Genomic DNA, 57,671 nt, shown 5'->3' with positions numbered 1-57,671 from the left:
ACGACCTACCGGCGGCTTCCCGACCTCCACCGCTACCTGCGGGCGATCGAACGCCGCCTGGAGAAGCTGGCGGACGACGTCCACCGGGACAGGGCTCTGATGCATCAGGTCCACGACCTGGAAGACGACTACCGGGATCTGGTGGCGGGCCTGCCCCCGGCACGGCGGAACGCGGCGGCGGTGGGGGAGATCCGCTGGATGCTGGAGGAACTGCGGGTGAGCTTCTTCGCCCAGACACTCGGCACCCCGACCCCGGTGTCGGAAAAACGCATCAGAAAGGCGATGGCCCAGCTATGACGATCCGCTCCGTGGTGCTCGACGTCGGCGAGACCTTGATCGACGAGTCGCGCATCTGGTGGCGCTGGGCCATCCGCCTCGGCGTCACCCCGATGACCCTGATGGGCGCGCTGGGAGCCATGGCCGCCACCAACGGCTCCTACCGTGCGGCCTTCGAGCTCGTCCGCCCCGACTTCGACTTCGCCGCCGAACTCGCAGCCTGGGAGAAGGACGACCCCGACGGCCTCAGGGAGAACTTCGATGCCGACGACCTCTACCCTGACGTTCGTTCGTCGCTGGCGGCGATGCGCGACGCGGGCTACCAGGTCGTCATCGCGGGCAACCAGCCCATCCAGGCCTACGCCCAGCTCGCCGCGATGGACCTGCCCAACGACGGCATCTACACCAGCGCCGGCTGGGGCGTCTCCAAGCCCGACCCCGAGTTCTTCACCAAGGTCCTTGCGGTCACCGGCCACGCCCCGGAGGAGATCCTCTACGTCGGCGACCGCGTCGACAACGACGTCCTTCCGGCGCTGGCGGCGGGGATGAAGACGGCCCTGCTGCGCCGCGGGCCGTGGGGCTTCCTGCACGCCCGCCGCGACGACGCCGCCAAGGCCGACATGATCATCGACAGCCTGAGCGAACTGGTGGAGCGGCTCAGGCGATGATTTCAGGCCTTCTCGTGCGGGAATATCACATGAGAAGGCTATTCTTTCGTCGGGGAGGTGCCTGTCGTGCTGCTCAGCTTCCGGCTGGCCAATGTGCTGTCGCTACGTGACGAACAGCAGCTCTCGCTGATCGCCACCGATCTGAACGGTGGATCTGCGCGCCCGCTTGCGATTCGAGATTCGGGAAAGTCGCTAGCTGCGTTGCCCGTGGTCGCCATTTACGGCGCGAATGCCTCCGGGAAGACCAACGTCCTTAGTGGGCTCGAACTCATGCGGCAAGCGGTGCTGGAGAGCGTGTCCTGGTTCAACGAGACCGAATTGGATCGGCGGGTCGCGTTTGCACTCGATGACTCCATCGCTGCTACGCCGTCCTACTTCGAGGTGGATCTGGAGATCGGCGGCATCCGCTACACCTACGGATTCGAGATCGATGACGATCGGGTGAGGGGAGAGTGGCTGCATGCGTATCCGCGCGGTCGGCGGCAGGTATGGTTCGACCGCGCCGAAGATGAGTTCCAGTTTCCCGGTTCTCTTAAAGGGGACAGGCAGGATCTCGTACGCAAGACCCGCCCCGATGCGCTGTTCCTTGCAGTCGCTGCGGAATGGAACAGCGAGCAGTTGATGCCGGTGTTCGACTGGTTCCGGGTCGATCTCAGAGTGCTGAGTCCGGCACGACAATCGAGGAATCTTAAACGTCGATCATTGGTGCACCCAGGCAGGTTGGTCCGAGACAGGTCCTACCGCGATCGAGTCACCCGGCTGCTGACCATCGCTGACCAGGGGATCACTGGCTTCGACTCGCACGCACTTGAGGAGGGTGAGATCCGGTTCCTCCATGCCGGTAAGCCACTGCGGTTTGATCAGGAATCACTCGGAACGCGGACCTGGTTCGTCCTGCTTGGCCATCTCATCAGGGCCCTCGACCATGGCGCGGTTCTCGTCGTTGACGAGCTTGACGCCAGCCTTCATCCGGTGATGGTCGCCGAGATCATCCGGATGTTTGAAGACCCTGAGGCGAACCGGGCGGGCGCTCAGCTGATCTTCACGACCCACGACGCGACCCTTCTGCGTCCGCTCCCCGGCGGTGACCGCATCCTCGACCGCGATGCCGTCTGGATGACTGAGAAGGACGCTTCGGGCGCCACGAAGCTATACCCCGTCTCCGGGCTCGAGCCGCCCCCGCGCAAGGACGAGAACCTCGAACGCGGCTACCTCACAGGCCGTTATGGCGGCACGCCCCGGGTCACACCCGGTGAGCTTGCGCGGGGACTCACCGAGGCCGCCGTTGAGTCCTGACAGAACGGATCGCAAGCATCGGCGTGGCTCCAGCCTCACTGCTGGCAGGCGGTTACGAGTGGCAGACCGGGTGTTCTTCGCCGTGTGCGAGGGACGGGTCACCGAATACGACTATCTGACGCTTTTGCAGAACCTCCACGGGGCCGCGTGTTCGTTCCGGATCGACATGCCCTCACCCGGGTCCCGGCGTGACGACATGACGCCGGAACAGGTGGCCGACTTCGCGGTCCGGGTCGCCGAATCGGATGACGACCAGTACACCGAGATCTGGGCCATCTACGATCGCGACCAGCACGTCGGCATCCCTCGGGCGCTCGAACGCCTGGCGCGGAAAGCCCCCAAGGTCCGGGTGGCCTTCTCCCATCCCTCGTTCGAGTTCTGGCTGTATCTCCACTTCGCCGCATACGACGTGTCGCAGAACGGGTCGAGCCAGGAGTTGGTCAGACGGCTGAACCAGCAGGAGGCCTGGGCCAGATACGGCCGCGACAAGCGCATTACCCAGGCGCGAGCGGCCGACCTGGCTCCGCACATTGTCACCGCCGCCAACCGCGCCCGGGGACTGGAGAAGAGGTGCGCCGCCGATGACTGCACCCATGTCCGTCCTGGAGCGGTGTGCGGACTCCTCGAGCGCGACCCCGGCAGCGGTATGGGTGCGCTGATCGAGAGCCTCGGGATCCGCTGAGCTATTTACGGGTCAGCTGTCCGGTGTAGGTGACGAGGCCGAGGTCGTCGTTCCAGACGTACTCGATCTGTTCGCCCTTCAGGGTCAGCGTCACGTTCCCCGGTATGCACGCCCCGCCCAGGTCGTCGAGCCGGAACTCGGCCGTCTGGGCGGAGGCGGTGGTCAGTGTGAGGGTGCCCTCGCACGGGTCCTCCGACCACTTGCCGGTGGACTTGCCCGCGTCGAGGTCGATGGCGATGTCGTGTTCGCTCATCGCCGTGGTGGACGGCACGATGCGCCCCTCCCACGTCCCCGCGAACGCCTTGGGTATCCCCGCGCCCGAAGCGGCCGAGGTCTCGGTGGCGGGCGTCTCCGGCGCGGTGGTCTTCTCGACGGGTGCGGAGCTCTCCGGAGTAAGCGTCGACGGAGTGAGCGTCGACTTGGTCGAGGTCGTGTTCGTCTCCTGGTCGGGTGCGAGCAGCGGGGGCACGAAGATGACCGCGACCGTGAACAGCGCCGCGCCGAGTGCCGCGAAGGCGAACGCGAGCGCCTTGCGGTTGGTCGTCGGGCCGGGGACACCAACGGCCGGAGGGCGGCCGCCCGGGGAGTCGTTGGTCGTGTGGCCCGCCCATGCGGGCGGCTGGGTGAACTGCCTCCGGTCGGGATCGCCGGCCCACAGGCCCGGCGCCGGGTCGTTCGAAACGGGCGGGGAGGCGCCGTGGGCCACCGCCTCGCCCGCGCGCAGCGGGTCAGGCCCCGCGCCCACCAAGGTCAGCAGCACGTCCCGCGCCGAAGGCCGCACGAGCGGGTCCTTCGCCACGCACCGCGACACCAGCCCACGAAGCGCGGTCGGCACGCCCGACACGTCAGGGTCCACCGTCATGATCCGGTGCAGCACCGAGGCCACCGAATCCGCCCCGAACGCCGCCCGTCCCGTGGCGGCGTAGATGATCGTCACGCCCCACGCGAACACGTCGGACGCCCCCGAAGCGGGCTGCCCTGCGATCTGCTCGGGCGCCATGTAGGCGGGCGTCCCGATGAGACCGCCCGTGATCGTGTCGCTCTGGCTGGGCCGGGCGATCCCGAAGTCGACCACCCGGGGCCCGTCAGGACCCAGCAGGACGTTCCCGGGCTTGAAGTCCCGGTGCACCACCCCGGCCGCGTGGATGGCCGCCAACGCGGTGGCCGTCCCCACGGCCAGCCGCTCCAGTTCCCCACCGGCCAACGGCCCGGACGAAGAGACCCGCTCCTGGAGACTGGGGCCGTCGACGAACTCGGACACCACGTAGGGCCGCCGCCCGGCCACGTCGGCGGCCAGCACCCGGGCCGTGCAGAAGGGGGCCACGTCCCGCAGAGCGGCCAGTTCACGGGACAGCGCGTGGCGGACGCCGTCGTCGGCCCCCCGCAGCAGCTTCACCGCCACGAGGGAGCCCGACGGTGAAACACCCAGATACACGACGCCCTGGCCGCCCTCCCCGAGCCGTCCGGTCAGCCGGTACTCGCCCAGGGAGCGCGGGTCGTCGGGGTCAAGCGGCGTCGTCATGCCCCAAACCGTAGACCGTCAGCGGATCTCGTAAATGGCGGTCGTACCGGAAATCTCGTGACCCACCACGAGCAGCGGCTTGTGCGTCGGGCTGTCGGAGGCCGGGACGAACAGGACGCCCTCGGGGCCGGAGTCGCCGCCGGTCCCGCCTTCCACCGAGCCGGTGAAGTCGCGGCTGTTCACGTAGTCGACGATCTTCGCGTGCCGGGGGTCGGAGACGTCGAAGGCGACGATGCCGCCGACGCGCTCCAGGCCGGCGAAGGCGTAGGTGCGGCCCTTGATCGAGCCGATGGCCACGCCCTCGGGCTCGGGGCCCTTGTTGTCGCTGCGGGTGTCGAAGGTCTTGTTCTCCTGGTCGGAGTTGAACTCGGCCGGGAGCTCCTTGGCGACGAGCTTCTCGATCTGGTCGCCCGAGTCCCACACGAGGCGGCCTTCGGTGTCGCGGATCGAGACCGACCGGCCACCGATGGCGTGCAGCTCGGTGGTGACGCCCTCGGCGTTCTTCGGCGAGGTCGAGGTGACCGTCAGCCGTCCGAGCTCAGCGTCGGTGACCTTCTCGGAGGGGAGCGTGGTCTTCAGGTCCTTGACCCGGGCCTCCTCCGCGAAGCACTCCCAGTCGCGGGCGTCGCCCTCGTTGGCGGCGACGATGTAGGTGCGGCCGCGGGTCTCGTAGGAGGCCAGCGCGTCGGGCTGGTACATGCCCTTGACGGGGCGCGGCACGATGTTGATCTTGCCGTCCTTGTCGGACGCGTCCAGGCCGTTGCCGGGGCGGCTGTGGTCCTTCAGGCCCAGCGGGACGACGTCCTCCACGCGGCCCGAACGCAGGTCGACGATCGCGAACGCGTTGTTCTCCTGGAGCGAGACCCAGGCGGTGCGGCCGTGCCTGTCGGTGGTGATGTACTCGGGCTCGAAGTCCTGGGCGGCGTTGGCCTTCGGGCCGTAGACGCGCACGCCCTTCGCCCGGAGCCGGTCCTCCTTGCCGATGTACTTCCTGAAGTCGGCCGTCTTCACGTGGAAGCGGCGGGTGTCGATGATGCTGACCGAGCCCTCGGGGTCGACATCGCCGTCGCAGTATCCGGCCGGTTCGCCCTCGTTGGCGACCAGGACCTTCGAGCCGTCGGGGGTGAAGGTCACCATGTCGGGCAGCGCGCCGACGGTCACCGAACGGATCTTCCTGAGTTTCGACGCGTCGAAGAAACCGACAGTGCCGGGCTTGGTCTTGTCGCCGGCCTGCTGCGCGACGGCGATGAGGCCGTTCTTGACCGCGACGCTGTTGGCGCCGGGTGTCTGCAGGGTGCCGACCTTCTTCGGGGCCCTCGGGTCGCGGATGTCGAGCACGTCGACGGTGCCGGCCTGGGCGTTGACGACGAAGACCCGGCGGGTTCGCGCGTCGTACGCGGTGATCTCCGACGCGCCGGCGTCGAAGGCGCCGGTGGTGTAGCGGCCGAGGAACTGCAGCGAGATGCCCTTGTCGTGGGTGTTCGCCTCGGCGGGAGTGGCGGCGAGCAGACCGGCGACGAGCATGCCGGTGAGGAGGGTCCTGTTGCGCATGCGCGACAGCGTGGCGAAACCCGGTGACGCCGCGCTGAATGCGTGGTGGCCCACGCGTGAACCGGACGTCTCAGAGGATCTCGGACAACCGCAGCGAATAGGCCAGTTTCCGGCGGCCCGCGTCGCTCAGGTGGATGTGGTCACCCGAATCGTAGGAGGCGTGCAACTGGTCGGGATAGGTGAGGTCGCGCACCGCCGCGTCGAAATCGGCCACGGCGTCGAACGCCTCGCTGGTGCGGATCCACTTGTTCACCTGCTGCCGCACCGCCTCGCGGTCCTCCGTCCACGCGGGATAGCCGTAGAAGGGCGTCAGCGTGGCGCCGACCACCCGCACCTTGTGCCGGTGGGCGTACCGGATGAGCTTCTTGTACGCGTAGATGAGAGGTGCCGCCGAAGTATAGGCGCCCTTGGTGATGTCGTTGATGCCCGAGTACAGGACCACCGTTCTCACCCCCGGCTGGCTGAGGGTGTCGCGGCCGAACCGTTGGTACACGCTCGCGCCCGTCACCGGCTGGAGCAGCCGGTTGCCCGCGATGCCCATGTTCAGCACCGAGGCCTTGCCCCTGAGCCGCTGGTTGAGGAAGTCGGTCCAGCGGCGGTTGGAGTCGGTCGGCTGGCCCGCGCCGTCGGTGAGCGAGTCGCCGATGGCGACCACGGCGGGCACGGTCGTGGGTGCGGTGACGGCGACGCGGTCCAGGAAGTACCACTGGGTGCTGGTGTAGCTGAACTTCCAGCCGTCGTCGTTGGCGGCGTGGTCACCGGGGTCCGACAGGAAGGTCGTCGCGTACGCCCTCTCGTGGCCCGTCACCCGGGAGTGGTTGCCCGGGACGAACACGCTCACCACGAGGTCGCTTCCGCGCACGTACTTCGAGGGCAGCGGATCGCTCCACACCGCCTTGCCGGCCGGGATGCGCACGTAGTTCCGGCCGTTGAAGAGCACCGGGCGGTTGGTGCCGGTCTCGATCTCCGCGCCGTAGGCCTGGAGCCCGGCGTGGATCGAACGCAGCACGATCGCGCCGGACCCGTACACGTTTGACAGGCGGATGCGCAGACCCTGGCCGCCCACCGACAGGCGCACGATCATGCGCACGGTCTGCCCGCCGATCGCCGTCGGCAGTCTGTCCACCGCGGCCGACCACGTTCCCACCAGGTGGGCCTTGGGCGCCGCAGCGGCAGGCTGTGCGGTGAGTAACCCCGCGACCAGCATCGATACCAGAACGATCATCCGGACGACCGGCCGCGACATCCCTCTCCTTTGAACGTCTGTTCACTGAGACGCCATACATTACGGCCATTTCGCCGATGAGACTGAGAGTTGCGGATGAAACGTGACAGGCGTGCTTGAATCCTGACTAGATCACCTTCTGGAGGGGTCCCCAGGATGTCGGAAGCTCCCCGCGACGACGACGATCGCCTGCCGTCGCCGCGCCGCTCGTCCCTCGCCGCACCCGCGGCCGTGGGCATCGTGGCCGCTGTGGCCAGCGCGATGGCGGCTGTCACCAACATCTGGGACCTCCCGGTCGCCGCCGGACTCGGCATCACCGGCGTGGCCGCGCTGATGGCGGGGGTGCTCGCCTGGGTCACCGCCGACCCCACGGGCCGCCGTGAACGCAAGGCCAAACAGGGCGGCACACCCGTCCCGGCCGAACTGCCGCCGGTCATCGCCCACTTCACCGGCCGCGCCGACATCCTGGCCGACCTGCGCGCGCTGTTCGCCCAGCCGGACGACGACTCCCCGATCGTGGCCTCCCTCTACGGCCAGGGCGGCGTGGGCAAGTCGGCGCTGGCCGCCCGGTTCGCGCACGAGATGGCCGGCCGCTACCCCGACGGCCAGCTCTACTTCGACCTGCGTGGCGCCGACGGCGCGGTGCGGCCGGAGGAGGTGCTGATGGCGTTCCTGCGGGCCGTGGGCGCCCGCCTCACCACCGACGTCGGCAGCCTGAGCGAACTGCAGAAACTCTGGTGGACGTGGACCAGCGGCCGGCGCCTGCTGATCTTCCTCGACAACGCCGAGAACGGCGACCAGGTCAAGGACCTGATCCCGACCGAGCCCCGCTGCGCCGTCATCGTCACCTCGCGCAAATCGCTGATGCTGCGCAACACCTACGACGAACAGGTGACCGCCTTCACCGAGGCCCAGGGCGTCGAACTGCTGGCCCGCCTGGCGGGCTCGGATCGGGTGGCCGCCGACCTCGACGCCGCGCTCGGCATCGTCCGGGCCTGCGACCGGCTGCCCCTGGCCATCAGCATCTGCGGCGGCCGTCTGGCCACCCGGACCCACTGGTCCCTCCTCGATCTGTACGACCGCCTCGAAAGCCGCCGGCTCGACCAGCTCGAAGTCGGCAAGGAGAGCGACAAGAGCGTCCGGGCCTCGGTGCAGCTGTCCTACGACGAGTGCACCGGCACCCAGCGCCGCCTGTTACGCCTGCTGGCGCGCTTCCCCGCCCCCGACGTCCCCGACTGGGTGGCCGGCGACCTGCTCGACGTCTCCGAGGCCGACGGCGCCGACCAGATCGAAGCGCTCGTGGCCAGCCACCTCGCCGAAGTGACCGGTCGCGACCTGACCGGCCAGACCCGCTACCGCCTCCACGACCTGGTCCGCCTGTTCGCCCAGGAACAGCGCGCCGACCACGCCCCCACCCGCCACAACGCCATGGAACGCGTCCTGTACGGCTACCGCCGCCGCGCCGAGGCCGCCGCCGCCACCCGCTGGCCGCAGGACTGGAGCCCCCGTCCGGGCCGCCGCGAACCCGCCGCGCACGTCCCCACCGAGATCACCTGGCCCCGCATCGAGCCCGCCGGCGCCGCGATCCGGGTGCCGAAGGGCCCCGAGATCACCTCGGGCGCCTGGTTCTCCGCCGAACGCCTGTCGCTGCTGTCGGCCGTGCACACCGCCCAGCAGCTGGAACTGTGGGACCTGGCCTGGGGCATCGGCCGGGCCTTCTGCTCCCTGTGCCACTCGCTGCGGGCCTACTGGTCCGACTGGCAGGCCGTCGCCGACGTCATCTGCCATGCCGCCGAACAGATGAACGACCCCCGGGCCCTCGGCATCGCCCTGCTGGAACGCTCGGCCGTCGCCGGCGGAGTGGGACGCGGCGAGGAAGCCCTGAGAGACGCCCAGCGCGCCCTCGACCTGCTCACCGAGCAGAACGAGGCCTGGTGGGCGGCCCGCGCCATGCGCGCGGTCGGGATGACCCTGTTCACCAGCGGCCACCTCGACCGGGGCCAGGACTACCTGATCGGCGCCATCACCGCCTTCAAGGCCGGCGGAGACGGCTGGTGGACCGCCCGCACCCAGCGGAACCTGGCCGAGCTCCGGCTGGCCCAGCGCGGCTACTCCGAGGCCCGTGAACTGCTGGAGGAGGCGCTGGACACCTTCCAGCGCGTCGGCAACCGCTACTCCGAGGCGCAGACCCAGCGGGCCCTCGGCGAGGTGCTGGGCGCCGAGGCGCGCATGTTCCTGACCAGGGGCGACGCCCAGGCGGCCGAACGCAACTTCGTCCTGGCCGGGAACGCGCTCGGCTTCGCCGTCCGCTCGTTCCGCGACCGCAGCGAGGAGTGGGAGCAGGCCCGCAGCCTGCGCGCCGCCGGGGAGATCGGCGACCCCGCGAACATGCTCACCGAGTACGCCAACGTCCGCGAGGCCAAGGAGATGCTGGCCAAACTGGGCGACTCCTGGGGCGTCGCCCGCGCCGAGGTGAGCGAGGGCCGGGTCCTGGAACGCCTGGGCCGGGTCGACGAGGCGGTGAAGATGCTCCGCGGGGCCGTACAGGACTTCGAGGCTCTGGGGGACCGATGGTGGGCGGCGCGGGGGCTGCGCACGGTGGCCGAGGTGCTGATCCGCGCGGGCCGCCTGAGCGAGGCCTACGAGCCCGCTCGCAAGGCCCTGGACATCTACCAGAGCCTCGGCAACGAGGCCGGCGCCCGCCGCGCCCAAGAGGCGCTGAACCAGGCCCGGCCTCCGCTCTGATCGGGGGTACGGAGGATTCATACAGGGGCTACTGCGCCGACGTATTACGACAGATAGGCTCATAAGTGATGAATGAGAATGGGCGATGGATAGTTCTCGAAGGCGCTGTCAACGTCCGGGACCTCGGGGGCCTGCCGACCGTTGACGGCGGCCTGACCCGGCCCGGCCGCATCCTGCGCGCCGACAACCTGCAGAGCCTCACCCCGGCCGATGTGAACCTGCTGGTGACGGAGCTGAAGCTGCGCGACGTCATCGACCTGCGGTCCAACACCGAGGTCCGGTTGGAGGGCCCCGGCCCGATCGTCGACGAGCCCGATGTGGAGATCCACCACCACACACTGTTCGCCGAGGGCGGCCTGTTCACCGACGCCGCCAGCGACGACCCGGAAGAATCCGAAGAGCTCGACGAGCGGGCGCTGCCGTGGAACGACGCCGAGCGCCTCGACCCCGAACTGCGGGTCACCGGCCACTACTACGGCTACCTGCGCGACCGCCCCGACTCCGTGGTGGCCGCGCTGCGCGCGTTGGCCAAGAGCGACGGTGCCGCACTGGTCCACTGCGCGGCCGGCAAGGACCGCACCGGCGTCCTGTGCGCACTGGCCGAGGAGGTCGCCGGGGTGACCCGGGAGGCCATCGTGGCCGACTACGTGGCGACCGGGGAGCGCATCGCGGCGATCCTGGAACGGCTCCGCTCCAGCGACACCTACCGCGTCGACCTGGACTCCAAGCCCGCCGACAGCCATGTGCCGCGCGCGGAGTACATCGAGCACTTCCTGGAGATCCTCGACACCCGCTACGGCGGCCCGATGGGCTGGCTGGCAAGGCACGGCTGGACCGAGGACGACACCGCCGCGCTGCGCGCCCGCCTGCTCGACTGAGGGACTTCCGTCCGGTGCGGCGCCTCCCGCCGCACCGAACGATCCCGCCGTCGTGGCCGGCCACCCGACCACCTCCGGCCGGATCAGCTCAGCGTGATCACACGGCGCTCGTCGGCCGACACCCGGGCCGCCCGCAGCACCGTCAGGGTCTCGGCCGCCGACTCCGGTGTCACCGGGGCCGGGCCCTCGCCCCGTAGCGCCGCCACGACGCCTTCGTAGAAGGCCAGGTAGTTGCCCGGCTCGGTCGGCACGCGCTCCTCGCGGAGGAACCCGAAGTCGCCCTCGCCGAAGCCGGGCTCGGCCGGGCTGCGGCCCGCGCGGAGGCGGTCCTCCTGCGGATCCATGCCCCATTTCGTGTACGCGTTCTCGGAGCCCAGCACGCGGAATCGCGGGCCCAGTTCCGCCGCGACCGCGCTCACCCACAGGTGTGACCGCGCGCCGCCCACGTGGGTGAGGGCGATGAAGCTGTCGTCGTCGGCCCGCACGCCCGCCCGCCGGGTGTCGGCCTCGGCGTAGACCGACGTCACCGGGCCCAGCAGCTGGAGTGCCTGGTCGACCAGGTGGCTGCCCAGGTCGTAGAGGAGACCGGCGAGGTCCTCGGGGCCTCCCTGCTCGCGCCAGCCGCCCTTCGGCACCGGGCGCCAGCGTTCGAACCGCGACTCGAAGCGGCGGATCTCGCCCAGCCGGGGCCGGAGCTTCGCGATCGTGAGGAAGTCGCCGTCCCAGCGCCGGTTCTGGAAGACCGTCAGCAGCAGGCCCCGCTCCCGGGCCAGCGCGGCCAGTTCCAGGGCCTCTTCCGCGGTCGCGGCCAGGGGTTTGTCGACCACGACAGGCAGGCCGGCCCGCAGCGCCTCGCTCGCGATCGGCACATGGGTGCGGTTCGGCGAGGCGACCACGACGAGGTCGACCAGGGAGTGGAGGTCGGCGGCGTGCCGGACCACCACGACACCGGGCCCGATGCGGGCCGCCTTCGCCGGGTCGCCGGTCACCACGGCGGTCAGCCGCAGGCCCGGGGTGGCCGTGATCAGCGGGGCGTGGAAGAACTCGCCGGCCGGACCGTATCCGACCAGCCCGACCCGCACGTCATCAGCCATCTCGGTCGTCGCGCTCCGCCAGGAAGGCCTCGAACTGGGCGGCCAGTTCGTCGCCGGTGGGCATCGGGGTCGACTCGGCCAGCAGGTTGTCCTTGCCGGCGGTGAAGGCGTCGTACTGCTGCTCCAGGCCCGAGATGGCGCCCGACAGCTCGGCGCTGGCCTGGATCTGCTCCTCGATCTCGGTCGTGGTCTTGTCGGCGGCGTCACGCAGGGCGTCCATCGGGAAGACCAGGCCGGTGTTCCTCGTGATCGCCTCCAGGGCGGTCACCGCGGCCTGCGGGTATTCGGCCTGGGCGAGGTAGTGGGGGACGTGGATCGAGTAGCCCAGGGCGTCGTGGCCCTTGGCGCCCAGCCGCAGCTCGAGCAGGGCCGCCACGCTGCCGGGGACCTGGACCTTGCCGAACGGGCTCACCTGGCCGTTGATCAGCTCAGGACGGCTGCCGTGGGCGGTCAGGCCGATCGGGCGGGTGTGCGGGACGCCCATCGGGATGCCGTGGATCGTCACCATCTTGCCGATGTTCAGGCGGGTCGCCAGCATGCCGATCGCCTCGGTGAACAGCTCCCACTCGCGGTCGGGCTCGGGGCCGGTGAGCAGCAGGAACGGGGTTCCCGTCAGGTCATGGGCCAGGTGCAGCGTCAGCTCCGGCATGTCGGCCTCGACCCAGCGGTCGGTGTCGAAGACCATGACCGGCCGGCGCGACCGGTAGTCGATCAGCCGATCGACGTCGAAGGTGGCCACGACCCGGTGGTCCAGCTCCGTCATCAGGTGCCCGAGCGCCAGGCGCCCGGCTCCGCCCGCGTCCACGAAGCCTTCGAAGTGGTAGAGCAGCACCGGATCGGTCAGCTCGGGGGCGTCACCATCGAGCCGGTATAGATCCGTCGGGTCGTACACGACTGGCAGCCTTTCTCACGGTCTGTCTCATCTACAGAACCTACGGCGAGGTGAATCGATTCCACGCCGTTTCGGGGACCCTACCGGGCGACAATAGGGCGCATGGAGCCGGATCAAGAACTCGTCGACTTCGCCACCCGGCTCTTCGGCTACGCCCGGGGCGGCCAGACCGAAGAACTGGTCGCCTACATCGACGCGGGCGTCCCGGCCGACCTGCGCAACGAGAACGGCGACACCCTGCTCATGCTGGCCGCCTACCACGGTCACGCCGCCACGGTGAAGGCCCTGCTCGACCGGGGCGCCGACCCCGGCAGGCCCAACGACAAGGGCCAGCTTCCGCTGGCCGGGGCCGTGTTCAAGAAGAACCACGACGTGGTCAGGGCCCTGGTCGAGGCGGGCGCCGACCCCCATGAGGGCCGGCCGTCGGCCGCCGACACCGCGCGGATGTTCGGCGACACGACCTCCCTGGAGATCTTCGCCCAGGAAGGACCACGCGGGGACTAGATGTCGTCGGAGACCTCGAGCTCGCCGAGGGCGACGGCGATGGTGTCCTCCAGCGAGAGCGCCTGTCCGGCCTTGAACACCCGTTCGAACTCCTCCACGCCCATGGTCACCTTGCATTCCTTGATGGTGCGCTTGAAATCCTCGCTCAGGAAGGGCGAACCGAGCTGGGCCAGTCCCGAGGCGCGCCAGTTGTGCTCCGAGGCGCCCAGCAGGTAGGCCGCGTGGGCGACCTCACCGGTCGAGGCGGCGTGGCGGGCCATCGTCTCCAGGGTCAGCAGCACGCCGGGCACGTCGTGGAAGTGGCGCTTGATCCGCAGCGCCTCACGGGCGCTGGTCTTGACCATGTCGGGCCGGCCCGTCTCCATCTCGATCAGCGCCTGGATCCAGACCGCGTAGGACCTGATCCACAGCTCACCGCGCTCGTTGCAGATCTTCAGGCAGTCCTGGACGAGTGTCTCGGCCTCCATGAAGTCACCCTGGTAGGTGAGCACGAGGGCCAGCTCTGCCACTGCGGGGAGCAGACCGGGGTTGAGCTCCCGGCCGCTCTTGTGGAACTCGATCGCCACGCCGAGCAGCGCGGTGGCCCGCTTGAAGTCGCCCTTCAGCATGGCGCTGGTGCCGAGCATCTTGGTCGCGAAGATCACCGCGCCCGAGTCGCCGACCTCCAGCGCCTCCGACGAGCACTTCTCGGCCGCCTCGGTGGCGCCGTCGTGGTCGCCCTGCATGTTGCAGACGTAGGCGAGCGTCCACAGCGCCCGGCAGCGTTCCTTGCTGGCCTGCCGCGACTGGCCCAGGGCGCGTTCCAGGTAGTGGCGGCCCTCGCGCATGAAGCCGCAGGCCACCCACATGAACCAGAGCGACGACAGCAGTTCGAGGCCGATCCGGTGCTCGCCGGGCGCCGACAGGCAGTAGTCGACGGCCGTGCGGACGTTGTCGTGCTCCTGGCGCATCCGGACGAACCAGTGCACCTGGCGCGGGCCCGACCAGGCGTGCTCGCCGCGTTCGGCGAGCTGGAGGTAGTAGTCGCGGTGGCGGCGGCGCAGGTTGTCGGTCTCGCCGAGCTTTTCGAGCCACTCTTCGCCGTAGTCGCGCAGGGTGTCGATCAGGCGGTAGCGCTGGCCCGAGACGGTGTTGTAGCTGAGCAGCACCGACTTGTCGACCAGGCCGGTGATGACGTCCATGATCCGGTCGGGCGGCAGCGTGTCGCCGGCGCAGACGTAGCGCGCGGCGTCGAGTTCGAAGTCGCCGGAGAACACCGACAGGCGGGCCCAGAGCAGCCGTTCGGCCGGTTCGCACAGCTCGTGGCTCCAGCCGATCGCGGCCCGGAGCGTCTGGTGGCGCGGTAACGCGGTGCGGGAGGCGCCCGCCAGCAGGGAGAACCGGTCGGTCAGCAGGCCGAGGATCTGCTCCACCGACAGGGCCCGCAGGCGCACCGCCGCCAGCTCGATCGCCAGCGGGATGCCGTCGAGCCGCACGCACAGCTCGGCGACGGCGGTGACGTTGTTCTCCTCGACCGTGAAGTCGGGCACCACGGCGGTGGCCCGCTGCCGGAACAGCTCGACGGCGTCGTTGTTGTAGGGCGACTCGCCCGGATCCTCGCCCGGCACCTGCAGCGGCGGGATCGGCACCACCGACTCGCCGGCCGCGTCGAGCGAGCGGCGGCTGGTGGCCAGCACCCGCAGGTTGGGGTTGCGGCTCTGCAGGTCCTCGATCAGCTCGGCGCAGGCCTGGACCATGTGCTCACAGGTGTCGAGGATGAGCAGCACGTTGCGCTCGCCCATCCAGTCGGCCAGGGAGTCGTTGCTGGTGCGGCTCGACTGGTCGGCGAGGCCCAGGGCGGTGCGGACCGTGTGATGGAGCATCGACGAGTCCTGGAGGCGGGCCAGATCGACGTACCAGATGCCGTCGTCGAACTGGGGCCGCAGCTGATGGGCGACGCGCAGGGCCGTGCGGGTCTTGCCGACCCCGCCGATCCCGGTCACCGTGACCAGGCGCGACTGCTGGATGCGCTGTCTGATCGTGGTCAGGAGCCGCGACCGCCCGACGAAGCTCGTGAGCTCCGCTGGAAGATTGCCCTCTCTGCGCCTACCTGCTGGGGTCGCCATGCCGCCTCACGGGGGGTGTCGCGTTCCGGCTCATACCTGCTCGGGCATCGTACCTTTAGCGGGATTTGCCTGTGTGGAAGGTGGTGGAGATACCTCATCCCTCCTCCGCCCTCGCTAGGCTGAGAACCATGTCCGAGCCGCAGCCCGATGAACTGCGCCCCGTCGACCTGTCCGACGACGGCCTTCCGGTGCTTCCCGACCAGACCCTCGACGACACCGACCACGGGTGGGGCGAGTGGCGGGGGTCCGACGACGACGCCCGGTTCCTCGAGGAACGCCCGCCCCACTGGTAGACCGGCGGAGGCTACCTCGTCGCCAGCTGGTCCCACCACCAGGTGATGGCCGGAACCGGTAGCGGGTCGAGGCGGTCGTCGGTGGCGTGGTCCTTCCAGCCGCCCGGCATCGTGACCGGAGCCGCTGCGACCAGGTCGGTCGGGTTGCGCGGATCCAGGTAACGGCCGGTGCTCATCGCCCAGGCCAGGTAGCCCCTGATCCATTCGCCGAGGCCGTGGACGTAGCGGTCGAGTTCGGGGGTGGCGTCGGCGCGGACCTCGTCGCCGACCTTCAGGAACAGGGTCATCACGCGGTCGCGCATGCGGACCGCCTCGGCCGAGGCCTCCTCGACCGATCGGCCGGCTGAGGTCAGCACGCTGACGAGGTTCTGGATCTGCGGGTAGCCGTAGCGCTGCTGGCGGTACGACTCCTTGTTGAAGGAGATCAGGTCGTTGTCCCACGCGATGATCGCGTTGGCCATCTCGGTGAGCGCCCGTACCCTCGAGTCGGCCATGTCGTCGGCGCTGACCTCGTATCCGGAACTGATGTCCACGAACATCACGCTGGCGCCGCAGGCGCTGGCGTTCAGCCACATGGTCACGTAGTCGTCGACGGCGGGTATCCGGTCCTCCAGCCGGTTGGCCGTCTCCCAGATCAGCCCGAACAGATACTTGCGCTGCTCCTCGACCCAGCGGGCGAGCTGGACCGGGGTGGCCGTCCGCTCCAGGCGTAAGCGGATGTCGCGCAGGCCCTCGGCCCACGGGTCGTCGGTGAGGATCCTCGCGGTGGGGGCCTCCACGATGCGGGTCAGTTTGCTGACGAACTGCACGAAGGCGTCGAGTGACATCTCGTGGACGCGTTCGTCGCAGTACATGTCGTCGAAGGTGAACAGCCAGAAGACGTAGTCGGCGGCGAGGCGGAGCCCTTCTCCGCGCCCGTGCGGCAGCGCCAGCGCGGCGCAGTGCCCGATGCGCTGCGCGGCGAGATATTCGCGCTGTTCCGGAGAGCGGAAGAGGCCGAAGTCATCCATCCATTTGACGGTGGCACGGTCCACATCGTCGGCTTCGGGGGAGATGGCGTAGGGGAAGGGGCAGTAGAACGAGGGGACGTCCAACCGGGGCGACGAAACGACGCTGGTCACGAGCAGGTCCTTCCGGTTCGTCTGGCCGGGCGCGACATAGGTGAGACGGCATTGGCACGGTCCCAGAGCGCAGGATTTCGGCCCGGTGAGATGTGTGGGCGTGATTGCGCTCAATTAAAGCGTCCAAGCTTAAATGAGCCTTTTGTCCCATCGATTCCTACACGAAATCGGAGGCCTGTCAATCGTCAGGAGACGACGTCCTTGCGGCGGAATCGGCGGAAGGCGAGAGCCAGCAGCACCGCCGCGTACGTCACCGCGACCGCCGACCCCTTGATCATGCCGCTGTAGTCGGGGACGGGGGCCAGGGCGTCGAGCCAGGCGGTGTTCCAGAAGGTCGGCAGGAACTCCCGCAGGCCGCCCAGGGCCTCCACGGCCTGCAGGATGGTGCTGACGATCACCAGGCCCACCGCGCCGCCCACGGCGCCCAGCGGCGAGTCGGTGCTCACCGAGAGCAGGAACGCCAGTGATGCGACGACCAGGTTGGTGACCATCGCGTACAGGATGACGATTCCGAACTTGGGCAGCACGTCGACGGCCGCGATGACCTCGCCGGTGCCGGGCACCCGCACGTCGTTCCAGCCGAAGGTGATCGTGCCGGCCAGCACCGCCATCACCGGCACCACCGTGACGGCGGCCGCCGAATAGGTGAGCGCGACGATGAGCTTCTGGCGCAGCAGCCGGTCGCGCGGGATCGGCGCGGCCAGCAGGTAGCGCAGCGACGACCAGTTGGCCTCGCTGGCCACCGTGTCGCCGCAGAACAGCGCCACCGCGACCATCAGCAGGAAGCTCGCGGAGACCGACAGAGCGAACGCGGCGAAGTTGAGGCCGCCCTCGGTGGCCAGGTCGGAGATCCGCAGGCCGCTGCCGCCGTTGTTGTTGTTCGGGCCGAACTGGAAGGCGATCACCAGGATCCACGGCAGCGCCGCCAGCAGCGCGAACATGACCATCGTGCGGCGGCGCCGGAACTGACGGACGAACTCGACCCGCAGCGGGAGCGTGCGCCCCGGGGAGTAGCCGGTCGCGGTCACGCTTTTTCTCCGATCAGGTCGAGGAACACGTCCTCCAGGCGGGTGGAGCCGTTGAGATCGCCGCGCTTGAGCAGGTCGGCGACCGTGCCGGCCGACACCAGGCGGCCCCGGTGCATGACGACGGCGTGGCTGCAGGTCTGCTCGACCTCGCCGAGCAGGTGACTGGACACGATGACGGTCCGGCCCTCCGTCGCGTACGACCGCAGCACCCGCCGCATCTCGGCGATCTGGGGCGGGTCGAGACCGTTGGTGGGCTCGTCGAGCACGAGCAGGTCGGGCAGGCCCAGCATGGCCTGGGCGATGGCCAGGCGCTGCCGCATGCCCTGCGAGTAGGTGCGGGTGGCCCGCTCGACGGCGGCGCCGAGACCGGCGATCTCCAGCGCCTCCTCCATGTGGGCGTCGGCGGCGGGCCGGCCGGTGGCCTGCCAGTAGAGCTCCAGGTTGGCGCGTCCCGACAGGTGCGGCAGGAAACCGGGACCCTCGACGAACGAGCCCAGCCGCGACAGCACCGGGGCTCCCGGGACGACCTTGGCGCCGAAGATCCGGATCTCGCCCGCGTCGGGGTGGATGAGGCCCATCATCATCCGCATCGTGGTCGTCTTGCCCGCGCCGTTGGGCCCGAGCAACCCGAGGACCTGGCCCTTCTCGACCCGGAACGACAGGTCGTCGACGGCCTTGTGGCCGTTCTTGTAGCGCTTGGTCAGCCCGGTGATGGCCAGCGGCACCTCGGCCAGCGCCGCGTCGGGCGCGATGTCGGCCCGGCGCGGACGGCCCGTCAGCAGGATGACGGCCGCCGCGATGATCGAGGCGAGCGGGAACGCCCACGTCCACCAGGCGGGGCCCGACGGCGGGGCGACCAGACCGGCGTCGACCGGCATCGTCAGCGTGGTCGAGCCAAGACCGACCGTGTGGACGCTCGGCTGCGCCGGCAGCGCGTAGGCCATGTCGGTCGTGGTGACCGACAGCCGCAGCACGTGGCCGGGCTCGATGCGCCGGTCGATCGCCGGGAGGGCGACCTTGACCGGTGTGCCCGCCGCGGAGGCGGTGACGCGCAGGGGCGCGGCCAGGCCGCCCGGGAGCACCGCGAGCTGTCCGGACGCGGCGTCGTAGAGCTTGGCGAACAGGGTGACCTCGCCGGCGCCGTACACCTTGATCTCGGCGGTGGGCGAGCCGGTCACGGTGAGCGCGGTGTCGAGCGGACGGGTCTCGAAGGTCGCGACCTGGCCGGGCAGGTCGAGCGAGGCGCCCGCCGAACTGCCGCCGCCACCGCCGCCGAGGAGACCGCCCAGACCGGGCACCGAGGAGATCGCGGCCGGGCTGCCGCCGGGCGGCGTGGCCACCTCCTGGTCGGGGCCGAGCAGATCGAGCTGAGTCGTCACGGTGCCGCCGAGCCCGGCGTAGGACGTCCCTTCGGCGTGCAGCAGGACGTTCTGGCGGGTGCCGGGGTCGCGGCCGCCGTCGCGGGAGACGGTGAAGGCCTGGCCGGTGGCCGCGCCGGTCTTCTTCAGGTAGGTGTCGAACCAGCTCAGGGTCTGGTCGAAGACGAAGTCGGTCTCGCCGTCGCCGCCGTCGTGGCCCCCGGCGATCCAGGCGACCTCGACCGGCGCGCCGGTGGCGGCGATGGCCTTGGCGTTGAGGTCGGCGTGGCCGAGCGGGAACAGCGAGTCGCGCTGGCCCTGGATGATCAGCGACGGGATCTTGATCTTGCCCTGGACCGAGACCGGCGAAGACTTCCTGAGCAGGTCGATCGCCTCAGGAGTGGCCTTCCCGGTGGCGGCGATCTGCTGGTAGACCGTGCAGATCGCGGGCAGGAACCGGCCGCACTGCGCCTGCTCGGGGGTGATCTCGGTGGGGGCGGGCTGCGCCGAGGAGCCGCCCAGGAGCCGCGCGAGGCCGTCGGCCTGGCTCGCCGGGTTGAGGCCGGAGCCTCCGGCGCTGAAGAAGATCCCGGCCCACATCTTCTTGAACACACCCGTGGCCGGACCGGCGCCGGACGCCTCGGGGAAGAGGGCGTCGGCCAGGTCGTACCAGGTGATCGACGGCGCGATGGCGTCGACGCGGGGGTCGTGGGCGGCGGTCATCAGGGCGATCGCGCCGCCGTAGGACCCGCCCGCCATGCCGACGCGCGGGTCGCCCGCCGCGTCGAGCAGCACGTCGGGCTTGGCCGCCAGCCAGTCGATGAGCTGCTTGACGTCCTTGACCTCGTAGTCGGGCGAGTTCAGCGCGATCTCACCGGTGGAGCGGCCGAACCCCCGGGCCGACCAGGTGAGCACCGCGTAACCCTGCTCGGCCAGCTGCCCGGCCTGGTCGCGCACGCTGTTCTTGCTGCCGCCGAACCCGTGACCGAGCAGTACCGCCGGCGCCCTGCCGCCGCCCTCGGGCGGGAAGTAGGAGGCGTCGATCAGCACCTTCTGGTCGTCGGCCGGGCCGTCGACGACGGGGATGACGACGTCCTCACCCTGCGGAGGACCGTCGGAGGGCCAGGCCAGCCAGGCGATTGCGGCCACGGCCACGAGCACGGCGGCGAGCACGGCGAGGCCGCGCCGGCCCCCGGGAAACGTCATATCGCGATCGTAGTGGCGCCGGCTGAGAGCCCGCTGAGGACCCGATACTCGCCGGGCACGGCCGCCCAGCCCTTTTCGGTCCAGATCTCCACGGCGCGGCGCGGGATCTCCACGGTGACCGAAACCGTCTCCCCTGGATCGGCGGCACAGGTGCCGAAGGCTGCCAGCCAGCGGGCCGGGCGGTCGCCGGGTTCCTCGGGGGAGAGGTAGACCTGCACGACCTCCCTCCCCGGTCGCGAGCCGGTGTTGGTCAGGGTGACGGTCACCGACAGGCCGTCGACGGCGATCTCGTCGTAGGACCAGGTCGTGTAGCCGAGGCCGTGGCCGAACGGGAAGGCCGGGGCGATCTCCCCACGGTCCCAGGCGCGGTAACCGATGAACCGGCCCTCGTCGTAGGTCAGCACTCCGTCGGCAGGTGTGACATTGATCACCGGGCAGTCGTCCAGCTCGGCGGGCCACGTCGTGGGCAGGCGGCCGCCGGGCTCCTCGGCCCCGGTCAGCACGTCGGCCAGCGCGTGGCCGCCCTCCTGGCCGGGGAACCAGGTCAGCAGGATCGCGGCGACCTCGTCGCGCCAGGGCATCTCGACCGGCGACCCGGCGTTGACCACGACGACCGTTCGCGGGTTCACCGCCGCGACCCGGGAGACCAGCTCGTCCTGGCGGCCGGGCAGCTTCAGGGACGTCCGGTCGAAGCCCTCGCTCTCGACCTCCTTCGACGTGCCGACCACCACGACGGCCACGTCGGCGTCGCGCGCCGCCTCCACGGCCTGCGAGATCATCCGGCCGGTGGTGGGCCGGGGTTCCCGGTGGCCGAGGGTGAAGCCGACGAAGACGGGCGGCACGGGCACGTGCCGGACGGTGTGGATCAGGCTGACCACCACCGGGCCCGGCAGGTCGGCGAGCACCTCGTGCTGGGGCGGGTGGAAGAACGCCTCCAGGGGGTCGTCGCCGGTGGGCCGGACCACGCCGTCGAACAGCGTCTCGCCGTCGGCCTCCAGCACGAAACGCCCGGTGCCCTCGACGGCCAGCGTGTTCCAGCCCTGCCTCGCGTCCAGGACGCCGCTGATCTCGACGGTGTGCAGGTCCTCGTAGGAGACCGGCAGCGTCCCGAACCAGACGAGCGCGCCGTCCCGGAGCGGGAACTCGCCGAGCACCTTCCCGTCGGCGGCGCGGCAGGTCGCGGTGGCCGCCATGACGGCCGGGTGGATCCTGCCGCTCGGGTCGGCGCCCCGGCTGAACGCGACGTCGACCCCGGCGGCGGTGAGGCCCTCGAGGGGCGACACGGCATGTTCGGGGAACACCATCGCGCTCCCACCGCCCATGATCCGGGCGTCGGCGGCGAGCCCGCCGATCAGCGCGACCTTGTGGGCGGGGGCGAGCGGGAGCACGCCGTCATTGGTCAGCAGGGTGAACGACCGCGCCGCGATCTCCCGCGCCAGCGCGACCCCGTCGGGGGCCTCCCGCGGCGAGAGGTCCACCCGGCCGAACAGCGCCTTCAGCCGGGCCACTTTCAGATCGAGCAGTTCCTCCGGTACGAGCCCCTCGAGCACCGCCATCACGAGCGGATCCCCGTAGACGCTCCCCGGCCCCGGCATGGCCAGGTCGAGCCCGCCGAGCGCGCACCTGACGGCGTCGCGGGCGGCCGTCCAGTCGGACATCACCACCCCGTCGAACCCCCACTCGCCGCGCAGCACCCCCTCGATCAGCTCGGTGTGCTCGCACATGGGGGTCCCGTTGACGCCGTTGTAGGCCGCCATCACGCCCCACGGCGAGGCCTTCCGCACCACCAGCTCGAACGGTGCCAGGTAGACCTCCCGCAGGGTGCGCTCGTCCACCCGGACGTCGACGGTCATCCGGTCGGTCTCGGAGTCGTTCGCCACGAAGTGCTTCACCGTCACGCCGACCCCGCCCGACTGCACCCCGGCCACATACGCCGCCCCGATTTCCCCGGTCAGCAGCGGGTCCTCGGAGAAACACTCGAAATGCCGCCCGCCCACCGGTGTCCGGTGCAGGTTGACGGTCGGCGCCAGCAGCACGTGCACGCCCTTGCGGCGGCACTCGGCGGCCAGCGCCTCCCCGGCCCGGCGGACGAGCTCCACGTCCCAGGTGGCGGCCAAAGCGGTCGGCGACGGCAGCGCCAGGGCCGGGTCGCCCGCCATCCACTGTGTGCCGCGGACCCCGATCGGGCCGTCGGAGGTCACCAGGGAGGGCAGGCCGGCCTCGGGCGCGGCCGGGAGGGTCCACATGTCCTGCCCGCCGATGAGGGCGGCTTTGTCATCGAGGTTCATTCGCTCACCTCATCTGTTGATTGCGCCGTGAGTAAAGGGAACGGCACAATTCGCGCGTGGCGACTGGAACAACGATGCTCACGCGGGTGCCCCGCCAGGTTGTGGCCTGGGGCCTGCCGCTTTGGTCGCGTGGCCTACCCGGCCGCCCGACCCCGCCCGATCTCTTCCGGGTGCTGTACACGGCCTGGCTGGTGGCGTTCGTGCTCAAGGTGCTGGGGGCGTCGTGGGACGTCTCGTGGCACTTCCGCTGGCTGCGCGACGACCTCGCGCCGCCCCATCTGATCAACACGGTCGGCACGATGATCGTGGTCGGCCTGACGATCGTGCACTGGTACACCGGTTACGGCGTCGACAAGGCCGCCCAGCGGCTCATCCTCTGGGGGACCGGCACCTTCCTGGTCGCCATCCCCCTCGACCTGATCAACCACAACATCAACGGCCTCGACATCACCGCGTGGAGCCCCTCGCACGCGCTGCTGTTCATCGGCACCGCGTTCATGATCGCCGGAGTGATCCGGGGCTGGTACGTCGGCGCGCCCCCGGGCCGGCAGCGGACCGTCGTGCTGGCGGCGCTCTTCGGGTTCTTCCTGGAGAACGCCATCTTCCCGAGCGAGCACCAGGAGTACGGGGTCATCGGCCTCGCCGCCTGGGTCCGGGGTGCGCCGGAGGCCGACACGGAACTGCTGAACTTCGCGGCCGACCAGCTCAAGCGGCCGGTCGACACGATCGCGGTGCAGAACTTCGCGCTGCCGGTGCCCGACCAGGTCTACTCGCTGTGGGCGGTGATCGTGGGGATGGCGATCCTGGTGGCGGCGCGGATGGCGACCCGCTACCGGTTCACCGCGACCTTCATCGTGGCCGGATACCTGGCCTTCCGGATGGTGATCTGGCCGCTGCTCGTCGGGACCGGGTTCCCTGGCTCGGCGATCCCCTTCTTCCTGCTCCTCGGGGCGATCTTCGTCGACCTGGCGTTCCTGGTGCCGCGGATGTGGGCGCGGATCGTCGTGGGCAGCCTGCTGGTGACCGGGGGCGCGTTCGCCGGGCTCTGGCTCCAGGACACCTACGTGATCGCGCCGCCCTACGCGCCGTGGGCGTGGCCCTATGCGATCGGCGGGCTCGCGGTGGCCTGGCTCGTCGTCGAACTCGCCGGGAAGAGGCTCAGCCGCCCGTCCGCGTGATGACCACGGCCACGCCGTAGGCCAGGCCCATCACGGTCAGCTCGACCGCCGCCCAGGCCGCGAAAGCGGTCGGGCGGCGGGCGACCACGCCCGGCAGCAGCCGGTAGCGGATGTTGGCACCCAGCAGGGCGATCACCCCGGCCAGCACGGTCTTGACGACCACCAGCAGGCCGTAGTCGGTCGTCACCAGCGAGGCGGGGAACGCCGCGGCGGGGGAGAGCGCCAGCTCGACGATCCCGCTGAACAGGCCCGACAGGCTCACCACGATCAGGGCCGTGGTGGCCATCTTGGAGAACCTCGGCAGGGTGCGGGCCAGCAGCTCGCGGTCGGCCACCAGCAGCAGGGCCAGCGCCAGCAGCCCGCCGGTCCACAGGGCGGCGCCGATGACGTGGAGCTCCATGGCGACCATGCTCAGGTCGTGCCAGTACCAGTTCGCGGCGTGCCCGGTCACCGGCAGCGGCAGCAGCCCGAACACCGCCGCGCCGACCCGCAGCTCGGCCGGGACCTTCTCGCCGAACCTGACCGCGAACATCCCGATGGCCGCGCTGAACACCGCCGCCGCCGCGCTCACCACGAGCCCCTGGCCCGAGCCGATCGCGTCGACATACAGCGGCAGGTCGGGGAAGCGGCCCGGCATCACCTCGGCGGCGCTCAGCAACGTCGAGGCGAGCGCCGCGAAGGCCCACACGACGGCCGAGTAGACGGCCCACCGGCGGGCCCGGGACGCCGCCTCCTCGGTGGCCTCGGGGTGGTCGAAGCCCAGCAGCTTCGGCAGGAGGCTGAGACCGACGGTGACGAGCGCGGCGACATCCAGGACAAACCGGGTCACGGGAAGGCCGAACTCGACCCAGGGGCCTGCTGTGGGCAGCCCGAAGGGGGGTTCCGGGAGCACGGCCCACGTGGCGACGACGAGAGCGGTCAGTCCCGCGCCGATCAGGCCCGCCAGCGGGAGGGCCCGCAGCCGCCGGTCGACGGCGGCGGGGCGGGCGGCGAGCAGCGTCATGCGGTCGTCCTGTCGCGGGCCGGGGCGGAGGGCCTGGCCGAGTGCGGGCGGGCGCCGTGGCGGTGCAGCACCCAGGTGGCCAGGCTCAGCATCAGCAGGGCGAAGATCAGCAGGCCCCAGACCCAGCTTCCGCCCGAGGCGGCCGGGATCGGCGCGGACACACTGCCCGGCGCGGGCGCGAGGGTCGCCGCGGCCCCCGTCGGGGTGCCGGTGCCCGCGTTCGTGTACGTGAACCTGATCGTCCCCGACACCGGGTGCCCGTCGTTCGAGACGATCTGCCAGCCGATGACGTACATGCCAGGAGAAACGAGGGGTTTCACCGTCGCGGTCACGACCTCGTCGCGGACCGTCAGACCCGCGTCGTAGCGCGCCCCGTCGGGCCCGGTGAGGGCCAGTTTCGCGAAGTCGGCGCGGACGGGCTGGTCGAAGGTCAGCGTCACTCGGTCGAGCCGGGAGACCGACGCCCCGTCGGCCGGATCGCTCGTCTTGAGGACGTTGTGGGCCGACGCGGGCCCCGGCGTCGACAGGGGCCACAGGAGGGAGGCCAGGAGCACCAGGCAGACGGTGAGAGATCGCACGATTGGCAGGGTAAGCCCGGGCCGCGTGAGCGTCACCTTTCTCACGCGGCCCGGACGCCTCGACGGGCAGAGTCGTTCCGCCCCGATGACCGTGAACCTAAGCCGCGTGATCAGGTGAGTCAATGCGTTCTTTTAAGAAAGTTTACTGATAGTACTGCTTTAAGCCGCTCTTAAGTCTCGCTTAGCCGGGATAGGTGAACTGGTGCCCGCACATGCCGTCGCGCGGTTCGCCGGACGCCTCCTGGATGCGGGCCTCGCGCAAGTAGTCGTAGTCGCCGCGCCGCAGGGACGCCAGTTGCTTCTCGGTGTCCTCGACCGCCTTCAGCGGGCCCTCCTTCCACAGGTGCTCGAAGTCGTCGAGCCGGCCGCCGACGAGCCGCACGGCGTGCTCGAGGAATTTCTCGAAGCCGGGCTGCCCGGCCTCCTTGAGCTGCCGGAAGCCCTCCAGCGCCAGATCGCGCCGCCAGCGCGGGGCCATCCCGGCGGCCCGCTCGTAGTCGCCGTTCAGCACCGCGTTGGGGAAGGTGAAGACGGCGTCACCGGCCTCGGGCAGGCCGCTGTTCTGCATGACCACGACGATCTTCAGGTCGCCGTCGTTGACGAGCCGGTGGACGGTGCCGGGGGTGAACCACACCACCGCCCCGGGTATGAGAGGGGTTTCCTGGAAGCCCTCCCAGGTCAGGGTCTGTACAGACCCGCTGCCGCCGACCACGACGTAGGCCTCGGCACACAGCGTGTGCAGATGGGGCGAACCACCGCAGCGGCCGTCGGCGCCGATCCAGTCGTAGACACTCAGGGCGGTGACGCCTATGCCGAACATGGGTGCTCCTTCACATACGCGATCAGCCGGGACCGATCCCAGCCCCCCGAGCAGACGACGACGCGATAGCCCAGCCGCATGCTCTCTTCACGCCGCAGGTTAACAACCTCGTCGAATGCGATCGAGGGGTTGACCGCAGCGAATGGGGTGATCGGCACGAACCGTGCGTGGATCAGCTCGTCCACGCTCCGCCGTCCAGCCGATGGTAGAAGGGGTCGTCCACGGTCAGTTCGGCTTTGGTCACGGGGCGCTTGCGGTGGGCCGAGGCGTAGATCGCCGTCGCCAGTTCCAGCGCCTGGCGGCCCTGGCGGGCGCTCATGGGCGGGCGCTCGTTCTTCTCGTACGCGTCCAGCAGCACGTCGAGCTGGGCGCCGTGGGAGCTGGGCTCGTCGTCGGGGGGCTGCCACAGGTCGGTCGTGGCGGTCCAGTTCTCGTTGCGGTAGCCGTACAGATGACGCAGTTCGACGGTCGCGTCGGCGAAGTCGAAGCGCAGGTAGCTCTCCTCCCGGCGGGAGAGCAGGCTCGTCACCACGGAGGCCAGCGCGCCGGTGTTGAAACGGACCGTGGCCATGGCGACGTCCTCGTATTCGACGTCGCGGTCGAGCGTCGCGGTCATCGCGCTCACCTCGGCCCAGTCGCCGAAGATCGAGAGCATGACGTCCATCTGATGGATCGCGTGGCCGACCGTCGGGCCGCCGCCCTCGGTCCGGAACCGGCCCCGCCACGGGACCTTGAAATAATCGTCGTCGCGATACCAGGCCGTCACGCACTGGGCCACCAGCGGCCGGCCCAGCAGCGGGGCGATCTCCTTCAGGTGCCGGGCGCCCGAGCCGAAACGGTGCTGCGAGACCACGGAGGCGTAGCCGGGCCCCTCGGCGGCGGTGATGGCGTCCCACTCGGCAAGTGAACGACACGCGGGCTTCTCGATCCACACCCAGGCGCCCGATTTGAGACATTCGATCGCCTGGACGGCGTGCCTGCCCGGTGGCGTGCACAGGTGCACCAGGTCCGGACGCGCCTGTTCGAGCAACTCGGTGACCGATCCGTAGAACCGCGGGATGCCGTGTTCCCTCGCGAACACGGCAGCTCTGGCCCGGTCGACGTCGGCGACCGCGACCACCTCGGCCCGATGGGCCTGGGCGCGGAGCGCCGGAAGATGACAGGCGCCGGCGATCCCTCCGGCCCCGACGACGGCGACCCGGATCATCCGGCGTACCTCCTGTTTTGTTTGTGACCCAGGCGGGCGCCCACGCTCCCAGGGGCGCCCGCCCGGGCGTCTCACCTCACGACCGGGGTCGTGAGAGAACGAGGGCGGGGCCGGGTGCTCTGTGATGCCGAGACATGCGGAAACCCCGCTTCCGAAAGTTTCACAAGATTACCGAGACTTTTCGTTGCGGGTAACGTAAAGGCTGCACGCGGCGCGCGTCAACGCCGAGAGTCGGAAAAGAGTCAGAGAACCCATCCGACGAGCCATGCGGTGAAGATGAGCCCGGTCGCCGTGGGCAGGATCAGCACCGCCGGGGCCTGGTCGCGGAACGCCGCCACCACCGACAGACCGGCCGACACCACCACGAGCACGCTCGTCCAGAAGATGATCGGCGGGATCCCGACGGTGAACGCCACCGGATCGTCGACCGCCCAGACGCTCCACGCCGCCACGGCGCAGAACAGCGCGCCGGCGAGACCGGCCAGCAGGCTCAGCAGCCCGCCCCGGCGCACCGTGATCGCGCCACCGATCACCTGGAAGAGCGACAGCAGCGCGAACGCGCCCAGCGGCGCCAGCGCCCACGGGAAGCCCGCGGCCGTGTAGGCGGCCGGGGTCAGGTGCACGTCGCCCGGCTCGACCAGCGCCCGGGGAGCCTTGGCCGGGTCGCAGGGGGCCGGCGCGGCCGGGTCGCGCAGGAACGCGCCGATCGTCTGACGGCCGCACTCGCTGACCTGGAACACGCCGTAGCCGACACCGGCGAACTCCTGGAACCGGGCGGCGGGCAGCTTCTCGCTCGCGGTCCTGACGGTCTCGGGGGAGATCGCGGGGTCGTACTGCCCCGCCAGGACGAGCACCGGGGCCTGGGTGAGCGCGCCCTCCTCGCCGGAGGCGGGCAGCCGCCACTCGGCGCACGTCGTCGCGTCGTTGAACACCGTGAACATGGCCCTGGAGGTGAACGTGTTGGCGGGCCACTCGTCCTGGCACTGTACGGCGTAGTAGAGGCCCCACTCGCGGCCGTTCATCGTCGAGGCGGCGGCGTCGACCAGGGGCGACAGCAGGTCGGTGTGCCCGTCGGCCAGGCCGTCGACCAGGGCCGGCAGGATCGGCAGCACCTCGGTGTCGGAGACCGACTCGGCCAGCAGGGTGGCCACGTCGTCGCCGCTCAGGGTGACCTCGACGCGGGCCCGGGTGAGCGGGTCGCGGGTGGCCAGGGTGACCGGCTCGGCGTTCAGGTTCTTGATCATCTGGTCGTACCGATCGGCCACGCCGAGCTGGTCGAGCATGCCGCGCAGGGCGGCCGGGGCGTTGTCGTAGGCGGCGTAGGCCTCGGGCAGGTAGGAGTCGAGCACGACCGAGGTGGCGCCGTCGGGGTCCATCGCGGCGGCCAGCAGCATCATGCGGGTGGAGTAGCCGACGCCGAACAGGCTCCACTTGTCGTAGCCGAGGGTCCGGCGCAGCTCGACCACGTCGGCGGCGATCTCCTGGGTGCGGAAGCCGCGCAGATCGGCGGTCAGCCGGGCCCGGCAGGCGCGGGCCGCCAGCGCCATGTCGCCCTTGGACGGCCCGGCGGTGGTCAGCTCCTTGACGGCCCCGGCGACGATCTCGGGACACTCCAGCCGGGGCTCGGAGTAGGCCCCGCCGCGCTGCTCCATGATCACGACGTCGCGGTCCGGCGCGATCTTCGCGATCGTCTCGGTCAGCTGGATGGACGACGCCCCCGGCCCGCCGTTGGTGAACACCACGGGGTCACCCGTGGGCGAGTCCACCCGGCGCACGGCGAAGCCCACCTTGATCGTGTCGCTCTGGTAAGCGTCCCGTCGTTCGGGCACCAGCAGGTAACCGCACGTCGTGTTCGCCGGGACGGGCGCCGGACAGGCGCGCTCCTCGACGGACGCGCGCGCCTGCGCGGGTGCTGAAAGTCCCATGAGCGTGACGGAAGCCGCGATCAGGCTCACCGCCGTCTTCCATCCGGGCACCCGTCAACCTCACTGCTAAATCCGCACTTGATGGGGGATTCCACGCTTTTTCGCGTGATCTCCGCCCGGACCACGGCAGAACCCTAGCGGCAAGGGCCGAGTAACAGCTCCACAACGGCCGTTGATCCCACGGAAAACGGCATGTAACCTCCCTGCCATCAAGGGAAACTATCGGAACTTCATCGAAAGTTTCTTGGAATGTAGTCCGGGACGGAAGGAACCACCGATATGTCGTTGACTCGACGCGCAGTGGTGACAGCGGCGGCGGCCGCACTGCTACTGGCCGGTTGTGGATCCGGAGACGAGGCGCCACCCGCTGCTGGAGGATCGGCGCCGGCGGCGCAGGAGAAGGTCGTCATCGACTGGTGGCACATCCAGAACATCGAGCCCATGCTGCCGGTGTGGGATGCGATGGCCAAGGAGTACATGGCCGCCCACCCCAACGTGACGATCAACATCAACCCGTTGGAGAACGAGGCCTTCAAGGCCAAGATGACCACGGTCGCCCAGTCGGGCGAGGGCCCGGACATCTACCAGACCTGGGGCGGCGGCGTGCTCCAGCAGCAGGCCGACGGCGGCATCGCCAAGGACATCACCGCCGACATCGCCGACTGGTCGGGCACCTTCAACCCGGCCGCCCTGGCGGCGTACCAGTTAGGCGGCAAGACCTACGGCGTCCCCTACGACATCGGCATGGTCGGCTTCTGGTACAACAAGGACCTCTTCAAGAAGGCCGGCATCGAGCAGCCGCCCGCGACGTGGACCGAGTTCCTCGACGCGGTCAACAAGCTGAAGGCCGCCAACATCACCCCGATCGCCCTGGGCGGCAAGGCCAAGTGGCCCGGCCACTACTACTGGACCTACCTCGCGATGCGGATCGCGGGCCTGCCGGCCCTCCAGGAGGCGGCGACCGCCAAGTCGTTCGAGAACCCCGACTTCGTCGCCGCCGGGCAGAAGCTCAAGGAACTGGCCGACCTCAAGCCGTTCCAGAACGGCTTCCTGGGCGCCCCCTACGACACCCCCGACGGCCAGGCCGCCGCGATGGGTGGCGGCAAGGCCGCCATGGAGCTGATGGGCCAGTGGGCCCCGACCGTCCAGAAGGACACGGCCGGTGACCTCGGCGAGGCGCTCGGCTTCTTCCCCTTCCCCTCGGTCGAGGGCGGCAAGGGCGCGGCCACCGAGGCGCTCGGCGGCGGCGGCGGCTTCGCGGTCGGCGTGGACGCGCCGAAGGAGGCCACCGACTTCCTGAAGTTCATCCTGTCGGCCGAGAACAGCCGCAAGGAGATCGCCACCGGCTCCCTCCTGCCCGTCGTCAAGGGCACCGAGGACGCCGTCACCGACCCCCGCGGCAAGATGGTCGTCGACGTGCTGGCCAAGGCGACCGGCTTCCAGCTCTACCTCGACCAGGCCTACCCGCCGGCGGTCGGCGCGCAGGTCAACGACAGCGTGGCCGAACTGATCGCCGGGACCAAGAGCCCCGAGGACACGGTCAAGGCCATCACCGAAACCGCGCAGTCGGAGTAGTCGCGGCGTGAAGATGACGAAAGGACCGGAGAGTGCCGTCAGGGCCTCTCCGGTTCCGCGACGATTGATCCCCCCGCAGCGGCCCCGTTCGGCCGCCGAGAAGCGACGCAAGCTGCGGACCCGGGTCACCATCACCCTGTTCCTGCTACCCGGCCTGATCCTGTTCTCGTTGCTGGTGCTGGCGCCGATCCTGCTGGCGATGTACTCCAGCGTCTTCAAGTGGAACGGCTTCGGCCTCCTGCCGAAGAACTTCGTGGGCCTGGACAACTTCACCCGGCTGCTGGAGAACGAGATCTTCCTCGGGGACCTCCAGCGCGGCCTGATCCTGATCGTGCTGTCGCTGGTGGTCCAGCTCCCGCTGGCCCTGGCCATCGCGCTGCTGCTGAACCAGAAGATGCGCCTGCGGGCCCTGTACCGCCTGCTGTTCTTCGCGCCCTACGTGCTCAGCGAGGTCATCGCGGCCGTCCTGTTCAGCATGCTGCTGTCGCCGGAGCGCGGATTCGCCAACGAGGTGCTCGGTTTCCTGGGCCTCGGGTCGTCGAGCTTCCTGTCCGAGCCCGACACGGTCATGTTCTCGCTGTTCATCGTGTTGACCTGGAAGTACTTCGGCTTCTACATGATCCTTTATCTGGCCGGCCGGCAGAGCATCCCGAAGGAGCTCACCGAGGCCGCCCAGATCGACGGCGCGACCCCCTGGCACGTGTTCCGCTACGTGACGCTGCCGCTGCTCGGCCCGACGATCCGGATCACGGCCTTCCTCGCGGTGATCGGCACCGTCCAGCTCTTCGACCTGGTGTACGTACTGACCGGAGGCGGCCCCGTGCACGCCTCGGAGACCCTCGGCGTGACCATGTACGACTTCGGTTTCAACCGCTTCCAGGTCGGCTACGCCAGCGCGATCAGCGTGGTGATGTTCGTGCTCAGCCTGGTCTTCGCCCTCGGCTACCAGCGGTTCGTGCTCCGGCGCGACCTCGAGGGTGCCACCACGACCATGGGAGGTGGTCGCCGATGAGCGTCCACGCGCGCGATCGCAGGAGCCCGGTGGCTCGTTTCGGCCGGCCGATCGCCCTGCACACGATCGTCATCATCATCGGCGTGTTCATCCTGGTGCCGATCGTGTACGGGATCCTGGGCGGCTTCAAGGACAACCAGCAGCTGGCCAACAACCCGATCGGGCTGCCCGCGCCGTGGGTGCCGGAGAACTACACGAACGTGCTCGTCTCGTCGGAGTTCTGGCGGCAGGTCTTCAACAGTTCGCTGATCGCGCTCAGCACGGCGTTCATCACCGTGGCGGTCTCGGCGATGGCGGCGTTCGTGTTCGCCCGGTTCGCCTTCCGGGGCCGGGAGTTGCTGTTCACCGTGTTCGCGGCCGGGCTGATGTTCCCGTTCGCGGTCGCGATCCTGCCGCTGTTCATCATCCTGCGGTTCTTCGGCCTGCTGAACAATCCACTGGGGGTGATCCTGCCCCAGGCCGCTTTCGGCCTGGCGCTGACGATCATCATCCTGCGGTCGTTCTTCCGGTCGATCCCGCATGAGGTCGAAGAGGCCGCCATCCTCGACGGCTGCACGCCGTTCGGGTTCTTCTGGCGGATCCTGCTGCCGATGGCCCGCCCCGCGCTGGCCACGGTGTCGGTGCTGGCCGTCGTCAACAGCTGGAACAACTTCTTCCTGCCGCTGGTGGTGTTCAACGACAAGGCGTGGTGGACGCTCCCGGTCGGCGTGCAGCAGTTCACCGGCCAGTATTCGGCCGACACCGCCAAGATCCTCGCGTACGTGGTCTTGGCGATGATCCCGGCGCTGGCCTTCTACGCGGTCGCCGAGCGGCAGCTGATCGGCGGCCTCACCGCAGGCGCTACGAAAGGGTGATCGGTGCGGTGCTTTCGCGGACCACCAGATCGGTGGCCAGCTCGACCCGGCGGGCCTCGGGGTGTTCCCCGCGGCCCATCGCCAGCACCATCCGGGTGGCCAGCGCGGCCATGTCCTGGAGCGGCTGGCGGACCGTGGTGAGCGGCGGCCACGCCGACTGGGCCAGCGGCAGGTCGTCGAAGCCGACCACGCTGAGGTCCTCGGGCACCCGCAGCCCGCGCTGCCGGGCCGCCTCGAACACTCCGAACGCCTGCATGTCGCTGCCGGCGAAGATGGCGGTCGGGCGGTCGGGCAGCGACAGCAGGGCATGACCGTGGTCGTGGCCGGCGTCGGCGAGGAAGCTGCCGTAACGGATCAGGCCTGGCTCGACGGGCAGCCCGGCGGTTTCCAGGGCGGCCCGGTAACCGTCTATGCGGGCCCGGCTGCACAACATGTCGGCCGGGCCGCCGATCATCGCGACGCGGCGGTGCCCGAGTTCCAGCAGGTGCCGGGTGGCGGCCAGGCCGCCGTGCCAGTTGGTGGCGCCGACGGAGGCGACGCCACCGGCCGGCTCACCCTCGGGGTCGACCACGACGAAGGGCATCGACCGGGCCGCGAGCTGGTTCTGCAGCCCGGACGACAGCCGCGAGGCGACGACCACCACGCCGTCGGTGCGACGGGCCGCGATGCGCTCCAGCCAGTCGCGGCCCGGCCCGGCGTGGGTGTGCAGGACCGAGATGACGACGCTGGACTCCGCCTCACGGGCGGCCGTCTCGGCGCCGCGCACGATCTCCATCGCCCATGGACTCTCTATTTCGGCGAACACCAGGTCGATGAGCCCGACGGGGCCGTCGCCGGGGCTCACCCGGCGCTGGTAGCCGTGCTTGTGCAACAGCCGTTCCACCCGCTGCCGGGTCTCCGGCGCTACTTCGGGGCGACCGTTGATGACCTTGGACACCGTGGGGACGGACACACCCGCCTCTTGGGCGATTACGGCGATCGTCACCCGCCTTTTCGCTGGCATGGCCGGAAGTGTATCCGAAAGGTTTCGGGTCCGCGTAGCAGGGGCGTCATTCCCGGTGGTAGCGCTCCCAGCTCTTTGTTGACGGTCCGCGAGCAGGATATCTATGCTGCGGCTTGCGAAATATTCGGTGACACTCCGAAACTTTCAAGGGGAACTGATGCCCGACCTGCGCGTGTCCGGATCTCATCTCGTCGACCCGTCCGGGCGTCCGGTGCGCCTTCGTGGCGTCGGGCTCGGCGGCTGGCTCAACATGGAGAACTTCATCACCGGCTACACCGCCAACGAGTCGACCATGCGGTCGGCCGTGCGCGAGGTCCTTGGTGAGGAAAGCTCCGAGCTGTTCTTCGACCGCTTGTTAACCTCATTCTTCGGCCCAGCCGACGCCGATCTGCTGCGTGACCTGGGCATGAACTGCGTCCGCATCCCGATCAACTACCACCACTTCGAGTCGGACGACCGGCCCTTCGAGATCATCGAGCACGGCTTCCGCCACCTCGACCGGGTCATCGCCCTGCTGGCCGAACGCGGCATCTACAGCGTCATCGACCTGCACGCCCTGCCCGGCTCGCAGAACCAGCACTGGCACTCCGACAACCCCACCCACATCGCCGCCTTCTGGAACTTCCGCCAGTTCCAGGACCGCGCCGTGCACCTGTGGGAGGTCATGGCCGACCGCTACAAGGACAACCCGTGGGTGGCCGGCTACAACCCGATCAACGAGCCCGGCGACGTGCACGGCCGGGTCGTCGGCCCGTTCTACGACCGCCTGGTCAAGGCGATCCGCGCGGTCGACCCCGGCCACGTGCTGTTCCTCGACGGCAACACCTACTCGACCGACTTCTCGATCTTCCGCGAGGTGTACGAGAACACGGTCTTCGTCTGCCACGACTACGCCCTGGCCGGCTTCGCCCATGGCGGCCCCTACCCCGGCGAGACGCGCGGCGAGTGGGTCGACCGCTCGACGCTGGAGGCCACCTTCGAGAAGCGGACGGTCTTCCAGCGGGAGACCGGTACGCCCATCTGGGTGGGCGAGTTCGGGCCCGTCTACACCGGCAAGCCCGAGATCGACGAGCAGCGCTACCAGATCCTCCGCGACCAGCTGGAGATCTTCGACGCGCATTCGGCGGGGTGGTCGCTCTGGACGTACAAGGACGTCGGTCTTCAGGGGCTCGCCACGGCCGGTGAACCGTACATGGGAACCTTCGGCGATTTCATCGCCAAGAAGGGCCGCCTCGGCGCCGACCGGTGGGGCTCGACCATGGAGGAGAGCTCGGCCGAGATCTCGCCGCTGCACCAGCTCATGGAGACCGAGTTCCCCACCTGGGACCCCTACCCGTGGGGCGCCCGCTACCAGATCGACGACCTCATCCGGCACGTCCTGATCGCCCAGGCGCTTCTCCCCGAGTACGCCGAGGTGTTCCGCGGCCGGACCGACGAGGAACTGCTGGCCCTGGCCGACTCCTTCGCTCTGGCCAACTGCGCCCGCCGGCAACCCTTGCTCGACCTGCTCAGCGCGAATCTGCACTAGGAGTACACCCCTCATGTTCCGAGCCGTGACGGCCTTGATGCTCGTCCTGTTATGCCTGGCCGTCCCGGCCCGGGCGAATGTCACCACCATCGCCACTTATGACTTCACCTCCGGCGCCCAGGGCTGGGGCCCGCGCGGTGGCGGGGTCGCCCTCGACACCTCCACCGGCGCGTTGCGCGTGACCGGGCGGACCCAGACCTGGATGGGCGCCCAGATCACCCCGCCCTTCGAGAAGGGCGTCACCTACAACGTGACCGCGAAGGTCTCCGGCGCGGTCGCGCTGACGGTCGAGCGGACCCCGGCGGGCGGCTCGACCACCTGGGAGCAGGTCGGGGCGGCGACGTCCTCTCCGGGGGGATTCACCGAACTGTCCGGGTCCTACAGCTACTCCGCCGACTCCACCCTGAACCTCTACTTCGAGAGCTCCGACGCGACGGCCGACTTCACCGTCGACGACGTCGTCATCACGTCGGACAGCGATCCCACGCAGTCGGGCCTGTCCACCGATTTCGAGACCGGGACCGCGCAGGGCTGGAACCCCCGGGGCGGGTCGACGCTGACCGCCACGGGCTCGGCGGCGCATTCCGGCGCCTACGGACTGTCCGTGACCAATCGGCAGGCCTCCTGGGACGGTCCTTCGCTGAACGTGCTGGGCAAGCTGGGCAAGGGTTCGAAGTACACCGTCTCGATCTGGGTCCGGTCGGCCCAGGCGCAGTCACTCGGCCTGTCGATCGAACGGCGGCAGAACGGCACGCCCTCCTATGAGCGCGTCGTCGCGCCGTCGACCGTCACCGGATGGACCGAGCTCACCGGCACCTACACGCTGGCCCACGACGTCGACTTCCTGAGCTTCTACGTCGAGTCCGGCGAAGGCACCCTCCCGTTCGAGATCGACGACTTCACGGTGGAGTACGTCGTCCCGAAACCCATCCAGACCGACATCCCGTCGCTCAAGGACACCGTGCCCTTCACGCTCGGCGCGGCCTTCTACCGGGGCGCCTCGCTCGGCGAGCACGCGAAACTGATCAACAAGCACTACGGGAGCGTCACCCCCGGCAACGCGCTGAAGTGGGACGCGACCGAGCCGGCCGAGGGCCAGTTCACCTTCGCCGAAGGTGACGCGCTGGTCGACTTCGCGGTTTCCAATGATCTTGAGTTCCGCGGTCACACCCTCGTCTGGCACAGCCAGACCCCCGCCTGGGTGTTCGAGGGCGCGACCAAGGAGATCCTGCTCCAGCGCATCGAGAACCACATCCGCGCCGTGATGGGCCGCTACAAGGGCCGCATCGGGACGTGGGACGTCGTCAACGAGGTCATCGACGAGAACCAGCCCGACGGCCTGCGCCGCTCGCCGTGGTTCGAGATCGCCGGCCTCGACTACATCCGGACCGCGTTCCGGGTCGCCCGCGAGGTCGACCCCGCCGCGACGCTGGTCTTCAACGACTACAACACCGAGTTCCCGCGCAAGCGGGAGGCGATGTACAAGGTGGTCAAGCAGCTCCGCGACGAGGGCGTGCCGATCGACGCCGTCGGCCACCAGCTCCACGTCAACATCGAGCACCCGCCGGCCTATTTCATCGAGGACAGCATCGAGCGCTTCGCGACGCTGGGCGTGGAGCAGCAGGTCACCGAGCTCGACGTGTCGGTCTACACCGACTTCGTGTCGACCTACGCGAGCGTCCCGGCCGAGGTGCTGGCGCGGCAGGGCCACCGCTACAAGGAGATCTTCGACGTCTTCCGCAGGCAGGCCGACAAGCTGACGTCGGTGACGATCTGGGGCGTGGCCGACGACGCGACCTGGCTGTCGACCTTCCCGATCAACCGCCTGAACCCGCCGCTGCCCTTCGACGACGAACTCCAGGCGAAGCCGGCGTTCTGGGGCATCGCCGACCCGTCGAAGCTGCCGCCGGTGAATCTTTCACAGATCGTCCCCGCCGGAACGGTGACCGTCGACGGCAAACGCGACCCGCAGTGGGACCGTCTCCCGGACACGCCCGTGGCCCGGGTCGGGAACCTGTCGGCCTCCTTCCAACTGCGAAAAGCCCCTTCGGGTGTGTACGTCTTCGCGAACGTCACCGATGCGACCGACGACAAGACCGACTCCCTTTCGCTGAAGGTCGGATCGACGACGTACAGGATCCAGCGCGGCGGGACCCACGCCCAGGGATTCAAGGCGCACACCAAGAAGACCGGCACGGGCTGGCAGGCGGAGGCGCTGCTGCCCTCCGGCTCCGCTACGGGCCTGGCGCTGACGATCGACGATGTCAGCAGCGGCCCCGACGCGTCGTGGACCGGGACTCTGACCTTCGTTCCCGAGGTCAAGGAGTTCACCGCGCCGAAGGAGACCCCGGTCGTCGACGGCGTGGCCGAGACCGTCTGGAACAAGGCCACCCCCGTCGAGACGGGGACCTGGATCCAGGGCACCTCCGGCGCCACGGCCAAGGTCCGCGCGCTCTGGTCGCCCACCGGGACGCTCTACGTCCTGGCGAAGGTCACCGATCCCCTGCTGAGCGAGGAGTCGCCGAACGCGTGGGAGGAGGACAGCGTCGAGATCTTCGTCGACCCCGAGAACAACAAGAACAAGGGCTACGACGATGACGACGGCCAGTACCGGATCTCCTTCACCGGCGCCGAGTCGATCGGCGGCACCTTCGACGCCTTCGCCATCAAGGACAACCTGACCAGCGCCGTCTCCCGCACGTCGACCGGATACATCGTCGAGGCGGCCATCAGGCTGCCGACGGTGACCCTCGCCAAGGACCGGGTCCTCGGCTTCGACGTGCAGATCAACGACGCGACCGGGACGGCCCGTAGCGCGGCTGTGACCTGGCAGGATCCGACAGGACAGAGCTATCTGTCCACGGCGCGATGGGGAGCGCTACGGCTCGGTAAGTAGTGCATGGTCCAATAGGTTCTGGCGCCGGGCCCCGCCTTCCGCAGCGTGCGGGGCCCGGCGCCTTCTCATCCCGGAGGCTCCACCGGTGTCCACCAACCCGATCATCCCCGGATTCCACCCCGACCCCTCGATCTGCCGCGTCGGCGACGACTACTACGTGGTGACGTCGTCGTTCGAATGGTTCCCCGGGGTCCCCCTGTTCCACAGCCGTGACCTGGTGCACTGGCGGCAACTCGGCCACGTGCTGCACTCACTGGACCTCGACGGGCTGAAGCCCTCGGCGGGCATCTTCGCCCCGACCATCCGCCACCACGACGGCGTCTTCTACATGATCACGACGCTCATGGAGACGGCGGGGAACTTCCTCGTGACCGCGACCTCCCCCCACGGGCCGTGGAGCGAACCGGTCTGGTTCCCCGAGACGCGCGGCTTCGACCCGTCGTTGTTCTTCGACGACGACGGCCGCTGCTGGATGCACGGCACCCGGGAACGGGAGAACAAGGAGTACGACGGCGACACCGAGATCTGGCTCCGGGAACTGGACCTCACGTCGTTGAAGCTGGTCGGCGACGAACACGTCATCTGGACCCCCCACCTGCGCGGGGCGATCTGGGCCGAGGGCCCGCACATCTACCGTGCGCACGGCTGGTACTACCTGCTGACCTCCGAGGGCGGCACCGCCGAGGAGCACGCGGTCATGGTCGCCCGCTCCCGCACCATCACCGGTCCCTACGCGGGCAACCCGCGCAACCCCGTGCTGACCCACCGCCACCTGGGCCTGCGCCACCCGATCACCTCCACGGGCCACCCCGACCTGGTCGAGACCCCGTCGGGGGAATGGTGGTCGGTCCTGCTCGCCACCCGCCCGTACGGCGGGACCTCCGCCACCCCGCCGGAGATGGCCGCCGTGAGGCGCGAACACGGCTACAACCTGGGCCGGGAGACCTTCCTGACCAGAGTGACCTGGGAAGACGAATGGCCCGTCTTCGATCAGGTGACGCCGACCTTCACCGCCCCCTCGCTGCCGGTGCACCGCTGGCCCGCCACCCCGTCGTGCGACCACTTCGACCGCCTCGACCCGGTCTGGCAGTTCCTCCGGACCCCACGCGAGACGTTCTGGACCGTCGGCGACGGCCTTCGCCTGAAGGTGCGCCCAGCCTCCCTGACGGAACACGGCAACCCCAGCCTGATCGCCCGGCCGCAGACCCACATAGACTTCGCCGCCCACACCGAACTCACCTTCACCCCCGGCGCCGGCGAACACGCGGGCCTGGCCCTGATCCAGAACGACGACTTCCACATCCGCCTGTCACTGGGCGCCAACGGCCTCGAACTGGTCCACCGCGCCGAAGGCATCGACACCCTCGCCGCCTGCGCCGACGCACCCGGAGGCCGGGTCTGGCTGAGCTTCGAGGCGCGGGGCCAGGACTACCAAGCTCGGTATGCGCTCACGCCCGGCGAATGGCAGCCCTTGGGCCCGCCGGTCGACGGCCGGATCCTGAGCTCGACGGTGGCGGGGGGATTCATCGGCACGATGATCGCTCTGTACGCGACCTCCGAAGGCCGTTCGAGTTCGAATTCCGCGCAATTCGCCTGGTTTGACTATCAGGCACTCTGAAATTCGAGCTGCTGTTCTACTGAATTGGATGCGCGGACGGTAATCGATCGGTAACGTCCTGACACATGCCATCACCGCCACACGACACACTCAACGAGCTTTTCCGCGAACGCCCCACGCTGACAGTCGAGCTGCTCAGGTGGGCGAAACTGGTCGACCTGCCGGAGGGCCTGCCGGTCCAGACGTACACCGTCGAAATGAGCGACCGGCCCTCCCGCGAACTCCGCCCCGACCTCGTCATCACGGTGGGTCCTCCCGGACATCCGTTCGAGGCCTACATCGTCGAGATGCAGATGCGGCGCTCCGAAGACAAACAGCAGCAGTTCGCCCGCTACGCCATCGCCCTCTGGCTCAACCTGAGCTGTCCGGTCTCGGTGATCGTCATCTGTCCCGACCGCGGGACTGCCGAATGGGCGTCGCAGACGGTCGTGACCAACATGCACGACTACCGCCTCACCCCGCTGGCCTTCGGCCCTGACCGGATCCCGTTGGTGACACGCGCCCAGGTTGCCGACAACCCGGAGCTCGCCACGCTCTCCCTGATGGCCCATGGCGCTGTGACAGGGGTGGCCGAGGACATCCTCGACGGGTTGAAGGACCTGCCCGCCGAACACGGAGCGTATTACTATCAACACGCATACCATTTCGCCGCTGCGGCGGCCAAACATCGAATGGAGATGGTCGTGAAGACCAAGCCCGTGTACAGCCCGTTCGCCAAGGAACACTTCGGCGAAGGCGAGATCCAGGGCGAGATCAAGTCCCTTCTCGCCATCGTCGACGCGCGTGGGCTCGCCCTCGACGAGAGGCAGCGCGAGATCGTGGAGCAGTGCACGGACTCGGAGCGCATCCTCGGCTGGGTCCGGCAGGCCGCGCTCGTCAACGACGCCACGGAGTTGTTCACGTGACCGACGGCGAGGCCGAACCGATCGCGGTCTGGCCGTGCGGGATAGTGCACTTCTTCGGCTAGCCCAGGTGCCGGTTGAGCCAGTGGAGCATTCTCTCTGAGCGGTCGATGCGTCGGTCCAGGCGGGCGTCGTGGGTCAGCGAGTGGCCCGAGTCCGGGTAGAGGATGTAGTCCACCTCCTTCCCCAGTCGTCGCAGTGCCACGAACATCTGTTCCGCGTCTGACGGGGGGCAGCGCAGGTCCTGTTCTCCCTGCAGGAGCAGCAGTGGGGTTTCGATCCTCGCCACGTTGCGCAGTGGGCTGATTTTCCAGAGGTGGTTCACCCCCTCTTCCGACCAGGTTTCGCCCAGATCCGAGTCCACGTCGTAGACGGCTCCGAGGTCGCAGGCGGCGAATCCCGACACCTGGTTGGTCACCCCGTTCTGGCTGATGGCGGCCGCGAAGCGGTCGCTCGTGCCGATGAGCCAGTTGACCAGGAATCCCCCGTAGGAATTGCCGTAGCAGGCCAGCCTTCCGGCGTCGGCCAGGCCTTCGGCGACGAGGTGGTCGAGCACGGTGTGGCAGTCGTCGGCGTCCGGGCCGCCCCAATCGGCGCTCAGCGCCGTGCCCCACGCGTGGCCCCGGTGGAAGGAGCCGCGGATGTTGGGGCGGACGACCAGGTAGCCCGCCGACGCGAGCAGCAACGCGTCGGAGTCGGGGGCCACCGGCCAGGCCCAGGCCGGGCCGCCGTGCAGGGCCAGCACGGTGGGGAGGTTCCGCGCGGTGTCGGGATCGGCGTCGAGGTCGGTGCCGGGTGGGGCGGTCAGGAAGACCTGGATGCCGTCGATCTCGACTTCCCGGTGGACGGGCGCGGGGTGTTCAGAAAGCCAGATCGAGCCCGAAGGCATCAGCCGCGTCAACGGGTCGAGGCGGTAGAGGTCGGGGCGGGCGGCGCCTCCGAACGACGCGATCGCGCAGATGACGCCGCCGCCTTCGGCCAGCGCGTGGACCACGGGGTCGGTGGCCGGGTCGGTGAGATACGTGCCGGTGCGCAGGTCGTAGCCGTATTCGCGGCCGTTGTCGCAGATGACGGTGAGGCGTTCATCCGTGGTGGGGGCCTGGCCGGTGAACCTGTCCAGGTGCAGGGTCAGGGGACTCGATTCGTGCCAGACGGTTTCCGGGTCCCAGTCGGTCGGGCGGCGCACCGGGGGCGCGACCGCGACGACCTCTCCTTCTTCTGTGTACGTGAAGCGGAGGACCGAACCCCGGAGATGAGTGCGCTGGGTGAGTTCGCCCGAAAGGGTCACCTCGTGGACCTGCGGGTTCGGGTCGCGGTCGTCGCCCTCGGGGTCGGCGATGAAGCCGATCTTCTCTCCGTGGACGCGCAGGCACGACGCCCACCAGTCACCACTCGTCAGGCGTCGCACCTCGTCGCCCACCACGTGGACGTGGGTCGGATAGAGGCGCAGGCCGTGGCCCTCCTCGCGCCAGTCGAGGCGGCGGATCACCCGGGCGACGTCGCCCCGCATCACCGAAGACTCGTCGTCGGGGGCCAGGACCGCGAAGCGGGTGTCGTCGAGCCAGGCGTACTCGACGACTCCCCGTTTGAAGGCGGTCACCCTGCGGGCGGGGCCTCCGGAGGAAGGTCGTACATGCACCTGGTTCTTGTGCAGGTAGGCGATGGACGAACCTGAGGGAGAGAAGGACGGCGCGGAGGCCTCGGTGGTGAGGATCCGGGGCCGGCCTCCGGTCGTCGGGACGACGAGGAGACGGTGGCGTTCGCGGCCCGCGACGACGCGGCGCTCGACGACGGCGACGCTGAGACCGTCGGGGGAAACGGCCAGTTCGGTGAGCAGACGGTCGGTCGCCAGGTCCTTCGGTTGCATCGGCGCTCCCGTTATTGCCAAGGTAAAGCCCGCTGTGTTTGAGTAGCGACTCAGTAAAACAGGAAGGGAGGACCGGTGGCCAGAGCGGTGCGGTGCGCACGGCTCGTCGATGTCGTCGGCGAGCAGGTGCTGACCGATCAGCTCATCGTCATCGAGGGGGACCGGATCGTTTCCGTGGGTCCCGACCGGGATTTCGACGGGGAGACCCTCGATCTCGGCGATGCGACCGTGGCACCCGGTCTGATCGACCTGCACACCCATCTCGTCGGGGTGGCGGCGTGCGGCGACTACGCGCAGGAGCTCAAGTACAGCGCCGCCCAGCAGGCCTTCGCCTCAATCCCCAACGCCCGCGACACCCTGCTCGCCGGGTTCACCACCGTCCGCGACGTCGGGACGTTCCGCGCCTTCATCGACGTCGCGCTGCGGGACGCCATCGACGCCGGGCAGGTCGTCGGGCCGCGCATGGCCGTCGCCGGGGCCTATGTCACCGTGCGGGGAGGTGGGGGGATGCTGACCGGGTTCGCCCACGACGTCGAGGTGCCGCCGGAGTTCCGGTTCGGCGAGACGCGCTCGGTGGACGACGTCCGGGAGCGGGTCCGCGAGATCATCTTCCACGGCGCCGATCTGATCAAGCTGATCGCCACCGGCGCGGTGCTGGCCAACGGGACCGTCCCCGGCGCACCCGAGCTGACCGAGGCGCAGATGCGCGCCGCCGTCGAGGAGGCGTCCTGGTACGGGCGGTATGTCGCCGCCCACGCGCACGGGACCGAGGGCATCAAGATGGCGGTACGCGCGGGCGTCCGGTCCATCGAGCACGCCTGCTTCCTCGACGACGAGGGCGCCGAACTGATGGCCGCCCACGGGACCTACCTGTCGGCGGACATTTGGTGGGCCGACTGGATCCGCGAGGTGGGACCGTCACAGGGCTACGACGCCGAGCAACTCCGCAAGAACGACGAGACCGCCGAGACGCAGCGCGAAGGTTTCCGCAAGGCCGTGCGAGCCGGCGTGAAGATCGGGTTCGGCACGGACGCCGGTGGGTTCCCGCACGGTCTCCAGGGGCGGCAGCTGGCCACGATGGTCGAATACGGGCTCTCGCCGATCGGGGCTGTGAAGGCGGCGACCCTGACGAGCGCCGAGTGCATGGGCTGGGAAGACCGGGTGGGTTCGATCGCCCCTGGGCGGTATGCCGACCTGGTGGCAGTTCCGGGGGAGCTCGACATCACGAAGTTCGCCGAGGTGGAGTTCGTGATGAAGGGCGGCGAAGTCATCAAGAACACCCTGCGGGTGTCCTCATGACTTCCGAGCAGCGCGGCGGTATGAATCAGGCGCTTCCGGACGAGAGATCCACGGCTCTGGGCTCCTCGAAACGGCACTACCACCTGGGTGTTCTCGCGCTCGTCTCCGTCACGGCCATCTGGGGATCGACGTTCCCGCTGACCAAGGACCTCGTCGCCCGCCTCCCCATCGCCGACCTCTACGCCGCCAGGTTCGGGATCGCCGTGCTGGTGCTCGTCGCCATCCGGCCGCGCGCCCTCCGGAACCTCACCCCCCGGCTGTGGGGAACGGGCGCCGTCCTCGGCGTCGTCTACGGCATCGCGCTGACCCTGCAGACGATCGGACTGGCCGAACTGCCGTCGTCGGTGTCGGGTTTCGTCACCGGGTCCTACCTGGTCATGACCCCGCTCATCGCCCTCGTCTGGCTGAAGACGCGGGTCAGCCGGTCGACCTGGGCGGCCGTCGGCCTCGCCACCGTCGGCACCGCCTCGTTCAGCCTGCTCAGCGGGCCCGCCAGTGCCCCCGTTCAGGCCGTCGCGCTGACCGCAGTGTCGGCCGCGCTCTACGCCGTGCACCTGGTCGCACTGGGGAAGTGGTCGCGGCCGGAGGACGCCTATGGGCTCGCCGTCGTGCAGATCCTCACCCTGGCCGTCGTCATGACCGTCGCCGCCGCGCCCGACGGGATCGCGTTGCCGCAGAGTGGCGTCGACTGGATGGGTGTGATCTATCTCGCCACCATCGCCGGGGCGGGGACCTTCCTCGCCCAGACGTGGGCGCAGGCGCACGTTCCGCCGACCGCCGCCGCCGTCGTCATCGCGGTCGAGCCCGTGTGGGCGACCGCGTTCGCCGCCGTCCTGTACGGCGAGCCGCTCACCTGGACCGTCCTCGTCGGGGGCGGCTGCATGCTGGCCGCCATGGGGATCGTGGCCCGGCCCGTACCCGAGGAGAGACCATGCCCAGAGTCCCCCGTCTCGGCCGTGAGCTGAGCCCGGAGCAGGCCGACGTCGTCGCGCTGGCGCGGGAGTTCGCCGCCGCCGAGATCCGGCCGCGCGCCCGCGAGGTCGACGAGGCCGACCACGTCATGCCGCGTGACATCTGGGCGAAGGCGGCAAAGGCCGGGCTGACCTCGTTCATGATCCCTGAGGAGTACGGCGGGGGCGGGGTCACCGATCTGGTCACCCAGTGCCTGGTTCAGGAGGAGCTGTGCCACGGCGACATCTCCATCGGCAACCTCATCACCTCCGGCGGGTTCTTCGCGTCGCCCGTACTGGAACTCGGGACCGACGAACAGAAGAAGCGCCTGCTCGCGCCGCTGACCGGCGACGATCCGCCGCTGACAGCGCTGGCGACGACCGAGCCGGGCGTCGGGTCCGACGCCGCGGCGATCACCACCCGGGCCGAGCTCGACGGTGACCACTATGTGCTGACCGGCCAGAAGACGTGGATCTCCAACGCGCCCTTCGCCGAGTGGTTCGTCGTCTTCGCCACGGTCGCGCCCGGCACCCGCTCCAAAGGGGTGACGGCCTTCGTCGTGCACCGGGACACCCCCGGGCTCTCCATCGGGTCGCCGATGCCGAAAATGGGGCAGCGCGGCATCGCGTGCGCGGAACTGTTCCTCGATCGGGTACGTGTCCCGCTCGCCGATCGCCTCGGAGCCGAGGGCCAGGGGTTCTACGGGCTCATGCGCACCTTCGACGCCTCCCGCGTGCTGATCGCGGCGGCCTGCACGGGACTCTCGCGCGCCGCTCTGGACGTCTCGCTCACGTACGCGAAGGAAAGAGAGCAGTTCGGCACGCCCATCATCGGCCACCAGGCGGTGGCGTTCCGGCTCGCCGACATGGCCGCGAAGACCGACGTGTCGGCGTTGCTGACGCGGCGGGCCGCCGACCTCTACGACGCGGGGGAGTCCATCACCGAAGAGGCCGCGATCGCCAAGCTGACGGCGTCGGAGAACGCGGTCTGGTGCGCGTGGGCGGCGATGCAGACGTTCGGCGGGTGGGGATACTCGCGGGAGTTCCTCGTGGAGAAATGGCTGCGCGACGCCAAGCTGGAGGAGCTCGAAGAGGGGACCTCGGACATCCAGCGGCTGATCATCTCCCGGTCGCTGGCCCGGTCATGACGGGGGCGGCGGCGGTGGCGGCCACGCTGGCCGCTTACGACGTGGACACGGTGTTCGGCATCCCGGGGACCCACAATCTCGCTCTGTACGAGGCCCTCTCCTCCCACGGGATGCGGCTGATCACCCCTAGGCACGAGCAGGGAGCCGGGTACGCCGCTGACGGGTATGCCCGGATCTCCGGCCGTCCGGGAGTGGTGCTGACGACGACCGGCCCGGGGATCCTGAACGCGGCCGCCGCGGCCGGGCAGGCCTACTCCGACTCGATCCCGTTGCTGCTCATCTCGCCCGGGGTCCCCACGACCCATCCGCGCCGGAGCACCGGCTACCTGCACGAGACGAAGAACCAGTCGGCGGCGATGGACGCGGTGTGCGCGTGGAGCCACCGGGTGACGACGGTCGCCGAGATCCCCTCGGCGCTGGCGGTGGCGTTCACCTTCTTCGCGGGGGGCCGTCCCCGGCCCGTCCACATAGAGATCCCCGCCGACCTCCTCGACGCCCCGGGCGACTTCAGTGTCCCCGTACGGGGAAGTCTCCCCGAGGCGGCGGCGGCCCTGGCCGGGGCGCGACGAGTCGGCATCATCCTCGGTGGCGGCGCCAGAAAGGCGGGAACCGCGGCCCTCCACCTGGCCGAGACCCTGAACGCTCTGGTCGTCACCACCATCAACGGAACCGGAACCCTCCCTCCCACCCACCACCGCAACCTCGGCCCCGGACTCTTCCTGAAATCCACCCAGACGTGGCTGAACACCTGCGACGTGGTTCTGGCGGTGGGAACCGAACTGGCCCCCTCCGACCTGTGGACCGACTTCACCTACGAGGGCACCCTCATCCGCATCGACGTCGACCCGGCCCAGACGACGGCGTCGACCATCCCCATCGTCGCCCGAGCTGAAGCAGCCCTCCCGGCCCTGGCCGCGCTCGTCGTGGACGCCGTATCCGGCGCAGACCTCCGGGAACGAGTCCCCATGGTCGGCTTGAGCGAAGAGCACACCGGCGAAGTCTCCGTGGCCGGCCCAAGTGGAGAGCCGGTCGGCGAAGGCCCGATCCGACGAGTCAGTGCCCACCCCGCGTCAGGGGAGGTCACTCCAGACCTGGTCGCCGTGATCCAGCAGATCAGCGAAGAACGCGCCGCCCTCTCCTCCCGCTGGTACCCCGAGCTGGCCGCGATCGCCGAAGCCCTCCCCGACGAGGCCGTGATCGCCGCCGACAACTCGATGTTCTGCTACTACGGCGCCCTGGCCACCCTCAAGAACCGCTTCCTGTTCCCCACCGGCTTCGGCACCCTCGGCTACGCACTCCCGGCCGCCATCGGCGCGAAGATCGCCGACCCCGACCTCCCCGTCATGGTCCTGGCGGGCGACGGCGCCCTCCAGTTCACCGTCCAGGAACTGGCCACCGCCGTCGAACTCGGCCAGAACCTCCCGATCGTCGTGTCGCTCAACGGCGGCTACGGCGAGATCAGAGCCGAGATGCGAGCCCGCCCCATGCCCGAGGTCGCCGTCGACCTCCACGCACCTGACTTCGTGAAGCTGGCCGAGGCGTTCGGCGCCAGAGGCATCGCCCACCCGGCCGACCTGACCGGCGAGATCGGCAAGGCGTTCGCCGCCGACGTCCCCACGGTGATCGTCATCCAGGAGCAGACATGACCCCGTTCCTCCAGGTCGTCTGGACCGACGACGTCACCGGCCGCCCCGGCTACCTGGTCATCGACCGCCTGGGCCGGGGCGTCAGCAGCGGCGGCCTGCGCATGCGCGCCGGCGTCACCCTGGACGAGGTCGCCGACCTGGCCAGAGGCATGTCCCGCAAGGAGGCCATCGCCTACGAGCCGGGCCTTGCTTACCAGCCGCTGGGCGGCGCGAAGGGCGGCATCGACTGCGACCCCCTCGATCCCGACGCGACCGGCATGCTCCGCCGCTACATCGCCGCCATGAAGCCCCTGCTCGCGACGTACTGGGCCACCGGCGAAGACCTGGGCCTGCGCCAGGAGTCGATCGAGGCGGCCTGCCACGCCGCGGGCCTGCGCACCTCGATCGACGCCGTCCTCCCTCTCCTGGACGACCCCGACACCGCACTCAAACGCCTCGACGCCGCCTTCGCGGTCACCGTCGACGGCATCGGCCTGGGCGACCTGGCCGGGGGTTGCGGCGTGGCGGAATCGGCCCTGACCGCGGTCGACCGCCTGGGCATCCGGAACCCGACCGCCGTCATCCAGGGCTTCGGCTCCATGGGTGGTGCGACCGCGAGATTCCTGGCGCGGGCGGGCGTCCGCGTCGTCGGCGTCGCCGACACCGACGGCCTCCTGACGGACCCCGGCGGCCTGGACGTGGAAGCCCTCCTCCGCACCCGAGACCCCTTCGGCCGGGTCCCCGGTGACAAACGCCCCAGAGACGAGTGGCTCGACGTCGACTGCGACCTCCTGATCCCCGCCGCCGTCTCCTACTCCATCGGCCTCGCCGAGGCCCACCGAGTGCGGGCGCGCTTGGTGGTGGAAGCGGCGAACGTCCCCGTCACCCCGGAGGCGGAACGCGTACTGACCGGAAGGGGAGTCGTCGTCATCCCCGACGTGGTGGCCAACTCGGCGACGAACTCGTGGTGGTGGTGGACCCTCTTCGGCGACATCCCCGCCGACGCCGACGCGTCCTTCGCCAAGATCCGCTCCTGGATGCGCCGGGTGACCACCGAGATCATGTCCGACCCGTCGCGAACCCCGAGAGAGGTCGCCCACGCCCTGAGCGCCCACAACATGGCGGCCCAACGATGACCGAACCCGGAACACCGGACTCATCGGGGCGGTCCTGAGATGAGCGACGGACTCTTCGATCCCCGTACCGTCGCCGTGGTCGGCGCCTCCGACGACCCTGCCAAGTGGGGTTACTGGCTGGCGAAAGGCGCCTTGAGCGGTGCGTCGCGACGTCCGGTCCACCTGGTGACCGTGCGAGGCGCCGACGTGCTCGGCCACGCCACCCACCGCACCCTCAAGGACCTCCCCGACACCCCCGACCTGGTCGCGGTGGCCACCCCGCCGCACACCTACGAGCAGGTCGTCGACGACGCCCTCGACGCGGGCGCCCGCCACATCGTCGCGATCACCGCCGGCGTCGTCTATCCGGGCGGCCTGCCCGCGCTGGCCGAGCGGGTGCGTTCGGCGGGGGCCCGGCTCGTGGGCCCGACCAGCATGGGTGTGTACGACTCCGCCTCCGCCCTCGCCCTCACCTGGGGCACGCTGACCCCCGGCCCGATCGGGGTCGTCTCCCAGAGCGGCTCGGTCGGCCTGGAGATCGGCTACCTGGCCGCGAGGGAACGCCTGGGCCTGTCCCGTTTCGTCTCCGTGGGCAACGCCGCCGACCTGGGGGTCAGAGAGCTGGCCGAGGCTGTCATCGCCGCCCCGCACACCCGCGTCGTCATCCTCTACCTGGAAGACCTGTCGATCGGCCGCGACCTGATCGCCCTGGCCGGCGACAAACCGGTCATCCTGCTGACGGTGGGCGGTTCGGCGGCGGGCCGCCGCGCGGTCGCCTCCCATACCGGAGCCCTCGCCACTCCCGACGCGATCGTCGAAGCCCTGTGCCGGGCGGCAGGGGTGATCCGGGCCCGCACGCCCCAGGAGGCCGTCCACATGGCCCAGGCCTGCCTGGCCGTCACGACCCCCGTACTCCGGGTGGCCGTCGTCGCCGACAGCGGCGGCCAGGGCGCCATCGCCGCCGAACTGGCCGAACGCCTCGGCCTGGAGGTCCCCGAGTTCACCCCGTCCACAGTCGAAGCCCTGAGAACGCTCCTGCCACCCGAGGCGGGCCTGTCGAACCCGGTGGACCTGGCGGGTGCGGGGGAGTCCGACCTGACGACGTACTCGAAGGTGGTGGACATCGTCGCCCCCGAGGTCGACGCCGTCGTCCTGACCGGCTATTTCGCCAGCTACGCCGCCGACAGCCCATCCCTGGAGGGCCCGGAACTCACCGCCGCCGCCCACCTGACCGAGACGATCACCACCACCCCCTGCCTCGTCCACACGATGCGCCCCGAGGGGCCGACCGTGGATTTCCTGAGGGCGGCGGGCGTCCCCGTCCACGGCACCATCGACACCCTGATGACCGGCCTGAGCGCCATGACACCGCTGCGGCCCGGTGGCGACCCTCCGGAGAGCACCCCGAACCGGAAGCCCGAGATCGACGCGCCACTCTCAGGAGGATCTGCTTCGTCGCCACAGCCGGGCGGTATTTCCGGATTTGTCGCCCTCCGGCGCACCCTCGTAGCCCATGGCGTCGCCTTCCCCAGCGGCCATCTCTACGAGGAGACCGATCCTGCCCTGACCTACCCCGTGGTCCTCAAGGCCCTGGGCCCGGCGCACAAGACCGAACTCGGCGGGGTCGTCCTCGACCTCGGCACCCCGGAGGAACTCCACCGCGAAGCGCGGCGGATGAGGGCAAGGCTCGACCTCCCCCTCTGGGTAGAGGAACAACTCACGACCTCAGGAGTGGAGCTGATCGTCGGGGCTCACCGCGATCCCAACGTCGGGGTGGTCGTCACGTTCGGTGCCGGGGGTGTCCTCGCGGAGCTCATCGCCGACACCGCCACGGCGCTCGGCCCGCTCACCCACGCCCAAGCCGAAGACCTCATCGCCACCACCAGAGTTTCCCGTTTGCTCAACGGATGGCGCGGCGCCCCGCCCGCCGACATTGACGCCATCGCCCATGTGGCGGTCGTGCTGGGAAACATTCTGCGAGCCCATCCCGAGCTCACCGAAATCGAAATCAATCCGCTGAAAGACGGTGTCGCCCTCGACGCCTACGCCAGCTGATCAGGCTCCAGGCCCAGCTCATGTGCCGCCGCCGTGCGGACCAATTCGAACAGTCGGGCCCGGGTCAACATCCGTTTGTGTACGGTCACCTGAACCGTCAGCCCGTCGATCAGCGACATCAACCGCCACGCCGCCCCCTCGGGGTCGGGGCACTTGAAAACCCCGTCAGCGGAACCTGCGGTGAGAATGCCGCGAAGGGCGTCTTTCCATCGCAGGTCAAGCGCCCGGGACACGTCTTCCAGCGCCGGATTGCGCATCGATTCCGACCACGCGTCGATCCACAGCGCCCACGATTTCGATTTCCCGCTCGGCGAATAGAGTTTCAGCATCGCCCGCAGCTTCTCCAGCGGTTCCCCGGCCGTTTCGAGAAGCGCCTCCAGGTTGTCAAGGTCGCGTTCGGCCGCATATCCGAATGCCGCGGCGAAAAGCTTCTCCTTCGTTTCGAAATGGTAGAAGAGCAGCGCCTGGCTCACCCCGGCCGCCTGGGCGATGTCGACCGTCCGGGTGTGCCCGAATCCCTGGGCCGCGATGACTTCGCAGGCGACCTTGAGCAGATCCTCCCTGCGCATTCGGCTGATTCCCCGTGCCACATCGGAACCCTAGCGCGAGACGGGGATTCGCAGTACGAATCGGGCACCTTTGGCGCTGTCCTCGATGCACAGGCTGCCGCCGTGGCTTTCGGAGATCTGGCGGGCGATGGCGAGGCCGAGGCCGGTGCCGCCGGAGTCGCGGGAGCGGGCGGCGTCGAGGCGGGTGAAACGCTGGAAGACGTGCTCCCGTTTGTCGCGCGGGACGCCGGCGCCGTCGTCGAGGACCTCCATGACCGCTTGGCCGTCCTCCTCGTAGACCTTGACGGTGACGACCGAGTTGGCGTGCCGCTCGGCGTTGTCGACGAGGTTGGTCAGGACCCGGCCGAGGCGCAGGCGGTCGCCGGGGATGATCACGCCGGCGTGGAGTTCGCGGACGACCCTCATCCGGTGCCTGCGCCGGTCCAGCTCCATCGCGGCGAGCTGGCCGAGGTCCACCGGGTCGCTCCGGCCCTGGGCGCCGGAATCGAGGCGGGCGATCTGGAGAAGGTCGTCCACAAGCGCTTGAAGGCGGTCGATGCTGGCCAGGATGGCCTCGCCGGTATCGGCCCAGTTGGTGGCCTCGATGTCGAGCAGGGAGCTCTCGACCTCGGCGCGCATGGCGGTCAGCGGGCTGCGCAGGTCGTGGGAGGCGTCGGAGGCGAAGCGGCGCTGCTGCTCGACGGCCTCCTCCAGACGGTCGAGGGTGGCGTTGGCGGTCTCGGCCAGGCGGTGGATCTCGTCGCGGTAGCGCGGCACCGGCACCCGGTGGCCGAGGTCGCTGACGGTGATCGCGGCGAGTTCGCGGCTGATCGCGTCCACCGGCCCCAGCGCCCGGCCGAGCAGCCAGTACGTCCCCGCCGCCGTGAACCCGACGAGGGCCCCGCTGCTGAGCAGCAGCAACAGGTCGACCCGGGGATCGACCCACCAGGGGACGGCCGGGTCGGCGCCGTACACCATCCATTCGCCGTCTGGCTCGTAGACGCGGATGGCGACGATGGTCATGCAGCTGTCCGGAAAGGCCGGAATATCGCAGATGACCCGATCCTGCCGGACCGACGTCTCCGGCGGCTCGAAGTCCACGATGGGCAATTCGCCCCTGAGACTCGGGCTGGCGGCCTGGACGGTCCCGTCGGGCCGGAGCACCTGGACCCCGGCGATCCCCTGGGCGGGCAGGTCGGTCGGAAGCTGATCGAGTTTCACGAGGCGGACGGTCTTCAGCGCGGCGCTGATGATGCGGTCGACGTTGTACTGACCGGCCAGCCCGCGAATCCCGATGAGGACGGTGGCCGCCACGGCAAGGCACAGGAGCGTCATGACCAGACCGGCGACCAACGTCAACCGGCCCCGCAGCGACCATCGGTGCCATGCGAACAACCTGTTCCCCCTGATGTCCCACATGATCACAGAACGTCGGACGACGGCTACTCGTAGTGGTCAAGGCTGGGCAAACAGGTCGTCTGGCGCAATGCTCGATATATGGACCCGAGCTTCTACCTGATCGCCCGGAATGATCCCGACCGCCTGGCCGTGGTCGACGTCGACGGTACGAAGGTCCGCGCGGGGGACCTGCTCGCCCTGGCCAACCAGGTCTCCCACGGCCTGCGCGACCACGGCCTGACCGCCGGCGACGTCGTCGCCGGCACGCTCCGCAACGGCCTGGACGCCCTGGTCATGCTGCTGGCCACCGGCCAGACCGGCCTCTACTACGTCCCCGTCAACTGGCACCTGACCGAGGCCGAGATCGGCTACATCGTCACCGACAGCGACGCGAAACTGGTCGTCCGGGGCCCGGAAGACGTGGCCGCCCTGGCCCTGGGCAACCCGATCACCGATCCGCCCGACCGGACGTACGGCCAGGTCATGTGGTACACGAGCGGGACCACGGGCTTCCCGAAGGGCGTCCAGCGCCCCAAGTCGGACAAGTCCCCGGAAGACGTGCTGCCGCTGTACGTCTGGTTCATCGAAGCGGTCCTCGACCTGCGGCCCGGCGACGACGTGCACCTGGTGACCTCCCCGATGTACCACTCGGCGCCGTGCGCCCACGCCCAGTTCGCCCTCCACCTGGGCCACACGGTCGTCATCGCACCGAGGTTCGACCCCGAACCCGTACTGGACCTGATCGAGAAGCACCGCGTGACCAACGCGATGATGGTCCCGACCATGTTCCACCGCATGCTCAGGCTGCCCGAGGAGGTGCGGTCCGGCTACGACCTGTCGTCGCTGCGCCAGGTGATCCACACGGCCGCGACCTGCCCCGTCCACGTGAAGCAGGCCATGATGGACTGGCTCGGCCCGATCCTGTACGAGTACTACGGCTCCACGGAGTCGGCGATCGCCTTCGCGGTGAGACCCGAGGAGTGGCTCGCCCATCCCGGCACGGTCGGCCGCCCCGCCCCCGGGACGGAGGCGCGGATCCTCGACGACGAGGGCGGAGTGGTCCCGGCGGGGGTGCCCGGGATGGTCTACGTGAAATCCGCCACCACCTTCGAATACCGCAAGGATCCGGCGAAGACCAGGGCCTCGAAACGCGGCGAGTGGTACGCGCCCGGAGACATCGGCTACCTCGATTCCGAGGGGTACCTGTTCCTGCTCGACCGGCGGACCGACCTGATCGTGAGCGGCGGCGTGAACATCTACCCGGCCGAGATCGAGGCGGCCCTGCTGACCCATCCCGCGGTGGTGGAGGCGGCGGTGATCGGGGTGCCCGACGAGGAGTGGGGCCACTCGGTGGTGGCGCTGGTCCAGACGGCGGAGAAGGTGTCGGAGGAGGAGCTCAGAGATCACCTGGGGGTGAGGCTGGCCCGGTTCAAGCATCCCCGCGTGATCGAGTTCCGCGAGGACCTGCCCCGCACTCCGACCGGGAAGTTGTCGCGCACGAAAGTCCGGGACGCCTACCTTAATCACTAATTCCGACTGTCCGAATAAATGCATATTGATCACGAATCCGTCACTCGTGTCACGGTTATCGAGGGCCGCCGGTATAGATGGGGCGGCATTTATCCGGCTCATGCACGGGCGGTAGGAATTGACGGCGATCACGCATGCGGCGGTTTTATCCGACCCGTCGCTTGCCGACACGATCGGTGAACTGCGCGACCTCGCCCGGAACCCGCGCCTGGCCCGCCGGCGCGACCAGCTCACCCAACTGGCCGATGACCTTGACACCGGCACTGACCTGAGGCGATGGGCGGGTGTCGGGCTGTTTTCCGCCTTTCTGCGGGACGACACCGTGACCCCCGCACCGCGCTCGACGGCGGGCGCGGTCTTCGACCTGCTGCCGGGTGTGCTGATCTTCTTCCCGATCGGCATCACCTGGTGGGGGCTCAAAGACGCCACGGCGGCCTATCGCGAGAGCCGCGGCGATGTCAGCCTGGCCGGGAAATCGTTTCTGGAACAGTGGCAGACCGGTTTCAACGGCCGCCTCAGCGCGACATGGCATTTCGACCGCATCGCCCTCTACACGCTGATAGCGCTCGGAGTTCTGCTTACGATCTCGGTCGTGCAGGCGCTGTTCCGCTGGCGCCGGGACCGGAAGGCCGCGGTCGAGCAGTCGGAGCTTCTCAGCCGGTTGGCCGCCGCGCTCACCACCGTCGAACTGAGGCTGGCCGACTATCGGGTCACCGACCAGTCGCGCCTGGCGACCGGGGTCGAAGGGCTCATCGAGGCCTCCAAGGACGTCCAGGCGACCGTCGACGCCGTGCGGGTCATGCAGATCGAGGCGCACGAGACCCTGCTGGCGGCCCGCCGGTCGATCGAGACGCTGCGGGAGGGCACCGTCCGCGTCGAGGAGGCCGCCCGGCAGGTCGGGGTCGGCGCCGATGATCTCGCGGCGGCCGCGGACGTGGTCGCCGCCTCCTCCTCCGAACTGGCCCGGTCGGTCTCAGCGGGTGAACGCGCCCTGACCACCTCCGTCGGCGGTTCACTCGACCGGGCGGGGGAGGCCATCTCGACCGCCCTGACCGAGTGGCGGACCGAGGGGGCCCTCTACTCCCACCACAACGAGCGCAGCTCCGACCAGCTCGGCATCGTCGCCGCGGTCCTCCAGTCGCTGCAGTCGTCGCTGGACCGCATCCCCGACTCCGTCCACCGCCTCGACGGCCAGTCGGCGGCCACGGCCCACCGGCTGGAGCAGGTCGTCGCCGAGGCGGTCGGCGCCCTGCGGGCCGAGATCGCCCGTAACGCCGCCGGTCAGCCCGGCCTGGACGTCCGGGTGGCCACGATGGTCGCGGAGCTCACCGCGCTGCGCGCCTCCGTGGACGTCCTGGCGTCCCGGCTCGACCGGCGGTGGCCCTGGCAGCGGCGCCCATGAGCCCCCGGCTCGCCATCCCGGCCATCGCCGGGTGGCTGTTCGCCGACCTGCTGCTGGCTTTCGCGATCGTGGTGCTGGGCACACAGGAGCCCACGCCGGTCCCGAAGGCCGTGGCGGCCTCCTCGCCGAGCCCGTCGCCGACCCCTCCGGCGCGCCAGGCCCTGGAGCGCCGCTATGTGCGGCTGACCCTGACCGTCCCGCGCGGCAGGAGCACCAAGGCCCAGGTCGCCGCGCTGCGGAAGGCCGTGCGGGCCGAGCCCAGGCTGGAGGGCCGCAAGGCCGGGATCGTGCTCACCTTCGGGGCCGAGCACGACGGCGGCGAGAAGTTCGCCCGGTCGGTCAACGAGCTGCTCGAACGGGTCGACGGGCGGCTCTTCGCCGACGTCGCGACGCGCGACTTCCAGCTCATCGGGGCAAGCGGCGGCGCCGTGATCCTGCAGATCTACCTCTTCCACGCCAAGTAGGAGCCAGAAGTGAGCGAACAGGTCCTGCCCTTCTACCTCGTCTGTGACGAGTCGTCGTCGATGGACGGCCCGCCCATCGACGCGATCAACCAGGCCCTGCCCGAGCTGCACCAGGAGATCGGCGGCAACCCGGTGGTGGCCGACAAGACCCGGTTCTCCCTGATCAGCTTCAACCACGAGGCGCAGGTCCTGCTCCCGCTCTCCGACCTGAGCGAGCTGACCCAGGTGCCGGGTCTCACCGCGTCCGGCGGCACCAATTACCAGAGCGTCTTCGAACTGCTGCGCGACACCATCACCCGCGACGTCGCCGCGCTGAAGGCCGACGGTCACCAGGTGCTACGCCCGGCGGTGTTCTTCCTCACCGACGGCCAGCCCAACGACAACGCGAAGTGGCCCGCCGCCTACCAGCGGGTGGTCGACCCGGCGTGGGGGCCCCGCCCCAACATCCTCGCGTTCGGGTTCGGCCAGGCCGACCACGCGACGATCCAGCACGTCGCGACCGTGCGCGGCTTCGTCGCCGACGGCACGATGGGGCCCGCCGGCGCCCTGCGGGAGTTCGCCCAGTCGCTGATCCGGTCGATCGTCCACTCGGGCACCTCCGCCGGACCGGGCGGCGGCATGACGCTGGCGATGCCCGACAAGGTGCCGGGATTCACCACGATCCCGGCCGACGTGGTCTGACCACGATGACCTTCGAACCCCCGGTCGTGTACGGCACCCCGCACGCCAAGGCCGGCATCCCGATGGGCCTTCCCGGCCGTCCGGACGCGGTGCCCGACTCGGTGATCGACGGCGCGGACCTGCCCGGCGTGACCGTCCGGGCCGCGTCCCTGCGCGGCGACGACCATCGTTTCTACGGCACCACCCGGCAGGACGCCATGGGCCTGTGGCTGCTCGGCCCGGACGTGCTGCTGGTCTGCGTCGCCGACGGGGTGGGCAGCCAGCCGGAGGCCCACCTCGGCTCCGCGCTCGCCTGCCGGTCTCTCTACGAGGAGGCCGAACCGGTGGCCCGCCGGCTCCTCGACCCGGACGAGGACACGGCCGGGGAGATCGCCGACGGGATCGCCCAGCGCATGCTCGCGGCCATCGCGGCCGATCCGGTCACCTACGCCACGACCCTCACGGCGGCGGTGGTGGAGCTGACCCCGTCCGGCGAACCCCGGCACTGTGTCGTCTTCGCCGTCGGGGACAGCCCCGCCCTGCTGCTGCGGGACGGCGAGTTCACCTCGCTGCTGGACACCGATGCCGACACCGACGGCGACATCGTGGACGGCCGGACCGCCGCCCTCCCCCTCCACCCCGGAACGGTCCGCACGGCCACCGTCGAACTCGGCGCCGACGATGCCCTCGTGGTCTGCACCGACGGCCTGACCGGCCCGATGCACGACGAGAAGGTCCGGGCCCAGCTGGCCGAATGGTGGCGGCGGCCGGTCCCGGGC

Annotated in this window: 47 protein-coding genes (2 of these 47 running past the window's edge); 27 read left to right on the top strand and 20 right to left on the bottom strand. The window is 69.7% G+C overall.

Annotated elements, in window-relative coordinates; all coding sequences use genetic code 11:
• The 4 genes from hrpA to AW272_RS14340 form a co-directional block, all read left to right on the top strand.
• Window positions 1–297 carry the final stretch of an ATP-dependent RNA helicase HrpA gene (hrpA, locus tag AW272_RS14355; protein ID WP_066364503.1) on the top strand. It extends 3,537 nt beyond the left edge of the window, so the window shows 297 of its 3,834 coding nt (coding positions 3,538–3,834); its start codon lies beyond the left edge, outside the window; it ends in the stop codon at window positions 295–297.
• Window positions 294–944 carry an HAD family hydrolase gene (locus AW272_RS14350; RefSeq protein ID WP_066364501.1) on the top strand — a complete coding sequence of 217 codons (651 nt, stop codon included), beginning with the start codon at window positions 294–296 and terminating at the stop codon, window positions 942–944. Before hrpA ends, AW272_RS14350 begins: the two co-directional genes overlap by 4 nt.
• Window positions 945–1,010: 66 nt before the next feature.
• Entirely contained in the window at window positions 1,011–2,240 is a 1,230-nt protein-coding gene (locus AW272_RS14345) for an AAA family ATPase (RefSeq protein WP_066364500.1), read from the top strand.
• 58 nt (window positions 2,241–2,298) lie between these two features.
• A complete protein-coding gene (locus AW272_RS14340) occupies window positions 2,299–2,922 on the top strand; it encodes an RloB family protein (RefSeq protein WP_066364499.1) in 624 nt (207 codons plus the stop codon).
• Window position 2,923: 1 nt separating this feature from the next.
• Here the strand turns inward: AW272_RS14340 and AW272_RS14335 are convergent, their stop codons facing one another.
• From AW272_RS14335 to AW272_RS14325, 3 genes are all read right to left on the bottom strand, one after another.
• Window positions 2,924–4,444 (bottom strand): serine/threonine protein kinase, encoded by a 1,521-nt coding sequence (locus AW272_RS14335; RefSeq protein ID WP_066364498.1) that lies wholly within the window; start codon window positions 4,442–4,444, stop codon window positions 2,924–2,926.
• Window positions 4,445–4,462: 18 nt separating this feature from the next.
• Window positions 4,463–5,995, bottom strand: a complete 1,533-nt coding sequence (locus AW272_RS14330) for a choice-of-anchor I family protein (protein ID WP_157518542.1) — start codon at window positions 5,993–5,995, stop codon at window positions 4,463–4,465.
• A 70-nt stretch (window positions 5,996–6,065) separates the two neighbouring features.
• Window positions 6,066–7,220 (bottom strand): SGNH/GDSL hydrolase family protein, encoded by a 1,155-nt coding sequence (locus tag AW272_RS14325; RefSeq protein WP_169807548.1) that lies wholly within the window; start codon window positions 7,218–7,220, stop codon window positions 6,066–6,068.
• A 156-nt stretch (window positions 7,221–7,376) separates the two neighbouring features.
• Between AW272_RS14325 and AW272_RS14320 the strand changes: the two genes are divergently transcribed.
• Together AW272_RS14320 and AW272_RS14315 are read left to right on the top strand one after the other, a co-directional pair.
• The gene (locus AW272_RS14320; RefSeq protein WP_066364494.1) at window positions 7,377–9,965 is read left to right on the top strand and encodes a tetratricopeptide repeat protein; all 2,589 of its coding nucleotides are present in this window, start codon (window positions 7,377–7,379) and stop codon (window positions 9,963–9,965) included.
• A gap of 68 nt (window positions 9,966–10,033) precedes the next feature.
• Window positions 10,034–10,843 carry a tyrosine-protein phosphatase gene (locus AW272_RS14315; RefSeq protein ID WP_066364493.1) on the top strand — a complete coding sequence of 270 codons (810 nt, stop codon included), beginning with the start codon at window positions 10,034–10,036 and terminating at the stop codon, window positions 10,841–10,843.
• Window positions 10,844–10,926: 83 nt separating this feature from the next.
• Here AW272_RS14315 and AW272_RS14310 read toward each other — a convergent pair whose 3' ends face one another.
• The gene (locus AW272_RS14310) at window positions 10,927–11,937 is read right to left on the bottom strand and encodes a Gfo/Idh/MocA family oxidoreductase (RefSeq protein ID WP_066364491.1); all 1,011 of its coding nucleotides are present in this window, start codon (window positions 11,935–11,937) and stop codon (window positions 10,927–10,929) included.
• Window positions 11,930–12,829, bottom strand: a complete 900-nt coding sequence (locus AW272_RS14305; protein ID WP_066364490.1) for a proteasome assembly chaperone family protein — start codon at window positions 12,827–12,829, stop codon at window positions 11,930–11,932. Before AW272_RS14305 ends, AW272_RS14310 begins: the two co-directional genes overlap by 8 nt.
• Before the next feature lie 102 nt (window positions 12,830–12,931).
• On the opposite strand from AW272_RS14305, the gene AW272_RS14300 reads away from it, so the two are divergent.
• The gene (locus AW272_RS14300) at window positions 12,932–13,333 is read left to right on the top strand and encodes an ankyrin repeat domain-containing protein (protein WP_066364489.1); all 402 of its coding nucleotides are present in this window, start codon (window positions 12,932–12,934) and stop codon (window positions 13,331–13,333) included.
• On the opposite strand, the gene AW272_RS14295 is transcribed toward AW272_RS14300, so the two are convergent.
• On the bottom strand, window positions 13,330–15,438 hold the full coding sequence (locus AW272_RS14295; RefSeq protein ID WP_066364488.1) for an ATP-binding protein: 2,109 nt from the start codon (window positions 15,436–15,438) through the stop codon (window positions 13,330–13,332). The genes AW272_RS14300 and AW272_RS14295 overlap by 4 nt on opposite strands.
• Window positions 15,439–15,566: 128 nt before the next feature.
• Between AW272_RS14295 and AW272_RS43160 the strand changes: the two genes are divergently transcribed.
• A complete protein-coding gene (locus AW272_RS43160) occupies window positions 15,567–15,731 on the top strand; it encodes a hypothetical protein (protein WP_169807547.1) in 165 nt (54 codons plus the stop codon).
• Window positions 15,732–15,742: 11 nt separating this feature from the next.
• Here AW272_RS43160 and AW272_RS14290 read toward each other — a convergent pair whose 3' ends face one another.
• The 4 genes from AW272_RS14290 to AW272_RS14275 form a co-directional block, all read right to left on the bottom strand.
• The gene (locus AW272_RS14290) at window positions 15,743–16,852 is read right to left on the bottom strand and encodes a terpene synthase family protein (protein WP_157518541.1); all 1,110 of its coding nucleotides are present in this window, start codon (window positions 16,850–16,852) and stop codon (window positions 15,743–15,745) included.
• A gap of 185 nt (window positions 16,853–17,037) precedes the next feature.
• The gene (locus tag AW272_RS14285; protein ID WP_066364484.1) at window positions 17,038–17,880 is read right to left on the bottom strand and encodes an ABC transporter permease; all 843 of its coding nucleotides are present in this window, start codon (window positions 17,878–17,880) and stop codon (window positions 17,038–17,040) included.
• Complete coding sequence (locus AW272_RS14280; RefSeq protein ID WP_066364483.1) at window positions 17,877–20,444, bottom strand: CocE/NonD family hydrolase; 2,568 nt, start codon at window positions 20,442–20,444, stop codon at window positions 17,877–17,879. The genes AW272_RS14285 and AW272_RS14280 overlap by 4 nt, the downstream gene beginning before the upstream one ends.
• Window positions 20,441–22,732: a beta-glucosidase gene (locus tag AW272_RS14275; RefSeq protein WP_066364482.1), complete on the bottom strand. Its 2,292-nt coding sequence runs from the start codon at window positions 22,730–22,732 to the stop codon at window positions 20,441–20,443. Before AW272_RS14275 ends, AW272_RS14280 begins: the two co-directional genes overlap by 4 nt.
• Window positions 22,733–22,788: 56 nt before the next feature.
• Here AW272_RS14275 and AW272_RS14270 point away from each other — a divergent pair, with 56 nt between their 5' ends.
• Entirely contained in the window at window positions 22,789–23,910 is a 1,122-nt protein-coding gene (locus tag AW272_RS14270) for a hypothetical protein (RefSeq protein WP_157518540.1), read from the top strand.
• Here the strand turns inward: AW272_RS14270 and AW272_RS14265 are convergent.
• The 6 genes from AW272_RS14265 to AW272_RS14240 all read right to left on the bottom strand — a co-directional run bounded on the left by AW272_RS14265 (window position 23,891) and on the right by AW272_RS14240 (window position 29,494).
• Window positions 23,891–24,913, bottom strand: a complete 1,023-nt coding sequence (locus AW272_RS14265; protein WP_066364478.1) for a CopD family protein — start codon at window positions 24,911–24,913, stop codon at window positions 23,891–23,893. The two genes, AW272_RS14270 and AW272_RS14265, sit on opposite strands and share 20 nt — an antisense overlap.
• A complete protein-coding gene (locus AW272_RS14260; protein ID WP_218010887.1) occupies window positions 24,910–25,491 on the bottom strand; it encodes a copper resistance CopC family protein in 582 nt (193 codons plus the stop codon). Before AW272_RS14260 ends, AW272_RS14265 begins: the two co-directional genes overlap by 4 nt.
• 181 nt (window positions 25,492–25,672) lie before the next feature.
• The gene (locus AW272_RS14255) at window positions 25,673–26,311 is read right to left on the bottom strand and encodes a cupin domain-containing protein (protein ID WP_066364476.1); all 639 of its coding nucleotides are present in this window, start codon (window positions 26,309–26,311) and stop codon (window positions 25,673–25,675) included.
• Entirely contained in the window at window positions 26,299–26,496 is a 198-nt protein-coding gene (locus AW272_RS14250; protein ID WP_066364475.1) for a hypothetical protein, read from the bottom strand. Before AW272_RS14250 ends, AW272_RS14255 begins: the two co-directional genes overlap by 13 nt.
• Entirely contained in the window at window positions 26,484–27,518 is a 1,035-nt protein-coding gene (locus tag AW272_RS14245) for a Gfo/Idh/MocA family protein (protein WP_066364473.1), read from the bottom strand. Before AW272_RS14245 ends, AW272_RS14250 begins: the two co-directional genes overlap by 13 nt.
• 242 nt (window positions 27,519–27,760) lie before the next feature.
• A complete protein-coding gene (locus tag AW272_RS14240) occupies window positions 27,761–29,494 on the bottom strand; it encodes an alpha/beta fold hydrolase (protein WP_218010886.1) in 1,734 nt (577 codons plus the stop codon).
• Window positions 29,495–29,722: 228 nt separating this feature from the next.
• Between AW272_RS14240 and AW272_RS14235 the strand changes: the two genes are divergently transcribed.
• The 3 genes from AW272_RS14235 to AW272_RS14225 are packed head-to-tail and all read left to right on the top strand — an operon-like array spanning window position 29,723 to window position 32,884.
• Window positions 29,723–31,018 carry an extracellular solute-binding protein gene (locus AW272_RS14235; protein WP_066364469.1) on the top strand — a complete coding sequence of 432 codons (1,296 nt, stop codon included), beginning with the start codon at window positions 29,723–29,725 and terminating at the stop codon, window positions 31,016–31,018.
• A 13-nt stretch (window positions 31,019–31,031) separates the two neighbouring features.
• Entirely contained in the window at window positions 31,032–32,030 is a 999-nt protein-coding gene (locus AW272_RS14230; protein ID WP_083958293.1) for a carbohydrate ABC transporter permease, read from the top strand.
• Window positions 32,027–32,884: a carbohydrate ABC transporter permease gene (locus AW272_RS14225; protein WP_066364468.1), complete on the top strand. Its 858-nt coding sequence runs from the start codon at window positions 32,027–32,029 to the stop codon at window positions 32,882–32,884. The genes AW272_RS14230 and AW272_RS14225 overlap by 4 nt, the downstream gene beginning before the upstream one ends.
• Here AW272_RS14225 and AW272_RS14220 read toward each other — a convergent pair.
• Window positions 32,871–33,887, bottom strand: coding sequence for a LacI family DNA-binding transcriptional regulator (locus AW272_RS14220; RefSeq protein WP_066364467.1), 1,017 nt, complete (start codon window positions 33,885–33,887; stop codon window positions 32,871–32,873). The two genes, AW272_RS14225 and AW272_RS14220, sit on opposite strands and share 14 nt — an antisense overlap.
• A 157-nt stretch (window positions 33,888–34,044) precedes the next feature.
• Between AW272_RS14220 and AW272_RS14215 the strand changes: the two genes are divergently transcribed.
• The 4 genes from AW272_RS14215 (at window position 34,045) to AW272_RS14200 (ending at window position 40,834) form a co-directional block, all read left to right on the top strand.
• A complete protein-coding gene (locus tag AW272_RS14215) occupies window positions 34,045–35,415 on the top strand; it encodes a glycoside hydrolase family 5 protein (RefSeq protein WP_066364466.1) in 1,371 nt (456 codons plus the stop codon).
• 13 nt (window positions 35,416–35,428) lie between these two features.
• A complete protein-coding gene (locus AW272_RS14210) occupies window positions 35,429–38,311 on the top strand; it encodes an endo-1,4-beta-xylanase (protein WP_083958292.1) in 2,883 nt (960 codons plus the stop codon).
• Between the two features lie 85 nt (window positions 38,312–38,396).
• Window positions 38,397–39,929, top strand: coding sequence for a glycoside hydrolase family 43 protein (locus AW272_RS14205; protein ID WP_083958291.1), 1,533 nt, complete (start codon window positions 38,397–38,399; stop codon window positions 39,927–39,929).
• A 65-nt stretch (window positions 39,930–39,994) separates the two neighbouring features.
• Entirely contained in the window at window positions 39,995–40,834 is an 840-nt protein-coding gene (locus AW272_RS14200) for a hypothetical protein (RefSeq protein ID WP_083958290.1), read from the top strand.
• A 58-nt stretch (window positions 40,835–40,892) separates the two neighbouring features.
• Here AW272_RS14200 and AW272_RS14195 read toward each other — a convergent pair whose 3' ends face one another.
• A complete protein-coding gene (locus AW272_RS14195) occupies window positions 40,893–42,698 on the bottom strand; it encodes a S9 family peptidase (RefSeq protein ID WP_066364463.1) in 1,806 nt (601 codons plus the stop codon).
• Window positions 42,699–42,773: 75 nt separating this feature from the next.
• Between AW272_RS14195 and AW272_RS14190 the strand changes: the two genes are divergently transcribed.
• From AW272_RS14190 to AW272_RS14165, 6 genes are read left to right on the top strand one after another with little or no spacing between them, the layout of a single operon-like run.
• Window positions 42,774–43,997 carry a metal-dependent hydrolase family protein gene (locus AW272_RS14190; protein WP_083958289.1) on the top strand — a complete coding sequence of 408 codons (1,224 nt, stop codon included), beginning with the start codon at window positions 42,774–42,776 and terminating at the stop codon, window positions 43,995–43,997.
• Window positions 43,994–44,962: a DMT family transporter gene (locus AW272_RS14185; RefSeq protein WP_218010885.1), complete on the top strand. Its 969-nt coding sequence runs from the start codon at window positions 43,994–43,996 to the stop codon at window positions 44,960–44,962. The genes AW272_RS14190 and AW272_RS14185 overlap by 4 nt, the downstream gene beginning before the upstream one ends.
• Complete coding sequence (locus AW272_RS14180) at window positions 44,929–46,095, top strand: acyl-CoA dehydrogenase family protein (RefSeq protein WP_066364462.1); 1,167 nt, start codon at window positions 44,929–44,931, stop codon at window positions 46,093–46,095. The genes AW272_RS14185 and AW272_RS14180 overlap by 34 nt, the downstream gene beginning before the upstream one ends.
• Window positions 46,092–47,741, top strand: a complete 1,650-nt coding sequence (locus AW272_RS14175) for a thiamine pyrophosphate-binding protein (RefSeq protein ID WP_066364460.1) — start codon at window positions 46,092–46,094, stop codon at window positions 47,739–47,741. Before AW272_RS14180 ends, AW272_RS14175 begins: the two co-directional genes overlap by 4 nt.
• Window positions 47,738–48,856 (top strand): Glu/Leu/Phe/Val dehydrogenase dimerization domain-containing protein, encoded by a 1,119-nt coding sequence (locus AW272_RS14170; RefSeq protein ID WP_066364458.1) that lies wholly within the window; start codon window positions 47,738–47,740, stop codon window positions 48,854–48,856. The genes AW272_RS14175 and AW272_RS14170 overlap by 4 nt, the downstream gene beginning before the upstream one ends.
• Window positions 48,857–48,895: 39 nt before the next feature.
• Entirely contained in the window at window positions 48,896–50,890 is a 1,995-nt protein-coding gene (locus tag AW272_RS14165; RefSeq protein WP_066364454.1) for an acetate--CoA ligase family protein, read from the top strand.
• On the opposite strand, the gene AW272_RS14160 is transcribed toward AW272_RS14165, so the two are convergent.
• Entirely contained in the window at window positions 50,878–51,480 is a 603-nt protein-coding gene (locus AW272_RS14160; protein ID WP_066364453.1) for a TetR/AcrR family transcriptional regulator, read from the bottom strand. The two genes, AW272_RS14165 and AW272_RS14160, sit on opposite strands and share 13 nt — an antisense overlap.
• A gap of 9 nt (window positions 51,481–51,489) precedes the next feature.
• A complete protein-coding gene (locus tag AW272_RS14155; protein WP_245657535.1) occupies window positions 51,490–52,833 on the bottom strand; it encodes a sensor histidine kinase in 1,344 nt (447 codons plus the stop codon).
• 102 nt (window positions 52,834–52,935) lie between these two features.
• On the opposite strand from AW272_RS14155, the gene AW272_RS14150 reads away from it, so the two are divergent.
• The 5 genes from AW272_RS14150 to AW272_RS14130 form a co-directional block, all read left to right on the top strand.
• The gene (locus tag AW272_RS14150; protein WP_066364452.1) at window positions 52,936–54,366 is read left to right on the top strand and encodes an AMP-binding protein; all 1,431 of its coding nucleotides are present in this window, start codon (window positions 52,936–52,938) and stop codon (window positions 54,364–54,366) included.
• 118 nt (window positions 54,367–54,484) lie between these two features.
• Entirely contained in the window at window positions 54,485–55,768 is a 1,284-nt protein-coding gene (locus AW272_RS14145; protein ID WP_066364450.1) for a hypothetical protein, read from the top strand.
• Window positions 55,765–56,232: a hypothetical protein gene (locus AW272_RS14140; protein ID WP_066364746.1), complete on the top strand. Its 468-nt coding sequence runs from the start codon at window positions 55,765–55,767 to the stop codon at window positions 56,230–56,232. The genes AW272_RS14145 and AW272_RS14140 overlap by 4 nt, the downstream gene beginning before the upstream one ends.
• A 9-nt stretch (window positions 56,233–56,241) precedes the next feature.
• Entirely contained in the window at window positions 56,242–56,913 is a 672-nt protein-coding gene (locus tag AW272_RS14135) for a vWA domain-containing protein (protein WP_083958286.1), read from the top strand.
• A gap of 5 nt (window positions 56,914–56,918) precedes the next feature.
• Window positions 56,919–57,671, top strand: the 5' portion of a protein-coding gene (locus tag AW272_RS14130; RefSeq protein ID WP_066364448.1) for a protein phosphatase 2C domain-containing protein. 84 nt of this gene lie beyond the right edge of the window; the window shows 753 of its 837 coding nt (coding positions 1–753); it begins with the start codon at window positions 56,919–56,921; its stop codon lies off the right edge, out of view.

The organism is Herbidospora mongoliensis (assembly GCF_001570545.1).
GTDB lineage: Bacteria > Actinomycetota > Actinomycetes > Streptosporangiales > Streptosporangiaceae > Herbidospora > Herbidospora mongoliensis.
Note: the sequence above shows the minus strand (reverse complement) of the source record. Positions and strands in the feature narration are given on the sequence as shown.

What these genes read in the sequence shown, in the direction of transcription:
- AW272_RS14275 (WP_066364482.1), bottom strand. Translation starts at nt 22,732, where the DNA reads ATGAACCTCGATGACAAAGCCGCCCTCATCGGCGGGCAGGACATGTGG.
- AW272_RS14315 (WP_066364493.1), top strand. Translation starts at nt 10,034, where the DNA reads ATGAATGAGAATGGGCGATGGATAGTTCTCGAAGGCGCTGTCAACGTC.
- AW272_RS14335 (WP_066364498.1), bottom strand. Translation starts at nt 4,444, where the DNA reads ATGACGACGCCGCTTGACCCCGACGACCCGCGCTCCCTGGGCGAGTAC.
- AW272_RS14280 (WP_066364483.1), bottom strand. Translation starts at nt 20,444, where the DNA reads ATGACGTTTCCCGGGGGCCGGCGCGGCCTCGCCGTGCTCGCCGCCGTG.
- AW272_RS14320 (WP_066364494.1), top strand. Translation starts at nt 7,377, where the DNA reads ATGTCGGAAGCTCCCCGCGACGACGACGATCGCCTGCCGTCGCCGCGC.
- AW272_RS14310 (WP_066364491.1), bottom strand. Translation starts at nt 11,937, where the DNA reads ATGGCTGATGACGTGCGGGTCGGGCTGGTCGGATACGGTCCGGCCGGC.
- AW272_RS14215 (WP_066364466.1), top strand. Translation starts at nt 34,045, where the DNA reads ATGCCCGACCTGCGCGTGTCCGGATCTCATCTCGTCGACCCGTCCGGG.
- AW272_RS14350 (WP_066364501.1), top strand. Translation starts at nt 294, where the DNA reads ATGACGATCCGCTCCGTGGTGCTCGACGTCGGCGAGACCTTGATCGAC.
- AW272_RS14330 (WP_157518542.1), bottom strand. Translation starts at nt 5,995, where the DNA reads ATGCGCAACAGGACCCTCCTCACCGGCATGCTCGTCGCCGGTCTGCTC.
- AW272_RS14170 (WP_066364458.1), top strand. Translation starts at nt 47,738, where the DNA reads ATGACCCCGTTCCTCCAGGTCGTCTGGACCGACGACGTCACCGGCCGC.
- AW272_RS14200 (WP_083958290.1), top strand. Translation starts at nt 39,995, where the DNA reads ATGCCATCACCGCCACACGACACACTCAACGAGCTTTTCCGCGAACGC.
- AW272_RS14245 (WP_066364473.1), bottom strand. Translation starts at nt 27,518, where the DNA reads ATGATCCGGGTCGCCGTCGTCGGGGCCGGAGGGATCGCCGGCGCCTGT.
- AW272_RS14210 (WP_083958292.1), top strand. Translation starts at nt 35,429, where the DNA reads ATGTTCCGAGCCGTGACGGCCTTGATGCTCGTCCTGTTATGCCTGGCC.
- AW272_RS14165 (WP_066364454.1), top strand. Translation starts at nt 48,896, where the DNA reads ATGAGCGACGGACTCTTCGATCCCCGTACCGTCGCCGTGGTCGGCGCC.
- AW272_RS14150 (WP_066364452.1), top strand. Translation starts at nt 52,936, where the DNA reads ATGGACCCGAGCTTCTACCTGATCGCCCGGAATGATCCCGACCGCCTG.
- AW272_RS14175 (WP_066364460.1), top strand. Translation starts at nt 46,092, where the DNA reads ATGACGGGGGCGGCGGCGGTGGCGGCCACGCTGGCCGCTTACGACGTG.
- AW272_RS14300 (WP_066364489.1), top strand. Translation starts at nt 12,932, where the DNA reads ATGGAGCCGGATCAAGAACTCGTCGACTTCGCCACCCGGCTCTTCGGC.
- AW272_RS14295 (WP_066364488.1), bottom strand. Translation starts at nt 15,438, where the DNA reads ATGGCGACCCCAGCAGGTAGGCGCAGAGAGGGCAATCTTCCAGCGGAG.
- AW272_RS14220 (WP_066364467.1), bottom strand. Translation starts at nt 33,887, where the DNA reads ATGCCAGCGAAAAGGCGGGTGACGATCGCCGTAATCGCCCAAGAGGCG.
- AW272_RS14195 (WP_066364463.1), bottom strand. Translation starts at nt 42,698, where the DNA reads ATGCAACCGAAGGACCTGGCGACCGACCGTCTGCTCACCGAACTGGCC.
- AW272_RS14235 (WP_066364469.1), top strand. Translation starts at nt 29,723, where the DNA reads ATGTCGTTGACTCGACGCGCAGTGGTGACAGCGGCGGCGGCCGCACTG.
- AW272_RS14185 (WP_218010885.1), top strand. Translation starts at nt 43,994, where the DNA reads ATGACTTCCGAGCAGCGCGGCGGTATGAATCAGGCGCTTCCGGACGAG.
- AW272_RS14230 (WP_083958293.1), top strand. Translation starts at nt 31,032, where the DNA reads ATGACGAAAGGACCGGAGAGTGCCGTCAGGGCCTCTCCGGTTCCGCGA.
- AW272_RS14140 (WP_066364746.1), top strand. Translation starts at nt 55,765, where the DNA reads ATGAGCCCCCGGCTCGCCATCCCGGCCATCGCCGGGTGGCTGTTCGCC.
- AW272_RS14225 (WP_066364468.1), top strand. Translation starts at nt 32,027, where the DNA reads ATGAGCGTCCACGCGCGCGATCGCAGGAGCCCGGTGGCTCGTTTCGGC.
- AW272_RS14180 (WP_066364462.1), top strand. Translation starts at nt 44,929, where the DNA reads ATGCCCAGAGTCCCCCGTCTCGGCCGTGAGCTGAGCCCGGAGCAGGCC.
- AW272_RS14255 (WP_066364476.1), bottom strand. Translation starts at nt 26,311, where the DNA reads ATGTTCGGCATAGGCGTCACCGCCCTGAGTGTCTACGACTGGATCGGC.
- AW272_RS43160 (WP_169807547.1), top strand. Translation starts at nt 15,567, where the DNA reads ATGTCCGAGCCGCAGCCCGATGAACTGCGCCCCGTCGACCTGTCCGAC.
- AW272_RS14265 (WP_066364478.1), bottom strand. Translation starts at nt 24,913, where the DNA reads ATGACGCTGCTCGCCGCCCGCCCCGCCGCCGTCGACCGGCGGCTGCGG.
- AW272_RS14325 (WP_169807548.1), bottom strand. Translation starts at nt 7,220, where the DNA reads ATGATCGTTCTGGTATCGATGCTGGTCGCGGGGTTACTCACCGCACAG.